The sequence below is a fragment of the Candidatus Phytoplasma pruni genome, assembly GCF_013391955.1.
GTDB lineage: Bacteria > Bacillota_I > Bacilli_A > Acholeplasmatales > Acholeplasmataceae > Phytoplasma.
On sequence record NZ_JABUOH010000066.1, the window covers coordinates 1 to 56,658 of the forward strand.

Consider the following 56,658-nt stretch of genomic DNA (forward strand, 5'->3'; position numbering starts at 1 on the left):
ATAATTTTTAATAATTTATTTTTTTTAAATTATTATTAATAAAAAAATAAGAAAGGTTGAATGATATATGTCGTCTAAAGAATTTATTCGAAAAAATAAGAAAATAATTATCCTAACATTGGCGTTTATTTTATTTAATGCAATTGTGTTTGTTGCTTGGAAAATGACGCTTTCCCAAGGGGATAAAACAAATGAAAACGTTAACCAAAAAGAAATAAATACGGAACCGAATGACGCATCAAATCAAAAAATTATTCAACAAGAACAACCAGATGGAACGATTTTTATATATGATAAAGAAACTGAACGGATAATTGAAAAAAAATTTACAGATGGATCATTTCAAAATTTTAATGAAAAAGGAGATCTTATAAGGGTAAGGTTTGCAACCGACAAAGGAACAACAGAAGAATATGACGCAAAAACAAAAAACATACAAAAAAGAATAGATTATCATCAAAATAGCGATAAAATAGATAGTATTATCGATTATGATTCGTCAATACCAAATAAAATGCTAAAAGTTACGAAATTCAAATCAGATGGAAAAGAAAAATTAATAGTTTTAGAGTATGAACCCTCAACAGGCAATAAAAAAACACAAATCCAATATAAAGATAACCAAGATAAAGTCGAAAATATAATTGAATATGATTCGCAAACGCATGAAAATAGAAAAACAAAAGAAATCGCTTTCAAAGATGATGAAACAACGCCTTTATTGGTGTCATATTATGATAAAAATACAGGCAATATATTTAAAGATGAAAAATATTCAGATGAAGAAAATAAAATCTCAATAATTATCGATTACAATCCAGAAGTGCAAGAGAGAAAAATAAAAGAAACGATATTAAAACCAGATGGAAAAAAACCTTCGATTGTTATAGAATTTGATTTGCAAAATGGCAATATCACTAAGGAAACAGAATATCGCGAAAACGAAGATTCGATAAAATCTGTTGCTAATTATGATCCAAATGATAGAGATAAAAAAATTAATGAAATCGTTTTAAAACCGGACGGAGAAAAACCTTTAAAAATTACAGATTATGATCCTAATACGGGAAAAAAGAAAAGAACAACAAATTTTAAAGAGAAAGAAAACATAATTAAAAATTTTATCGATTATGATTTGCACACTAATGAAAGAAAAAGCAAATCAACAATTTTAAAACCGGACGGAGAAAAACCTTCATTAATTACTGATTTTGATACGCGAACAAGAAATAAAATAAAACAAACTAAATATCAAGATAATAAAGATGAAATTGAAACTATTATAGAATTTGATCCTAACATAGCCAATAAAAAAATAAATGAAACAACTTTCAAAGAAGATGGCAAAACACCTTCATTATTTTTTAAATATGATGAAGGAACAGGGAACGTTCTCGAATGCATCGAATATCAACAAGACAAAAATATAATTGACACAATTACTCTTTACGATCCGCAAGAAGATGAAAAAATTAAAATGATGAAAAAATACAAACCGGACGGAATAAAACCTTCAATCATTTTATATTTTCACGAACATACAGGTAAAAAAACTAAACAAGAAGAATATAAAGATGATGAAGATAAAATCGAAACTATGATCGAATATAATCCTGACACGGAAAAAATAATAAGAAAAACCACATACGAAGATGATGGGGTAACGATTAAAGAAATAACTACGCCTTAAAAATAAGTTTAAACAAAAATAAAGAAAGGCTAAATAAAATGAATTATAAAAAATTTATTCGAAAAAATAAGAAAATAATTATCGTTATATTGGCTTTTGTTTTGTTAAATGTAACTATCCTTCTCGCTTGGAAAATAACACATTCCAAGGATGAAGAAATAAGTCCTTCTACACAAATTAACAATCCAACAGAAACCAATAATAAACCATCGACAGAAACAGAACAATCTAACACCATCCAAAAACAAGAAGCTGATGGAACGATTATTATATATGATCGACAGACTGAAAAAATAATTAAAACTGTTTTTGCCGACGGGACTATGGAAGAATATAATCTCAACGGCACCCTTATTAAAGATATGTCGCCTAAAGCAGATAAAACAACGCCTTTAATGGTTAACGAATATATTCCAGATATTAATAATCCAGAAGAAAGTAAGAAAACCAAAACCATATATTATCAAGATGACAAAGATAAAATAGAAATTGAAATAATTTATAACCCAGAAACAGGATATAAAGAGAAACAAACAGATTATCAAAAGGAAGGCGATCAAGATATAATAGAATCTATTATTGAATATGATTCCCGCACAGAAGATAAAAAAAGAAAATACACTACTTTCAAAGAGGATGGAATCAACCCTTCGGTAGTGATAGAATATGACGAAACAACCGGTTATAAAATCAAACAAACAGATTATCAAGATGACAATAATAATATCTTAAATATTATTGAATATCATAACAACGAAGACAAGAAAAAAATAAGTTACATCACTTACAAAGAGGATGGAATCAACCCTTCAGTGGTAACTGAATACGATCCTGAAACAGGATTCAAAAAGAAACAAACAGATTATCAAAATGACAATAATAATATCCAGAATATTAGTGATTTTGATCCTCAAACCGAAGATAAAAAAGTTAAATTCACTAATTACAAAGAGGGCGGTTTATTGCCTTTAATCGTGGAAGAATACGATCAAGAAACAGGCACCAAAATAATCAAAAGAACAGAATATCAAGATAACGAAGATAAAATTGAAGCCATTATTGAATATGATCCCCAAACAGCAGAAGAAATTAGAACCATCAATTATGAAGAGGATGGAATAACGATTAAAAACATAACTACTCCTTAAAAAAACCAAAGAAATATATTTTTTTAGTTCATTGAAAAAGAGAAAGGAATTATCAATGATTTTTAGAAATTTAAAATTATTCTACCTCCGCCATAAGAAAAAAATATGGTTTTCTTTGTTATTATTTTGGTTATTTTTTATCAATTCTTATTTTGGCATAGGACAATGGAATTTAGATAAAAATAAAGAAATTCCTCAATTGGAAGCAAAATCAAAAATTTATGATAAAAACGTTTTTAAAATTAAATACAATAAAGTCAACAGTATCAATCCCCAAGGCGAGCTTTTTTATAAAACTTATACTTATTATAAATTAGCGACTTATGATAAAAATAACCAACTTTTATTTAACGTTGAATTAGATAATATTGGCGTTTTTATCAATAATTTTCCCAAAGATAAAAAAAATTACGTTTATGATGTGAATTTATTAAGTTTTTCTATAGGAATATTTAATGTTTTATTAGAGCATATCCATACTTTTTCTTCCTTTATTTGGGTTTTTTATATTATTTATGCTTTGCGACAAAATAAAGGTAAACTAAATTACAACCCTAAAGTGTCATCTTCGCAAAAATCTTTATTTACCTTCCAAGATGTCGCTGGCAACGAAGAGGAAAAAGAAGAAGTCCAAGAATTGATTGACTTTTTAAAAAGACCTAAGAAATACAAAGAAATGGGAGCTTCTATCCCTAAAGGAGTCTTATTATCCGGTCCACCAGGAACTGGTAAAACCTTATTAGCGAAAGCCGTAGCCGGCGAAGCGGGAGTGCCTTTTTACGCTGTTTCTGGTTCAGAATTTGTAGAGATGTATGTGGGCGTCGGTGCTTCAAGAATAAGAAAGTTATTTACAGACGCCAAAAGAAACGCTCCTTGTATTATTTTTATTGATGAAATTGATGTTTTAGGCGGAAAAAGGACTTCTGACAATGGCAGCGGCTCTCAGGAAAAAGATCAAACTCTAAACCAATTATTAACCGAAATGGATGGTTTTTCAACCTCTGGTATCATAGTTATGGCGGCGACTAATAGAGCGGATATGCTAGATTCCGCCTTATTAAGACCAGGTAGATTTGATCGTAAAATTATGGTAGATCTACCGGATGTTAAAGCAAGAGAAGCTATTTTAAAAGTTCACGCTCGTAATAAAAAATTATCCACAGATATTAATTTTCACCAATTAGCCAAACAAACCTCTGGTATGAGCGGAGCGGAATTAGCGTCTGTTTTAAATGAAGCTTCTATTCTAACCGTGAGAAACCAAAAAGAATGGACCACAATGGATGAACTACAAGAAGCCATTGATCGAGTTTGGATGGGACCGGCGAAAAAATCTAGAAAATACAGCGAAGAAGAAAAAAGAGAAACCGCTTATCATGAAGCTGGTCACGCGGTTATCGCTTTAAAAGTGAAAGACGCTCCTAAAATACAAAAAATCACCATTGTTCCAAGAGGGCATGCAGGCGGTTATGTTTTATTTATGGAAGAAAACGAATTATTCTTTGAATCAAAAAAACGCCTTCAAGCCGACATTATTTGTTCTTTAGCCGGCAGAGCAGCCGAAGAAATGATGTTTGGTGATGAAAATATTAGTAATGGTTGTTATTCAGACTTTAAATCAGCCACTAATAAAGCTCGTTTAATGGTGACTAAATACGGTATGAGCCCTTTAGGTCAAACCCAAGACACTGAATTTTCTTATAAAAAAGCGGTCGATATAGAAATTAAAAAAATAATCGATACTTCTTATAAAAAAGCTCAAGCAATTCTACAAGAAAATAAAGCTTTATTAGACAAAATAGCGGATATTTTATTAAAACAAGAAACCATTAACAAAGACGAATTAGATCAATTAGTTAAAGAAGAAAAATAAATATTTTTATATTAAAAGAATGATTTTAGTTGGTAAAAAATATTTTAAACACACAAAAAAGAGACTGAAAATAGTCTCTTTTTTTGTTTAATTAGTTTTTGTAAAACTACAAAGATATTTTTTCTTCAAAACAATGGCCTCAGTTCGCGGGGACTTGTTTTTTTTTTTTTTTTGATTATAATATATTTTAATAGTATTTTTATAATAAAAAACTATTGAATAAAAAAATATATGAAAGGTTGTTAAAAAATTTTATGAAGTTAACTAAAAAACAAAGTGTTTTAGGAATATCAATAGTTTCTTTTGTTTTATTTTTAAGTTTAGTTTTATATTTTACTTTAAAAAAGGGGGGAGAAGGAAAAGATAAAAAATCAACATTAAGCAAGCCAAACCCCAACGTTTCCAATGCAAATGTAAATAGCGAATTAAAAGCGGTAGAAGAAGGTTTAGAAAATTTACAAAACGAATTGAATACAGTAAATGATTTAATGAAAACAGAAGAAAAACAAGTAGAAAAAGATAATGTAAACAGACAAAAAGAGTTAAATGATTTGCAAAATCGAGAAGAAAATAAACAAGAACCAGCAGAAGAAATTGAAAACGAAGTGAGAGAAAACAGTTCAACTGACGAAGGGACTTTAAAGCAAAATATAAAAACAATTTATGCAGAAAGTAAAGATTTATTAAACACAAAAAAAATCGAATACAAAGAAAAAGAAAATATTTATCAAAAGGCTAAACAAGAATTAAAAATCGCTGAATTAGATTCTTCATCTATAATTTTATTTTTTCAAATTAAATTCAAAGAATTGGAAAAAATTAATTTAGAAATTCAAAAGTTAGAAAACAACAATTCCTCTTTAAATTCTTCTGAAATGATCAAATTAGTGACAAAACAATTAGTTTTAAAAACATACTTAGAAAATATGCGAGAAGAAACGAAAGCAAAAGTTCAAGAACAACGTGATAAAGAAAAAGAGGTAAAAGAATTAGAAAAAGATTACAATATTCAAAAAGAATATTTGCAAACAGCCCAAACAAATTTTGACGAAGCGACGAACGAAAAAAACAAAATAAAAAAAGACACAAATGAAGAAGAATTAGAAAGAATACGCGATGTTATAAAAGAGAAAAAAGAAAACATCGAAAAAACTACCAATTCTGTTATAATTAACGAACAAACAGGCGCTTCAACGATTTTGTCGTCAGAGTAGTAAATAACGAGAGGAAAAAATGATGGCAAATTTATTGCAAAGAAAAAATAAGAATTTTTTACTACTACTAATTATAATTTTTTTTCTATTGACTTTTTTCATTTATGAATTTTATAAAGAATGGTATAATAAGGGAACTAAAATAGATCCTTATGATATGTTACACAATATTGAAAATAAAACATTTGATGAAATTAATATTTATGAAGTAGGCGAAAGTGTTTTAAGAAAAAATAATCATAAAAAAATAGAAGGAAAAGATTTTCAAAATAATTTTTTTTACACTGAAATGGACGGTGTAATGTATTTGAAATTATTGGAATACATCGAATCGGCAAAAAAACAAACTAGCCATTCTGATGTAAATATAAAAATAAATTATAAACCTAAATTAAATATTTTTAGTGTAATAATAGATATTATGAGCGGTTTATCAACTCTTTTATTTAGCATTTATATTTATTTTTCTTTAAAAACTGCTAGAGGAGAAATGGGTAACAAAAATAAAACTTCTTCAGAAAAATCTTCTTTTACTTTTCAAGATGTCGCCGGCAACGAAGAAGAAAAAGAAGAATTAACTGAATTAATCGATTTTTTAAAAAATCCTAAAAAATATAACGCTATTGGCGCTTCTATTCCGAAAGGCTTTTTATTAGAAGGACCGCCTGGAACTGGTAAAACCTTATTAGCGAAAGCGGTTTCCGGCGAAGCTGGAGTGCCTTTTTACGCTGTTTCTGGTTCTGAATTTGTAGAAATGTATGTGGGTGTCGGTGCTTCAAGAGTGAGAAAATTATTTAAAGATGCTAAAGCAAACGCGCCATGTATTGTTTTTATCGATGAAATAGATGTTTTAGGAGGTAAAAGAAATTCCGGCAATAGTGGCGGTTCTCAAGAAAAAGACCAAACCCTCAACCAATTATTAACCGAAATGGATGGTTTTTCTAAAACTTCAGGAGTAATCGTTATGGCGGCGACCAATAGAGCGGATATTTTAGATCCAGCCTTATTAAGACCCGGCAGGTTTGATCGCCGTTTTACGGTCGGTTTGCCAGATTTAAAAGCTCGTGAAGCTATTTTAAAAGTTCACGCTAAAAATAAAAAAATTGCTCCAGAAGTAGATTTTAAAAAAATAGCGAAATCTACTCCAGGAATGAGCGGAGCCCAATTAGGAGCGGTTTTAAACGAAGCTTCCATCTTAACCGTGAGAAATCAAAAAGAAACGATTCACATGTTGGAACTAGAAGAAGCCATCGATCGTGTTTTAATGGGTCCAGCAAAAAAATCCCGTAAATACGATGAAGAAGAAAGAAAAATGGTGGCTTATCACGAAGCCGGACATGCTGTCATTGGTTTGAAATTAGAACATGCTCAAAAAGTGCAGAAAATAACCATTATTCCTCGCGGAGATGCCGGAGGTTATAATTTGATGATGCCCGAAAAAGAGACCTTCTTTTCCTCTAAAAAACGTATGTTAGCGCAAATCACTTCTTATTTAGGCGGCAGAGTAGCCGAAGAATTAATTTTTGAGGATGTGTCTTCCGGCGCTTACGATGATTTTAAACAAGCTACTAAAATAGCCAGATTAATGGTAACTAAATACGGAATGTCTGCTTTAGGACCAACTCAAGATCAAGAATTTTCTGATAAAAAAGCCATCAACCAAAAAATAACCAAAATCATTGATTCTTGTTATATTCAGGCGCAAAAACTAATTCAAGATAATAAAGATTTATTAGATAAAATAGTTTTTTCTTTATTAGAAAACGAAACTATACATAAAGATGAATTAGAACTTTTAGTTGCTTAATTGGTTAAAAAGACCCGTGATAGGAATAAAATTAATCCACAAATTAAAATTAATGTTATAATTAAATAAAAAAGACCTCTTATTTACAAGAGGTCTTTTTTAATAGGTTATATATTATTATTTTTTTTCATTTATATCGTAAAATTATATTATTTCTTAATATTTACAATAAAGGCAGACTTTTTAACATATAATGGATAGCTACCACATGCAAAAGGTTGCCGGCATTAACGAAAAGATGCCAAATAAAGTGGTAATATTTCTTATAGGAATTATTATAAAAAATAACTCCTGCGCTGTAAGCTACTCCGCCTAAAACCAAAAACAATAAGCTAATAGGCAATTCTAAAAGAGAATGGATTAAAAAAAGACCGCTCCAACCTAAGATTAAAAATAAAAATAAATGTAGTTTTTCACCTTTATCGAAACTCAAGATTTTAAAGGACATTCCTATAAAAACCACTATGGTTTGGATCAAGAAAAAGACCCAACCTTTCGTTACCTTAAGATTACCAATGGAAAACATTTCTTGATTTAATTTTAAAAATAAAAAAGGGAAGAAACTGCCCCAAATCAATAAATAAATACTTATATGATCGAATCTTTGGAATAATTTTTTAGCTTTAGTAAAAGCTAAAGCATGATATAAAGAGCTCATAGAATAAAGGATCATCATAGTCACAATAAAAGCTAATAAAGGAATACGGCTAACATCAGAATTACCTTTTAAAGAACATTTGTGAAAAAAACAAAAAATAAAAATACTTAAAGGAACCATTATACCGTGCGATATCGCGTTAGCGATTTCTTCGCCTATTGTTTGTCGTTCTACTTTTTTAGTTGGCCAATTCATTCTTATAATATCCTCCTTTCTTGAGAAATTTTTTTTAAATAATTAAACAAGATAATTTAATCATATTTTTTATTTTAACAAAAAAAATTTTATTTATGCCAGTTTTTTAAAATACTTTTTTGAATGTCTTGATAATCTTTTTTAGTCAATTGGTTCATATGATTAACAGCGTCAATTTTCAGCTCTTTTTCGTTATAACGTGGTAATAAATGCACGTGATAATGAAAAACTGTTTGACCCGCTATTACGCCATTATTATTCAATAAATTGATTCCTTCAGCATTAAAAGTTTGAACTAAAACACGACTCATTTGTTGGACTACTCCAAATAAATGTTTTAAGACTTCTGTCGGAACTGCGTGTATATTAGCATATTCCTCTTTAGTCACCACTAATGTATGCCCTTTAGTGTTTTGTGAAACATCTAAAAAAGCGACCACTAAATCGTCTTCATATAAAATATAACCAGGAATTTCTTGGCGAATAATTTTAGTAAATATAGTAGACATAAATTAAAAAACCTCTTTTTTTCTTCTATTTCTTAACAAAATAACTATTATTGAAAATAACGTTCTTTTTTCATAAGATCGCTTTATTTTAAATAAGTTCGGATATTTCTAAAATTATTTTTAGAAATATTTTTTAAAACCGTTAAACCTTTGTTTTGATAAATGCGTTTAATTTGTTCATCCACCAGTTTAGAAGCCCCTAATTTTAACTCCATTTGTAGGGATTTATTTAAAGCTTTGATTTCTTGTAAAAAAACATATCTCGCGATAATAGAAGCTAAAGCGACACTTAAATATTTAGATTCGGCTTTAGTTTCCAAAAGAAGATTACGGAAAACTTCTTTTTCGTTGGCTAAATAAGCGAAATAATTTTTAGGAGAAGCGAATTGATCCAAAATAACAGGGTATTTTGGGTTCGGTAATTCCTTTAAAAACTCTAAAAGATTGTTATTATGCAATAAAGCTTTGATTTTGTTCAAATTATTGTTTTTAATTAAAAGATTGTATTCTTGGGGAGAAAGGATTTGTACACGATAAGGTACTTTTTGCATCACTAAAGAGGCTATCTTAAAAATTTGTTGAGAAGATAATTTTTTAGAATCTTGAATACCTATTTCTTGTAAAAAAGACATGTCTTCTTTTTTGACTAAAACAGCGCATACCACAACCGGTCCGAAAACATCGCCTGTTCCTACTTCGTCCAAACCAATGTTATTTGTTCTTGTTAAAAGATTCTCTTGAGCAAGATGGGACGAAGATTGAGAAGATGAAGACTGGGAAGGTGAATTAGTTAAAGGAAGGCTCGTTTGCTTGGTAAGATGCAATTTTTCTTGAATAAAAGTGATTTCTTTTTGAATATTTTTACCTTGAAGCAAACAAGTGCCTGTTTTGAAAAAAGTAATTTTCACATTGTTTTTTTTAACAACCGTCATAACAGTGGGATTATTATGGGAAATCATGTCTTTTTGGTAATGTTGTTGCAGCTTTTTTATTTGCTCTAAATTTAATTTAAAAGTGTGAGTTTCAGACATTAAAAACCTCTTATTTTTCCTTTGAAAAAGATTGATTTGTTTCTTTGCAAAAAAGATTGATTTAATTGATCGTTTTAGCTATCTTTATTTTTCACTTAAAGACCAATCAATAATAGGGATTTTATTTTGCGCTAAATATTGGTTTGTTTTAGAAAAAGGTCGAGAATCAAAAAATCCTCTATAAGCGGAAAGGGGCGAAGGATGGGGACTTTTAATAATATAATTTTTATCAGCATTAATATATGGTTCAAAAGTTTGCGCAAAATTGCCCCATAAAATATAGACCATTTTTTCTTTACGATTTAACGTTTTTAAAATATTTTGAGTAAATGTTTGCCAACCAATATGACTATGACTTAAAGGTTTACCTTTTTCTACCGTTAAAATAACGTTTAATAATAAAACCCCTTGAAAAGCCCAATTAGACAAATTGTTCGTCTTTGCTTCTAAAGATAAATCGTTTTTCAACTCTTTAAAAATATTTCTTAAACTAGCGGGGGTTTTATCGTTTAAAACGCTAAAAGATAAACCATGAGCTTGATTAACCCCAGGATAAGGATCTTGCCCTAAAATAACTACTTTTACTTTCTCCCAAGGGGTGAATTCAAAAGCATTAAAAATATCTGTTTGAGGAGGGAAAATATCTTTACCTTGGTTATATTCTTCTTCTAAAAAAAGCGATATTTTTTGAAAATAATTTTTTTGTTTTTCTTGTTCTATAATTGTTTTCCACACAATATTATTTTATCCCAAATCCTTTTAATTAATGGTCTTTTTACTCTTCTTCCTCTTCTTCATACTCTTCATATTCTTCTTCGTATTCTTCCTCTTCTTCGCTATCTTCCCTTATATAGGATAAATATAAATCAAACATAAATAAGACAAAAACTACAAAAAAGACAAAATAAACATAAAATTCACGAATAATAAGGACATGTTTAGCTCTAATATCCTCATATCTTAAATTAGTTTCATAAGGTGACGATTCCTTATTAGTCTTTTCATTATCGCCTTTAGTTGTTATTAATGTTTTATCTTCGTCTTTGGTACTTCCATTATTGGTCTCATTTTTAACAACTCTATGGATAACATATTGAACACCTTTGTTGCGCAAATCTGAAATATCTGAAGTTCCGCCATTCGCTTGGTTTCCACTAGGTTGAAAAACAATGATATCACCATCTTTTTTACCTGGGCTGGATGGTTTTAAATTGAACTTATCTTCGTCCGATAAATATTTAATTAAAACGTAATCTCCTGGTTTGATAGTTGGGTCCATACTTCCGGTCGGAACCCTAGATAAACTAAAGCGAAAATATTTCAAAGTAGTAGCTAATGAACCAAAAACATTAAATAACATCATTAAAACAGCTAAGATTAAAATAACGTAATGGAAAACAGTAACAATAATTTTAAAAATATTTTTTATTGGAGAATGATCATTTTTTTTCATGATTTTTTTGTACCGTGACTTTTCGAATCTTTTGAGAAATAAATTATTAGAAATAGAATTAACTAACTCAATTATAATATATTTTTGTTGTTTTTGGGATAAATTGAATCAATTTTTTTGCATTCTTTTTTTATTAATGAAAAAAGGGCCAAAAAAATTTGTTAAGTTGAAAAGATTCTCATCATGGATAAATATAGCCCATAAATTAAGATAATGGTTTATTCGTTGAACAACCCTTCCAATAGAGGTTCTTAAAACATGGTTTTTTATCTTTTTTTTGTTATAATGTTGATATAAAACAATTTATGTTTAAATTTAAAGTACATTAGAGGACAAAAAGAAATATGAATACAAAAGTAGTTTCTACTTCAACTAGTTGTTTAGATTATTATTCTGAAGCTGGTGAAATTGATTTAATCAGGATTAAAATCTATATTGATGGTAAAGAATATATAGACGGAGAAAATTTAAGTGCTTACGAATTTTACGAAATATTAAATAAAAACCCTAAATTCGTACCTAAAACATCTCAAATTTCAGTAGGTGAATTGGTCAATTATTTTAAAAAATTAGCTCAACAAGGTTATAAAAGAGTTTTAGTGACTACTATTTCTGCCCAATTAAGCGGTACTTATAATGGAGTTGTTCAAGCACAAAAAATAGTGAAAGACGAAATTGAAGTAATTCCTTATAACACGAATACAGTTGGTTTTTCGGAAGGTTATTTCGCTCTAGAAGGACTACGTTTGTTTAAACAAGGTGTTTCTACTCCAGAAGTTATTCAACATTTAGATAAAATAAAAGCCAATAATACGATCTTTTTTGTGGTTAATTCTTTAACTCAATTGATCCAAAATGGTCGTTTAACTAAAACAAAAGGTTTTTTAGGAAGATTTTTTAGAGTTAAACCTATTTTACAACTAAATGACAAAGGTCAAATAGTGATGGTCCAAAAAACTTTCTCTACTGATAAAGCTTTTGAATATATTATTAACCAAATAAAAGATTATACTAAAGGTAGAAAATATCTGCTGCATTTGTCCTTTACTGGAAACCCTGAATTAAGAAAAGATTTTAGAGTCGCTTTAGAAAAAGAACTGAATTTAACTGATATTTTAGAAATGCCTTCCTCTCCGTCTTTAGGCGCTCATGTCGGCAATAATGTTGTTGGAGTAGGGATTATTTTACAAGATATATAAAATTTCAAAAAATAACCTAAAAGAGACTTTTATGAAAGTTAATCATAAACAAATAGATAAAATAAAAACCGCCCAAAAAGTTTTAAAAATTTTAAAACAGAACCATTTTGAAGCTTTTATTGTTGGTGGAGCGGTGAGAGATTTATTGTTGGATGTGCCTTTTTCTGATGTAGATATCACTACTAACGCTCATCCGTCTGTGGTGCAAAAATTATTTCCTTCTGTCCCTACTGGTCTGAAATACGGTTCTTTAAAAATTTTTTGGGAAGGTCATTCTTTTGAAATTACTACTTATCGTAAAGAAGGGAAATACCTCTCACATCGTTATCCTTCCGAAATATCTTTTATCTCTGATATTAAAATAGATCTTATGAGACGTGATTTCACTATAAATAGCTTACTAATGAATGAAGATGATGAAATTATCGATTATGTTAATGGAAGGCAGGATTTAGCGCAAAAACTGATTAGAACAGTAGGCGATCCGTATCAAAAATTAACCGAAGATGCTTTAAGGATGATGAGGCTTTTTTATCTACAAGCTAAATTAAATTTTGATCTGGAAGTTGAAACACAAAAAGTTTTAAAAGAAAATATCGGTTTATTGGCTAAAATAAAACCACAAACTTTATTGAAAGAATGGCAAAAAATTTTAAAACAGAAAAATCTTGCCAAAGCGATGCGTTCTTTGCGAGATAATAACGCTCTGGAAGTTTTAACTAGTTTTAAACCCATCGTTCTTTTCGCCTTAGAAAAGAAAATAAACCATTTTACCTACGAATTATTTTTTAGTTTAGCTTTTCTGTTGGAACCACAAATTATCAATGATTACCCTTTTAAACCAGAAGAAAAAACCTTATTTCAACAAATCGCTTTTTGGTATCAAAAACAAAATTATAACTTATCAGAATACGACGCTCAACAACATTCTTCTTTAAATCAACAAATAAAAAAACAATTAAATTTAAATCAATAGTGAATACAAAAAGTATGGAAAAATTAACTTATAAAGGTTTTTTTAGAAATGAATTCAAAAGAGGGGAAAAAGATGTATAAAAATCAAAGCAATATTTTAAAAGAAAAAAAAATTGGTCAAAAATATCAATTAATCGGGAAAGTAACTGGCATCAACCAAGGAGAAGATTTCTATAATACGACTATTTCTTTACCTGAAGGAAAATGCGTCAATATTAAATTAGAACCTCAATATGCTCCTCCCCTGAAAGATAAGATTTATCTTTTTACGGTCGTTTGTGCTGAAAAAAAAGAAGATACGGTCTTTATTTGTCAAGAATACACTTTAATAGAGAATGTCCTAGATTATCAACAAACTTATGAACTTTATAGCCATTTTTTCCATTGTTCTCCTGTTTCGTTCGCTTTAGTGGATGAAATAATTCAAACTTATTTAGATAAAATTCAAAATAAAATATTAAAAGAAATTACGACTAATTTATATTTGAAAAATAAAACTTCTTTTTTGATTTGGCCGGCAGCTTTAAAAACACATCATAATTATTACGGTGGATTAGGTTATCACACCACTAATATGTTAAAATCAGCTGAATCTTTCGTCCAAATTCATTCTTTTTTAAACGTTGATTTATTGTATGCGGGGATTATTTTACATGATATGGCTAAAATAGAAGAATTCGATTTTTCCCAAAAAAAATATTTAAAAGAAGGCTCTTTATTAGGACATTTAGTGTTAGGTTCTAACAACATTCATGAAGAAGCGCTGAAATTAGGTTATCAAGATAAAGAAGAAGTAACCTTATTAAAACACTTATTAATTTCTCATCATGGACTTTTAGAATACGGAGCTTCTAAAAGGCCTCAAACTAGTGAAGCCCTTTTATTATGGTATTTAGACGATATAGACGCTAAATTAACCGCTTTGGGAGAACTTTTAGAAAAAACCACCTCAGGGGAATTTTCAGAACCTTTATCAGCGGTTGGTAAAAGAAATTTTTATAAACCTCTATTTAACGACAAAGACAATGATAAAGAATAAACAAGACCTTAAAAGGTCTTTTTTGCGCTTAAAAGGGCGTTTTTTTTCTTTCTAACAAGGCTCTTTATTCTTGATCAAAAGGTTTCTGTTTGTGTTACAATTAATTGATTAAGGAAGTCAACTAGTAACTTTTTACCAAGCTAAAAAAGTACTAGTTCAATTTCTTTTAGAAAGAAAAGGATTTAAAAAATGTTTGAGTTAATCAACATTAATAAGGGTTTTATTACCAAAAAAGGCTTACCTACGATAGGTTTAAATAATGTCTCTTTAAAATTACCCAATAAAGGTTTAATTTTTATTTTAGGCAAATCAGGATCAGGCAAATCAACGCTTTTAAACTTATTGGGAGGACTTGATAAGTATGATAGCGGCGATATCTTAATTAATAAATTTTCTACCCAAGAATGGAAACAAAATGATTTAGACAACTATCGCAATGGCGTGATAGGTTTTATTTTCCAAGAATTTAATTTAATGGAAAGTATGAATGTTTATGAAAATATCGCTTTAGCGAATGAACTTCAGGGTCAAAAACCGGACAATAAACTAATTTATGAATTATTAAAAGAAATGGAACTTTCAGGTTATGAAGAAAGAAAAATTAACGAATTATCAGGAGGACAAAAACAAAGAATAGCGATTGCTCGTGCTTTGGTGAAAAAGCCAGAAATTATTTTAGCGGACGAACCGACGGGGAACTTGGATTCAAAAACTAGTGAACAAATTTTTAATATTTTAAAAAAATTATCCCAAGATAGGTTGGTTCTGATAGTTTCTCATGATGCCGAAAGTGCTTTTAAATATGGAAACCGTGTGATCGAATTAAAAGATGGACAAATCATAGAAGATTTAACTAAAGACCCCAATTTGCTTAAAAATAAGCCACCTAAGTTCACTAAAGGACAAATTTTAAGCGAAGAAATGTTGGAACAAATTCAAGAGCAAATTAAAAACGCCCACAAAGAAGAATTTGTGCCCACTAAAGAGGTTTTTCTGGAAGAACAACCAGTAACGTTTAAAAATGTTTCTAGTCAATTACCTTGGAAAAAAGCTTTTAAAATGGGCGTTTTCACTTTCAAAACTAAAAAAGTTTTATTAGTGTTTTCGGCACTTATCGTTTCTTGGGTGGCAGCTATTTTTTCCCTTGTTTTAGAGACTTTTCTTTATGTTAAGGAAGGTTTATGGAAATTTTTCTTAGAAGATCAATATAAACGTTTAACTCCTGAACAAATCAAAGCATTGGATAAAATGTTAAAAGCGCAATTCGAAAAAGATTATGACCTTTTAATGGAGAAATTTTACTATTTTCGTATAGGATTAATTATTGCTTTGATAGTGATGAGTTTGATTGCCTTTATGATGATATATATGTATTTCAACGCTAGCATCAAATTAAAAAAGAAAGAAGTGGGTTCTTTAAGAGCTTTAGGAGCACGTGGTTCTACCGTTTCTAAAATATTCTTATCTGAAGGGTTTATTTACGCCACCATCATCAATATATTAATTTTGGTTTTTGCTTTGTTAGGCGGTTTAACTGCTGGTTTTTCTAAAATGGCAACCTTTAGTTATTGGTCACTTTTAGGGCTCCAATCTTTATTCGTTTACTTTTTAACCTTTCTTTCGATAGCTCTTCCGATTTACAAATTATCACGTCAAAAACCGATTGACGTGATCAACAATAAATAAGGAACAATATTTTCTTATAAGGCCTTTGAAAGGTCTTTTTTATTTGCCCCGATTTTGTGAACATCAAAAGGAGGCCTTTATTAAGTGAAAAAATCTTTAATTTTTTTTAATTTATGTTAAAATATTATGAATAACTAATTCAATGATAAAATATTTAAAATTCTTCACTTATCAAACAAGACAAATAAAGAGCAAAAGAATTACCCATGAAAGGAATTTTAAAAAATTTTTAGTTGAATTGTTTTTAGAAAGAAAAGGAATCAAACATGTTTGAAATAACCAATATTAATAAAGGATTTGTTACAAAAGCCGGTATTCCTACGATCGCTTTAAATAATGTCTCTTTAAAATTACCTAATAAAGGTTTAATCTTTATTTTAGGTAAATCAGGATCGGGTAAATCGACTCTTTTAAATTTATTAGGCGGACTGGATCAATATGATAGCGGAAATATAGCTATCAATAAACATTCAACCCAAGCATTAAAACAAAATGATTTGGACAACTATCGTAACGGTGTTGTAGGTTTTATTTTCCAAGAATTTAATTTAATGGAAAGTATGAATGTTTATGACAATATCGCTTTAGCGAATGAACTTCAGGGTCAAAAACCTGATAGCCAATTGATTTATGACTTATTAAAAGAAATGGATCTTTTAGGTTATGAAGGTAGAAAAATTAACGAATTATCTGGTGGACAAAAACAAAGAATAGCGATCGCTCGTGCTTTGGTTAAAAATCCGGAAATTATTTTAGCAGACGAACCAACGGGGAACCTGGATTCAAAAACTAGTGAACAAATTTTTAATATTTTACAAAATTTATCTAAAGATAAATTAGTAGTAGTAGTTTCTCATGATGCCGAAAGTGCTTTTAAATATGGGAACCGTGTGATTGAATTTAAAGATGGTCAAATCCTAGAAGATTTAACTAAAGACGAAAACGCAGTTAAAACTAAAAAACCTAAATTTACTAAAGGTCAAGTTTTAAACGAAGAAATGATTAAACAAATTCAAGATCAAGCTAAAAACGCTCATAAAGAAGGATTTGTACCAACACAAGAAGTTCTTCTAGAAGAACAACCAGTAACGTTTAAAAACGTTTCTAGTCAATTACCTTTAAAAAAAGCTTTTAAAATGGGAGCTTCTGCTTTCAAAAGTAAAAAAGTTTTATTAGTATTTTCAGCACTTATTGTTGTTTTTTCATCTATACTTTTTAGAGATATTTTGAGATTAGGTCTTAATATGAAAGAATTTTATTTAGAAGACAGAATAGAACAAGAAATAAAATTCCGCAAAAAATATAATCATCAAAAATATGCTAATTTAGAGGAATTGAAAGAAAAAGTGAAAGAAGAAGTTAATATAAATTGGCCGGAAATCAAGAACAGACTCAAAAAACAAATAAAATACTTAATAATCTTTTTAGCAGTTATGTTGTTAATTTCCTTTATGATGATATATATGTATTTCAACGCTAGCATCAAATTGAAAAAGAAAGAAGTTGGCTCTTTAAGAGCTTTAGGAGCGCGTGGTTCAACGGTTTCTAAAATATTCTTATCTGAAGGATTTATTTACGCAACTATCATCAATATATTAATTTTTGCTTTTGATATAATAATGGGCTTCTCCTTCGGTTTTGTCTATATATATGATCTTACAAAAGGACAATATTGGTTATTTTTAGGAGCGGGATATTTATTTGCTTACGTTTTAACATTCCTTTCCATCATCCTTCCAATTTATACATTATCACGCAAAAAACCAATTGATGTTATCGCGAATAGATAATTACAACAAATCTTTATTTAGACCTTATTTTTAAAAAAGGTCTTTTTTAATGTTTTTTATATCTAGAAAATATGCCCCTTTAAGGAGTAAATATTTTTTTGAAAAAGAGACAATGTATTATAATAGTAATGAATATCATTTTATGATATCGATGAGAAAATAATTTTGAATATAATTTAGAAAGGTTATACACAAATGTCAGACACTACTCCAAAAATAGATTTTCAACATTTAATTAATCAACAAGAATTAGTTTTAGTAGATTTTTACGCTTCTTGGTGTTATCCTTGTCAAAAATTAATGCCTGTTTTAGATGAATATTTTGCCAAAAATAAAAATATTTCTTTAGTCAAAATCGATATTGATCAACATCCGGAAATAACGAAAGAAAATAAAGTCAATACTTTCCCTACTTTAGTACTTTATAAAAACGGGAAAGAAATGAAAAGAAGAATAGGTTATTGTTCTTCAGAAGAATTAAAATCTTTTTTAGAAAATAATGCATAATTGTTTTTGATAAAAAAGAAAGCAGCGTTTAATAATGAAATATGGATGGATTTTTCTTAATCAATAAAGAACCTAATATGACATCACATGATGTCGTTTATAAAATCAAAAAAAAATTTAATTTTGCCAAAACAGGTCATACAGGGATTTTAGATCCTATGGCGAAAGGTCTTTTAATCGTTTTAATCAATCAAGCGACTAAATTAGCTTTTTTGTTTGAAAATTTAAATAAAGGTTATCAGGGGAGTATGGTTTTTAACAAACAATACGACACTTTAGATATAACTGGTACTTTAACGGCTCAAAAAGAAATGCTTTTGACTGATGAAATGGTACAAGAAAGTGTTGCTTTTTTCGATCAAAAACAATATCTACAAAAACCTCCTCTTTATTCCGCTATTAAAGTTAAAGGACAAAAATTATATGATTTAGCGAGGAAAAATATCGAGATAGATATTGCTCCTAGAAAAGTTAAAATATATCATTTAGAGATGGTTTCAGCGTTAAAAAACGATCAAATAGAGTTCATAACTACTGTTTCCAAAGGAACCTATATTAGAAGCTTAGCGAGAGATATGGGCGAAAGAATGAATACTTATGGTTCTTTACAATCTTTAACAAGAACCCAAATAGGTTCTTATGATTGGAAAAACGCTAAAACCATTGATGAGGTTAGTTTGGAAGATTTAAATGATGTTAAAAGCTTATTTACAAATCATCAAAAAATCGTTTTAAATGATTATTTAGTTAGATTGGTCCAAAACGGTGTTTATTTAGACGAAAGACAAATTATAACTGATGAACCTTTCGTGGTTTTAGATCAAAAAGAAAATTGGATCGCTTATTACGAACCAATAGAAAAAAATAAATACCGTCCTAGATATTTTTTCCAATAAGTAAAAGCTTTTTTCACTTTATAACCCAAAGACTTTATAAAATAAAGTCTTTTTTTATGGATCAAAACCAATCTTTTTTTCTTCCTGAGAAGTAATATAAATTAAAAAGGTCTTTTTCCGACTTTAAACAAAGATAAAATAAATTGTACTATCATAATTGATTTAACAAAATTTCATTAATAATAAAAAAATATAAAAAATAATCATAATTTAATGATAAAATTTAATAGTAAACAAGATAAATTTTTTTTGCAACTTTATATAAAAAAGGAGAATCAATTTTGTTAAGTGTTTTTATTTGGAAAAGATAATGATATTTAAGATTGAATAAGAATTATGAAAGGTTTATTAGTTTTATATAATGGTTTTGAAGATTGTGAGGCTTTAGTAACGAGAGCTTTACTGAAAAAAACAAATTTAGACGTTACTACTATAACATTAAACGACTCTTTAAATGTTTTTTCATCACAAAAACTTCAAGTTCAAGCAGATATGTATATTGATCAAGTGAATTATGATAATTATGATTTTTTAATTCTTCCAGGTGGTCCATATGTAAAAAAATTATTAGATGAAAACGGTCGTGACTTACAAATTATTTTAGATATTATTAAACATTTTGCCGATAGAAACAAAGTTATTGGAGCTATTTGTGCAGCGCCATCTTTCTTAGGAAAACTTAATTTATTAGAAAATCGCCCATTTACTTGTTATCCTGGTTATGAGAAATATATTACTGGTGATTATACAAGTGAAGTTCCAACAGTTGTGAGTGGTAATTTTATCACTTCTCAATCTCCAGCAACAGTTTTTGATTTTGCTGCTCATTTGATAGATAAATTAATTGTTTAATAATAGTTATAAATACCATTTATTAAAAATATTTTTTAGTATTAATTAGAAACAACTAAAATAGTTTAAATATTTTAGTTATTAAATATAAAAAAATTCAAGAAAGAAGAATAGAAAATATTAATGCAAACACAAAATTCTGCAAAGAATATTTCGTCTCCAAGTTCTAAAAAACCAATAACTATTTTAGGTTTTCCTCTTTATTTAATTTTAATTGTTTTAGCTATTTCCATAGCTTATTTGGGTTTTTCTTTTAGTAAGTCAAACGACAAAGGTACTATAACCTGGCATAATTTAATTGGCGTTTTATTGTTAACTATGGTTGTTGCCGAATTATTTAAAGTAATAGGCAAAAAAACTCCTATTTTAAAAGATATTGGCGGTGGAGCTATTTTAAGTTTATTAGTGCCTGCTTTTATTTTTAATTATAGTTGCGGCTTTTTAAATGAAAAATTCGATTTCAATCTTTTTCAACAAGCTTTTAGAGATAATATAAAAATTTTCAACGGTACTATCGGTTTTTCTGAAATGTTTGTTGCTTCTTTAGTGGCTGGAAGTCTTTTAGGCATTGACAAAGAAATGTTGAAGAGAAATGGTCTTAAATTTTTATCTTTAGTAGTTATTTCTTTAATCGTTTCAGCTACAGTTGTCGGTATAGCTGGTTGTTTTTTAAACCCTATAGGCGGTATTGATGGCATTACAAATAGTGGTGAAAATAGTAATGGTGCTGTAAATGCTTTATTTTATATTTTCGTTCCTATCGCTAGTGGCGGTCTTACTTGTGGAATTATTCCTCTATCCACTATTTTTTCCCAAGGGAAAGCAAATGAACTTGTAGGAGCAGAAAACACCGTTCAAGCGTTGTTTACAGCGCACATCATAACTGCTTTATTAGTTGGTGGTATAGTAAGTGTTATGTTTAGCGGATTAATTAAAAAAATATTCGGTAAAAGTAAATATAGCAGTCCAATCGGTTCGTTAGAAAAAGAAGTTTTACCTGCTGTTACGCCTAATACAGAAGTAAATACAGCAGAAGTTAAAAAAGAAGAAAACAAAATTACTTTTGAACAAATCAAAACTGGTTTTGTATCTATTTTCGCTTTATATGCTGTAAGTTCTTTAATCCGTTCGCTTCTTGTTTGTTTAATGCCAAAAGCTAAAAATTTAATTCCGCCGACTATTATTTTCTTAGTGGTTTTAGTTTTAGTTTTCAAAGTGTTTGACGTTATTTCCGATCGTTTCGTTAAAAGCATCGAACAAGCATCTAAATTAGTGACTAATAATTTATCTTCCGCTGTTTTAGTGGTTATCGGGGTAACGATAGATATTAACGCAGTGATCAAAAACGTAAGTAATATTAACTTTTTCATTGTTTCCGTTTTAACCGTCTTTACAACTGCATTAACATCCGCTATTGTCGGAAACAAAATGGGTTATTACCCAGTACAAGCTTCTATTGCTGGTGGTCTTTGTGCTAACAGTATTGGTGGCGTAGGTAATTTAGCTATTTTAGAAGCATCCGATTCCTTCGAATTGATGCCTTATGCGCAAATTTCTACTCGTATTGGTGGAGATTTAGTGGTTATTATCGCTAGTATCTTTTATCCTGTCTTTTATACAATATCTGTTTTATAGTCCATTAATTTTTAAAAATTTCACAACTAAACTGTTTTATTTGCCACAACAGTTTAGTTTTTTCTTTTTTACACAATAATCGCTCCAAGATGAAAGACTGTCTCTAATCGTTGGTGTTATCATTGAATCTAAAAAGACGTTTAATGGGAGAAAAAATAAATTTAACAATTATCCATCTCTTTTATGTTTAGTTCCTTCTCTTCGTATCATCCATCTTTTCATTACTCAAAAACAAGTCTATAATAGAATTTTTCAGGAAATAAAAGATTAATTTTCTTTCAAAAATACATTTTTAAGATTTTTATATGTTAAAATAAAAAAGGTTACTTAATTTAATTATAAGTTTAATAAAATTAAAAAAGTTTTTTACGAAAATATTTCCCACTAATATGTTAGAAAAAAATATAAAAAGGAGAAAAATATATTATGAAAATCATGTCTGTTAATGCTGGTAGTTCTTCTTTAAAATTTCAATTATTAAATATGAAAAATGAAGAAGTTCTTTGTGACGGTTTATTTGAAAGAATCGGCAATACCAATACTATTTTTAAAATCAAAACTCCAGGACACAAACAAGAACAAATCGTTCCTATTTCCGACCACAAACAAGCGGTAGAAATGTTGTTAGAATATTTAATTGAAAAAAAATTCATCCAAACGCTAGATGAAATTGATGGAGTAGGGCACAGAATTGTTCAAGGGGGAGAATATTTTAAAAATTCTGTTGTTTTAACCGAGGAAAACATTAAACAGGTGGAAAGTTTAAACGATTTAGCTCCTCTTCATAATCCTGCTAACCTTTTAAGCATTAAAGTCTTTAAAAAAGTTTTGCCACAAACTTTACAAGTAGGGGTGTTTGACACTAATTTCCATCAAACTATGCAAGAACAAAATTTTTTATATGCGACACCTTATGAATGGTATCAAAAATATAAAATTAGAAAATACGGTTTTCACGGCATTTCTTATCAATATATTTCCCAAAAAGCACAAGAAATTTTCCAAAAACCGAACTTAAAATTAATCGTTTGTCACGCTGGTAATGGTGTTTCTTTAACTGCTATTGAAAACGGCAAATCCGTAGATACTTCCATGGGTTTCACTCCTTTAGAAGGGGTACCAATGGGAACACGCAGTGGTAATGTAGATCCTAATGTTGTCACTTTTATCGCTGATAAAGAAAACAAAACAGCTAAAGAAGTGATTAACGAATTAAATAAAAAATCCGGTTTATTAGGTGTTTCAGGCATTTCTAATGATGGACGCGATTTAGAAAACATGATTCAAAAAAACAACAAAAGAGCTTTATTAGCTTTTGAAATTCAAATCAAAAGAGTTGTTGATTATATCGCTAGTTATTATGTTTTACTAAAAGGCGCTGATGCTTTAATTTTTACAGCCGGAATAGGGGAAAATTCTTCTTTCTTCCGCAGAGAAGTGGTTAAACGTTTAGAGGCTTTAAATATTTATTTAGACCAAGATTTAAACGATCAACGCCTACCAGGAGAAAGAGTCATCTCTACGTCTGAATCTGCAGTTAAAGTGATGGTTATTCCTACTAACGAAGAAATAGCTATCGCTCGTGATGTTGTCGCTTTAAAACAACAAAACTAATCTTTTTTTAATCCTTTTTACCACTTTAATTCAACGTTAAAGTGGTAAAAACTATCGGAGGGGTACTCAAGTGGTTTAAGAGGCTCGCTTGGAAAGCGCGTAGATCTGAAAAGATGCGAGGGTTCGAATCCCTTCTCCTCCGCCAAATTAATAAATATTTTTTGAATGTTAAAAAATGTCTCTGGATGGTTTTTTAACTTTTTTTATCACTTTATAACACAACAACTTTTAAATAAAACATTTAATGGGATTAAATCTTTTCTTTAAAAGATGACAAAAAATAATATATTCCCCAAAGTTTAATTTTTTTAATATTAACAAATTACTTCTCAAAATAAAAAAAGGTAATTTTATTCATATGAAACAATATTTAGAATTATGCAATTTGATCGTAGAAAAAGGAGAAGTGCGCGAAAACCGTACTAAATTCGTTACCCAAAGTATTTTTGGTCATCAAATGCGTTTTAATTTAGAAGAAGGGTTTCCTTTGGTTACTACTAAAAAAGTTCATTTAAGAGCTATTATTCATGAATTATTATGGTTTATCAAAGGCGATACTAACATTCGTTACTTAGCGCTGAATAATGTTAATATTTGGAACGAATGGCCTTATCAAAAATTTTGTCAATCGCCCGATTTCCAAGGCGAAAGTCAGCAAGAATTTATTGATAAAATTAAAACAGATGCTCAATTTGCAGAAAAACATGGGGATTTAGGACCTGTTTATGGCAAACAATGGCGTGATTTTGCCGGAGTAGATCAATTGCAAAAAACTATTCAAGAAATCAAAAAAAACCCTAATTCACGTCGTTTAATTGTTTCGGCTTGGAATCCGCCTTTGGTAGACGAAATGGTTTTACCTCCATGTCATGTCTTAATGCAGTTTTATGTCAATAAAGGCAAAATTTCTTTACAATTGTTTCAACGTAGTGGCGATGTTTTTCTAGGTATCCCTTTTAACATTGCTTCGTATTCTTTGCTATTAATGATGGTGGCACAAGTGACTGGTTTAGAAGCTTATGAATTTATTCATACTTTGGGCGATGCGCATATTTACCACAACCATTTAGAACAAATCAATATTCAAAGAAAACGTATACCAAAAAAACTACCTCAAATGCTTTTAAATCCTCAGGTCAAAAACATTGAAGATTTCCGCTTTGAAGATTTTAAATTAGAAAATTATCATTATCATCCATCTTTAAAAGGAGAAGTAGCAGTATGATTAGTTTGATTACCGCCTTGGATTCTAATTTTTTAATTGGCAATAAAAATAGTTTACCTTGGCATTATCCTAAAGATCTGATTTTTTTTAAAAAAAAAACTTTCCAAAAAAACGTTTTAATGGGTTGGAATACCTATCTTTCTTTAAAACAATATTACCGCAATAAACCTTTACCTTTTGCTACTGCTTATATCGCTAGCAATTCTCAACACGAAAATTTATCAGACGGAATTATTGTTAACGATTTAATCGCTTTTTTAAAAAAGTATCAAAATTCGGAAGAAAATATTTTTATTATAGGCGGAAGTCAAATTTATACCCAATCCTTGCCTTATGCTGATGTTTTATATATCACTCATATCTTAAAAAGGTATCAAGGAGATTCTTTTTTTCCTGACGTAGATTTGACTCAATACCAACTCATAGAAAAAGATATTCAAGAAGAATTGCTTTTTGCTACTTATCAAAAAGGAGGCAAAGTTAAATAATGTTTACTTTATTTTTCATCGCATCTTTCGTAAGTTTTTATATTTCCTTTGTTGTATATTGTGATTGCGGCATAGCAGGTTATTTTTTAAGTTTTTTCGCTAGTTTAGCCTTATCTTGGGTTATGGTTTTATTGGTATTTTTTATCATGATGTTTATCAACAGAAGATTAAAAATTAACAACTCTTTTCAACAGAAGGTTGTTGCTAGCGTCTCTAAATTAATTCTTAGATTTTTCCGCATTAAAGTAACGGTTCATAACCGAGAATTAATCCCTTATAAAGGCAATTTAGTGATTTATTCTAATCATAAAACTAATTTTGATCCTTTTATCATCGCTTGTGCGGTTGATAGAACGATGTCTTTCTCGCCTAAAGATGATTTATATAAAGGTCGTTGGGGTTGGTTTTTAAGTTATTATTTCAATTCTATTCATTGCTTAAAAATAGTAAGAGGTAATCCGCGCGCAACAGTGCAAAACTTAAACCAAGCGATTGAAAATGTGAAACAAGAGCTAGCGATGTTGATCTTTCCTGAAGGTGGCGTTGTTAACAAAAAAAACGATAAAATCATCAGCACTTTAGATGGAGCTTATAAAATAGCTGTTAAAGGCGAAGCCAACATTCTGCCTATTACTCTTAAAGGGGCTTACAAAATGAGAAAGAGATTTTGGTTCAAAAGAAAAAAAGTTGAAGTAATTATTCACCCTCATATTAAATATGAAAATTATAAAGATAAAAATACGCAACAAATAGGTCAAGAAGTGGCTGATATTATTAATTCAGCTTTATAAAAAAACAAAATAGAAAGTATGCTTGCAAGCACGATGTTTAACAAATTATTTTTTCAACGCATAATCGCCATATTTCTTTTGGTTATGGTTGGTTGTTTCATGATTACTTATTTCCCTTTTCTATCTAAAAATCATCAAAATGTTTCTAACGATCTGTCCTCTATCAAAAAGGTTCATCATTTTCAAGAAGAAGAAGGAGATTTTTTTCCAGAGGAAAAAAGGCAAACAAATGTCAAAACAGAAATCCTCAACGGTGAAACATATTTGACCTTTTCTCAATATGATGAAAAAGGCGTTTTATTGCAAGAAAGCAAATTCAATCAAAACGGCACTTTTTCTCTTTCTTATAAAACTTTTTACCCTAACGGACAATTAAAAACTGTTAGAGAAAATTATCACAATAGCGATCAGATACATTTTATCCGAAAATACAATAAAAAAGGTGTTTTATGCGAAGGGGAAACTTTTTCCCTGCAAGGTAAAACTATTGGTACGATCATTAATTTTCCAGACGAAGGTTTAATGCAAGAAAATATTTATCACCCAGAAAACGAACAACTTTCTCAAGTGCTAGAATATACTTCAGAAGGACAATTGATGCGTTCTTGGGAATATTTTTTCGATGCTAAAAGTTTAAAGAATAATGTCCAAAAATTGATAGAATATGATACTGACGGCAAAATTCTTAAAATAACTGCTTTTTATCAACATTTTCAACAAAAAGTGATCTTTGACAGACATAAATCCACAAGGAAAAGTAATTTATTCGGTTGTTTAAATTTTTTTAAGCCAAAAAACTAATCATTTTTATGATAGTAAATTTCATCCACATTAAAAAAAGATTATTTTAGTTCAAAAAGGAGATTCTTTCTAGATTATTTCCTTTTTTTCTTCTTTAAAAAGTAAAAAAAATATCACATCATTAGCCTCTTTTTTCCGTAAAAAAAAGAGAGAGGAAAGGTAAATAAATTTTATTTTCTTTATTTATTTTATAATTGATGTATAATTAAATTGAAATATAAATTTGTTTGAATTCTTCAAAAAGAAAATTATCAAAAGCATTATTTTTATCAACTTTACTTGAGTTATAAAAATAATGTATTTTCTTTTATGAAACTTCATTTTTAATTTTAAATAAACTAAAAAGGATATAAAAATGTAATTATTAGAAAAGACTGCTTTTGCAGTTCTAATCATTACATAAATAAAAATTTATAAAATATAGGTAATAAAACATGCAAATTAAAAAAAATAATAACGATTTTGTACAATATCATTTTGACGTAACTGTCAACGAATTCGAATCTTATATCAAAAAAGCTTTCGACAAAGTTCAACCTAAAGTAGAAATTAAAGGTTTTAGAAAAGGACATGTTTCCCAAAAAGTTTTTGACAAACATTACGGTCCTTCGGCTTTATATAAAGATGCTTTCGGCATGATATATGTAGAAAAATTTCAAGAAATATTAGCTAATAAAGAATTTAAAACTGTAGGAGAACCTAAATTAGTTGATTTTGATATTGAAAAATTAGACAGAAAAAAACCTTTCAGTTTCGGTTTAGAAATGGCTTTAAAACCAGAAGTAAAAATATGTGATTACCAAAAAATTACATTAAATGATTTTAGAAAAAATGTTACTGATGAAGATGTTCAAGCACAAATGGATTTATTATTAAAACAAAACGAAACATTAGCGCCAAAAACAACTGATACTCCTTTAGAAATGGGCGATGTAGCTATTTTTGATTTTAAAGGTTTTGTGGACGGAACTCCTTTTGAAGGCGGAGAAGCGACCAATCACAGTTTAGAAATCGGTTCTAACCAATTTATTCCTGGTTTTGAAACAGGTATGTTAGGAATGAAAAAAGGCGAAAAAAGAGATATAAACGTAGTTTTTCCTGAAAATTATGGCAAAAAAGAATTAGCCGGTAAAGAAGCTGTTTTTCAAATCTTTTTAAAAGAAATGAAAACTCCTCAAAAATTCATTGTAACAGATGAATCTATTAAAAATTTAAAATTACCTAATATTGAAACAGTAGATGAGTTAAAAAAAAGCATTAAAGAACATTTAGAAAACCAAAACAATTCAGAATATAATAACGAAGTTTTACAAAAAGTTTTTGAATATTTAATCGCTAATTCTACTTTAACAGTTCCTCAGCATTTCGTGCAAACAGAAGTAGAAAATATCAAACAACAATTCGCTTCTCAACTACAAGAACAAAATATGAATTTAGAACAATATTTAAAAATGACTAATTCTAACGAAGAAGAATACGAAAAAAATACTTCCGAACAAGCTTTAAAAAACGTTCAAATTAATTTCTTATTAGACGAAGTAGTAGCTAAAGAAAACATACAAGTTACTCCAGAAGAAATAGAACACAGATACCAACAAATAAGCGCATATTATAAAATACCTATTGATAAGTTAAAAGAAAATTATGCTGCGGAAAACATCAAAAACGGTTTATCTCAAATTAAAGCTGGTGATTTGTTAATTACAAAAGTTGTTTTTAAAGAAGAAAAAGAAGTTTCCCAACCAGAGACAACCAAAGAAAATAAATAATTTATTTTTTTCACAATAAAAAATCTTTTTAGATTATAATATAATTTATAGTCTTAATGAAAAAAATAATATTAATTTAACTTCACGCATAAAAAAGGATGAGTGGTGAATCAAATGAATAAAAAAGAAAACATTGATAAAACAGAAAAAATCGATAAAAAAAATAAAGCAAAAATGGATGATGATATTATTCCTAACGAATTACCTGTTGTTATTGTGAGAAACGTTGTACCCATTCCTTCTAATGACTTTAGAATTGAAATAGGACGCTCTTTTTCCATCAACGCTATTAAGCAATCAGAATTGCTGGAATCTCCTTACGTGATCATTTTATTGCAAAAAAATTTTTTACACGAAGAACCGAAAGTTTCTGATATAGAAAAACACGGTGTTTTAGCTAAAGTTTTACTAGCTATTAAAATTGATGATTTTCTTTACAAAGTTAAATTCCGTATTTTAAATCGTGTTAAAGCGCAGAAATTAACGAAAAAAGATGACTTATATAGTGCTAAATTTTTGAATGTTCCTACAGTTTTAGGCGATTTGCAAGAAGAACAAACTTTAATCAAATTAATCATTCAACAAATTACTTCCAATATCAGTCAGTTTTTATTAATTTCTGAAAATAGCTTTTTAGAACAAATACAAAATGGTGTAACAACCGAAAAAGCGGCTGATTTAATTATTTTTGCCTTAAGAATAGAAGAAAAAGAAAAATATAAATATTTAAAAGAACCTGATTTAAACAAAAGATTAGTTTATATTTTACAAGACATTAGAGTTAAAATAGACGTAGTTGAGTTAGAAAATAAAATTAACGAAGAAGTTAAACGTAGTATTGATGAAAACCAAAAAGAATTTTATTTAAGAGAAAAAATACGTGTTATTCAAAACGAATTAGGCGATAAAGTTAAAAAAGAAGAAGAAATTGAAGAATTAAGAAAAAAAATTAATTCCGCTAATATGCCTAAACCGATTAAAGAAAAAGCTTTACAAGAGCTTTCTCGTTATCAATCTATTTCCTCAGCAGTAGCTGATTCCTTTGTTATTCGCAATTATTTAGATTTTTTAGTCGCTTTACCTTGGCAAAAAACAAGTAAAGATGTTAATGACTTGGAAAAAATACAAGCTACTTTAGAAAAAAACCATTACGGTTTAGCTAAAGCTAAAGAACGTATTGTAGAATACGCAGCAGTCAAAATCATGACTAAGAAAAACGCTCAAACTATCCTTTGTTTATCAGGGCCTCCTGGCGTTGGTAAAACTACTTTAGCTATTTCTATTGCTGAAGCTTTAGGGCGTAAATTCGTTAAACAATCTTTAGGTGGTATGCAAGAAGAGAGTGAGATCAGAGGTCATAGAAGAACTTACGTAGGGGCGATGCCAGGACGTATTTTAAACGGTTTAAAAGATGCGGGCGTGAGAAATCCAGTCTTTTTATTAGATGAAATTGATAAATTAGTGACTAATTCGCATCATGATCCTTCTTCGGCTTTATTGGAAGTTCTTGATCCAAAACAAAACCAAAATTTTGTTGATCTTTATTTATCTGAACCTTTTGATTTATCACAAGTTTTATTTATCACAACTGCTAACGATTTAAGCGCTATCGCTCCTCCTTTAAGAGATCGTTTAGAAGTGATTGAACTAAGTTCTTATACAGAACAAGATAAATTAATTATCGCTAAAGAGCATTTATTACCTAAACAGTTAAAAGAGCACGGAATTGATGAAACTCAATTCGAAATTGACGATTTCACCTTGCTTTATATCATCAGACATTATACTAAAGAAGCTGGTGTGAGAAATTTAACTAAGAAAATAGCTCATTTAATACGTAAAACTGTGAAAGAAATTTTAATCAATAAAGTTGAAAAAGTGACAATCGATAAGAACAACATCGAAAAATATTTAGGTAAAGTTATTTTCCAACATTTATTAATGGAAGAAAAACCTCAAATTGGTGTGGTTAACGGTTTAGCTTATACCTCTTTTGGTGGAGATATTTTACCAGTGGAAGCGACTTATTACAAAGGTAAGGGTAAATTAGTTCTTACCGGTCATTTAGGTAAAGTTATTGAAGAAAGCGCTTTTACAGCCTTTAGCTTTTTAAAAGCTAATGCGGAAAAATTAGGCATTGATTATAAAATTTTTGATGAAAATGATTTCCACATTAACTTTTTAGAAGGCGCTATTCCTAAAGATGGTCCTTCTGCCGGCGTTACTATCGCAACTTCCATTTATTCAGCTATCAAAAGAACATGTGTTCGTAAAGATATAGGAATGACGGGAGAAATAACTCTAAGAGGTTCTGTTTTACCGATTGGCGGTTTAAAAGAAAAAGCTATCGCTGCTAATAGAAGCGGTCTTAACACTATTTTCATTCCTAAAGATAACTTAAAAGATGTGGATGAAATTCCTATCGAAGTAAGAGAAAAATTAGAAATTATTGCTATTCAAAACGCCGATGATGTGTTTTTAAAAGCTTTAGTTCCTTTAAAAGAAGAGGTTTATAATAATGTCCTTTAGTCAAATGCAAATATTAACAAGTAATTATGTAGTATATCCAGTTGCTGTTTTAATTATTTTAGGCATCTTGTTTTCTTCTGAAAAAAGCGTTGTAGACGCTTTTACAGAACAATATGGTGGTAACAGTTCTCAAGGGAAAAGTTCTCCTTTAGATAAAATCATTTTTGTCTTAGTGTTTATCCTCTTTTTTTCAGCTTTCATTACAGTGCGCCCAAATTCTTAATTCTTAAATAAAAAATAAAAAAAGATATTTTTTTGTTATAAAATATTGACATTCGTTATTTTATATGTTAAAATAATTGTAGTTACAAAATATTTTATAAAAATTATACATATAAATATTTTTTATAGTAAAAAAAGGGGGGATTGTTAAATGCCTAAAACTATAGTTCGCGAAGAAGAAAATATCGATGACGCTTTACGCAGATTTAAAAGAGATGTTTCTAAATCTGGTAACCTTGCGCAAGCTCGTAAAAAAGAGTATTATGTTAAGCCAAGTGTAGAGAGAAAAAATCGTAAAAAAATCTTAAAAAACAAAAAACATTAAATTATTTTTAATAAAATAAGCTACCTATCCAAAAAGGTGCTTTTTTTTATTTAAAATATATTTTTTAGTATAAAAAATATTACATAAAAGGAAATTAAAATTAATATGATTATTAAAATACATAATCAAACTGACATCAATATTAAACCTTTTACTAACTCTTTATTCAAAATATTTAGCTCTTTTGAAGAAAAAAAAAACTACATATTGTCTTTATAGACAACATTAAAATGCAAGAAATGAACTTGTATTATCGTCAAAAAGATTATCCTACTGATGTTTTGACTTTTAAGAACGACGCTAATGATGATTCTTTAGGGGATATTATCATTTCTTTGCCCAAAGCTTTCGAACAAGCGGAGAAATTAAAACACAGTCATCAAAGAGAAATTAGTTTTTTAGCTGTGCACGGATATTTACATTTAAAAGGTTATGAAGACGAAACAGAAGAAGGTTTGTTGGAAATGATCGAAATACAAGATAAAATTTTAAAAGAACATCATTTAGATAAATAGTTGTTTAAATAAATAATATCAATTTTGAAGGAGAAAAAATTAGTGTTTAAATCAGGTTTTATTACTATGATAGGCAATACTAATGTAGGCAAATCTACATTATTAAATTCTTTGATAAAACAAAAAATTTCTATTACCAGTTCTAAATCACAAACGACTCGTAATAAAATTATGGGTATCATTAACGACCCTCATTATCAATTAATTTTTGTAGACACTCCGGGAATACATAAAGAAAAATATTTATTAAATAACAATATGAATTCTGTAGCGATGCAAAGTATTAAAGATGTGGATATTGTTTTATTCGTAGTTGATCGCGAATGTACGCCTAAAGAAGAAAAAATTTTACAAACTATTCAACAACATAATAAAAAAGTGATTTTAGTGATTAATAAAATAGATGACATTAAGAAAAAGATTTTAATCGATAAAATTATTTTTAGTTATTTAGAGAAATTTCCTTTCGAACATATTGTCCCTTTGTCCGCTATGACGCAACAAAACGTAGATATTTTGCAAGAAAAAATTTTATCTTTAACAGAAGAAGGACCGCTTTATTTCGATAACACCATGGTTACTAACGTGACAGATCAAGAAATGATCTCAGAACTAGTCAGAGAAAAAATTCTTTATCACGTGCACGAAGAAGTTCCTCATGCATGCGCTGCCGCAGTAGAAGATATGCGTCCGATGGAAGAAGATCCTTCCATGTTGGAAATTTCGGTTTTAATTTTAGTGGAAAAACCTAGTCAAAAGAAAATTTTAATCGGTGCTAAGGGCGAAAAGATAAAAAGAATCGGTACAGAAGCTAGAAAAGATATCAACCGTACTTTAAACAAAAGAATTCATCTTAACATCTGGATTAAAGTAGAAAAAAATTGGCGCAATAGAATGAACTTATTAAAACAATTAGGATATATACATTAAATACGATAATAATATATATTTATTTATGACAAAAAATAGCAAAGGATAAAAACATGTTATCTTTAAAAGAAATAATTATTTTTGCTAAACAGAATGGTTTTGTTTTTTCAGGTAGTGAAATTTATGGCGGTTTATCAAATAGTTTTGATTACGGTCCTTTAGGAACTTTGTTAAAACAAAACATTAAAAAAGCTTGGAAAAAGAAATTTTTTCAAGAAAGAGATGATAATGTTTTATTGGATAGTTCTATTATAATGAACTCCCAAATTTGGGAAGCATCCGGACATTTAGAAATGTTTATTGATCCTTTAACCGAAAACAAAGACACTAATAAACGTTATAGAGCGGATAAATTAATTCAAAGTCATGATCCTTCTTTTGACGTTAGCGCCTTATCTTTTGAAGAAATGACGCAATATTTAATTGCGAACGAAGTTTTAGGGACCAAAAATTGGGCTCCTGTTAAAAAATTCAATATGTTGTTTCAAACTCATCAAGGGGTTGTGATAGAGGAAAAAAAGCCTTTATATTTAAGACCAGAAACTTGTCAAGGTATTTTTGTTAATTTTAAAAATATTTTAAATTCGACTAGAAAAAAATTACCTTTTGGAGTCGGTCAAGTCGGCAAATCTTTCCGTAATGAAATTACACCAGGTAATTTTATTTTTAGAACTTGTGAATTTGAACAAATGGAATTAGAATTCTTTTGTCAACCCGAAACACATCAAGAATGGTTCTCTTATTGGAAAGAATACTCTTATAATTTCTTATTACAACTAGGCGTTAAAAAAGAAAATTTAGAACTAAAAGATCATAAAGAAACTGAATTAAGTCATTATTCTAACGCTACTTCTGATATTTTATTCCGTTTTCCTTGGGGTTTTGATGAATTATGGGGAATAGCATCAAGAACTGATTTTGATTTGAAAAATCATCAAAAATATTCTAAAAAAGATTTACAATATTTTGATGAAAATACCAAAGAAAAATACTTTCCTTTTGTGATTGAGCCTTCTTTAGGGGTTGAAAGGTTATTTTTAGCTCTTTTGGCTAACAGTTTAGAAACAGAGCAGCTAAATGATGAAACTTCACGAACAGTGTTAAAAATTCATCCTTTTTTAGCTCCTTATAAAATAGCTATTTTACCTTTGATGAAAAAAATTCATCGTCCTAAAGCGAAAGAATTACAAAAAAAATTATCTCATTATTTCGAATTAACTTATGATGAAAACCAAAGTATCGGTAAAAGATATAGAAGACAAGATTCTATAGGAACTCCTTTTTGTTGTACGGTAGATGATCAAACTTTAGAAGATAATACGGTCACAATTAGAGATAGAGATACTATGAAACAACATAGAATACCTATGGAACAAATCCGTGATTATATAGAAAATAAATTATTGTTTTAAGAATTGTAAAGTGGTGAAAAAGCGATTTTATGGATAAAATGAAGGAATCTTTCGTTGCACAAATCAATGAAAAAATACCCATTTATGAATTAGTTCTTAAATCAGGTGTGGTCTTAAAAAAACAAGGCAAAAACTTTATGGGTTTATGTCCTTTTCATCAAGAAAAAACACCTTCTTTTTCTGTTTCTAAAGAAAAAAATATTGCCTTTTGTATGTCTTGTAGCAAAGGCGGTAAACCAGTTACTTATTGGCGTCAATTGAAAAATATTTCTACCGAAAAAGCGGTAGAAGAATTATGTGAACAATTTCATATTGATTTGCCGAAAAAAAAGAAAAACAATAAAGATGTTTTATACGATGTATTGAATGCTGCACAAAAATATTTTCATGATTCACTTTTATACATTATTGACAATATTAAAGATCACCCTTTAGAACACTATTTATTTCAAGAAAGAAAACTGACTTTAGAATTGATTAAAGAATTTGGTTTAGGTTATGCTTACGATGATTTTAACTCTCTAAAAGATTATTTATTAGAGAAAGGTTTCTCTGCTAAAACTTTATTGAAATTAGGTTTAATTAAACAAAGAGCTAATAACGAAGAAGAGTATTATAATTTTTTCGTAGACCGTTTGATGTTCCCTTTGACGGATGAAAAAGGCAATATTGTGGGTTTTTCAGGACGTTTGATTAAAGAAAAGGAAAAATATCCTAAATATTTATTCAATCCCGAAACTGCTTTATTTAAAAAAAGTAATCTTTTATATCGTTTATACGAACATCAAGAAGAAATTCAAGCTAAGAACGAAATTATTCTCACTGAAGGTGTTTTTGATGTTATAGCTTTTTACAAAAAAGGCATTCAAAACGTAGTAGCCACTTTAGGAACTAGTTTTACGGAACAACACGCTAAATTACTTCAAACTAAAAGTCAAAATTGTTTAATCATTTATGATAGCGATAATGCGGGTAAAGAAGCGGCTCTGAAAATATCGGCTTTACTGATTAAACGTAATTTCAAAATTAAAATAGTGACTTTGCCTGATAATCTAGACCCAGACCAATACATTTTACAGAAAAACACTATCAATCTTTCTTCTTTAAAAGAAAAAGCGAAAGATTTTGTCTTTTATAATGTAGAAGAATGGAAAGAACAGAACCAAAGTGATGAGGAAATAGAGTCTAAAATCGTTGCTTTATTGAAATATTACGATCTAGAAACTAAAAGATATTACGCGAAAGAATTGTATAAAACATATCAAATTTCCTTAAATTTAGCGAAACAAACTTATGATAAAGAAAACAACTTATTAAATGATAAAAAAGGTTATCAACTTTTAAGTCAAATTATCAGTGATTCAGATAAATTCATTCATATTCAAAAAATGAACAAAAAACAATATAATGAAACTGATAAACATATCATTATTGAGATTCTGTTAAGCGATAAGTTTTTGCCATTAATTTACGAAAGAAGCCTTATTATTTTTTTAAAAAATCCGGTGTTGATTGATATTGTTGCTAAAATCAAAGAATATTACGAAAAACATTTGCCTGAAGAAAACATTCATGTTAATCGGCATGTTGATTTAGAAAGATTCGCCCTTCTTTATGAAGATTTTTTTCAAGAAAGAAAAGCGAAATTCGATTTTGATCTTTTCAAAGAAGATATTGAAAATAGTTTTTTATTTAAACAGAAAAAAACCCTACCACATTTAGAAGATGTGAAAGCTCTTTTAGCAAAAAAAACACAATTAGATGAATTTGCCGACATAGAAACAGAAATTTCTTCTTTAGAAAAAGAATTAACTCAAATGATAAACAACGAAGCAGACATCCGACAGATAGAAGAAAAAGGGCAAAAATTAATCCAAAAAAAGTTAGAACTTCACAAAGTAAGAGAAAAGTTAGCTAAATTATAAAAACCAATTAAAAGAGGCTAAAATCTAGGTTATCTTATCATTATCGTACTAAAATTGTATAAAATAAAATTAATGGGTGAAAAATATGAATTTAAGACAAACGATAAAACAGATGTTTAAAAAACATAATTCCAAACTAGCCAAAGATGCGACTATGAGTTCTATTAACGTTGCCTTGAAAAAAAAGTTAAGATGGATTAACAGTTTTAATAAAAATATGGTTCCGTTTAACGAAGAAATTATCAAATTTTTAATCGCTCAAGATAAAAAAATTAAAAAAGAAAATGTTAAAAAACTAAAAGAACAAAAATTGAAAAAAAATAATTTATCTTTCGAAGATGATGAAAGTAAAGAAGATTACCAAGAAGAATTGAATTTAGAAAAAATTTCTAATTCAATTAAAGTTGATGACCCTGTCAGAATGTATTTGAAAGAAATCGGTCAAATACCTTTATTAACGCACGAAGAAGAAAGAGAAAATTCCAAAATGGTTTACGAAGGCATTAGAGCGCGTAAACAAATGATTAAATACAAAAGGAAAGAAATAACTCTAACTTCAGAACAAATTCAAAAAAACCATGAATTAATCAAAAAAGGTTTGTTAGGTAAAAGCAAATTAGTAGAAGCTAATTACCGTTTAGTGGTTTCTATCGCTAAACGTTATATCGGGAGAAAAATATTATTCTTAGATTTAATTCAAGAAGGCAATATGGGACTCATGAGAGCGGTAGATAAGTTTGATTATAGAAAAGGTTTTAAATTTTCTACTTACGCTACTTGGTGGATTAGACAAGCAATCACCAGAGCAGTAGCCGACCAAGCCAGAACAATTAGAATTCCGGTTCATATTATCGAAACAATGAATAAAATTTCTCGTTGCAGAGGTAAGTTGACGCAAGATTTATCCAGAAAAGTCGGTAATCACGAAATAGCGAAAGAAATGAATATTAAAACTAAACAAATCACTGATATTCAGATGATTGAAAAAGAAACCATTTCTTTAGAAACTTCAGTCCGCGAAGAAGATGATTCTTCTTTAGGAGATTTCATTAGTGACGCTAACGCTGTTTCGCCCCATGAATACATGTTGCAAGAAACTTTAAAAAATACTTTAGATGAAACTTTAGAAGAAGCTTTAACCGAAAGAGAACAACAAGTTTTAAAAATGAGATACGGCTTGTTAGATGACCGTATTTACACTTTAGAAGAAGTCGGAGCTATGTTTGGCGTTACCCGCGAAAGAATACGTCAAATCGAAGCGAAAGCTTTAAGACGTCTAAGATCGCCTTCAAGACAAAATAAATTGAAAATGCTATACAAAAATATTAACAAAAAATGATGAAAAGAATTGATTTTATTGCCTCTTTGCTTCAAGGTTATCATACGGTGGTAGATATCGGAACAGACCATGGTTTAGTGCTAAAAAAAGCTTTTGAACTAGGTTATATTCAAAAAGCGATTGCTTCTGATATCAATCCTCAACCGTTAGAAAAAGCACGGGAAAATTTAGAAAATTATCCTGTAGAATTTTATTTAAGCGATGGATTTGAAAATATCCCTTCCTCTTTTGATTTGGCTTTGATTGCCGGTATGGGTCCTTATACAATTATCCATATTTTAGAAAACACTTCTCATATCGGCAAACCTTTTATCTTAGGTTGTCAAGGGAAAATCCATCTTTTAGTAGAATGGTTAAAAAACAACCATTATACCATTCAAAACCATTATATTGTTCACGATAAATTTAATTATATGTTTTTAAAAGTCATCCGAAATAAATGAAATTTAATAAAAATGAAGATTTTTTTTATTTTGGATGGTAAAAAAACATTATTTCAAGTATAATAATAGTTGTTTAAAAGGTTTGAGTAGCTCAGCAGGATAGAGCAACGGCCTTCTAAGCCGTGGGTCAGGGGTTCGAATCCCTTCTCAAACGCCATTGTAGAAAAAAAGACAAATTAACAAAAAAATTAAATAAATATTTTATTATCAAATAAAGCATTTTGGTAAGAAAGTGTTTTATTTGATAATAAAAAAAAGGAGATGAAAAAATGGCTGTTCCCTTTAGAAGAACTGGTAAGACTGCAAAAAGAAAAAGACGTACACATTATAAATTAAACAAACCGACTTTAGTAGTATGTCCGGAAACTAATAATTTTACTTTACCCCATCGTGTTACTCTTAATAGTGGTTATTACAAAGGAAAATTAATTTTGTCAAAGAAAAAAAAAGATAATTAACAATATCCTATTTTCCCAAAAAGATATTAATTATCTTTTTTATTTATAAAATTATTTTATGGGAAAATATTGAACAAATTAAAGGAAAATAAACAAATGAAAAAAATGACTTCTTCTGAAATTAGAAAAATGTGGTTAAATTTTTTTGTAGAAAAGGGTCATTACCAAGAAAAATCGGCTTCTTTAATACCGCAATCTGATCCTACTTTATTGTGGGTGAATGCCGGGGTAACTCCTTTGAAAAAATATTTTGACGGTTCAGAGAAAGTTCGTTTTCAAAACATTGTTAATGTCCAAACATGCTTAAGAACTAATGATATCGAAAATATCGGCAAAACTTCTCGTCATAACACTTTTTTTGAAATGTTAGGCAATTTCTCTATCGGTGGTTATTTCAAAGAAGAAGCGATTGATTTAGCTTATGAATTGTTATTATCCGAACGTTTTTTCGCTTTACCAAAAGAAAAATTATATATTACTTATTTTCATCAAGACTTAGATACGTATCATTTTTGGTTAAAAAAAGGGATAGAGGAAAGTCACTTAATCCCTTTAGAAACTAATTATTGGGAAATTGGCGAAGGTCCTTGTGGTCCTTGTACGGAAATCTTTTTTGATCGTGGACCTGAATACGATCCAAGAGGTCCTGAATTGATTAAAAACGATATTGAAAACGATCGTTTTATTGAAATTTGGAATATTGTTTTTTCCCAATATAATTCTGTTCCCGAAACCAAACGTGAGAATTATAAAGAATTACCACAAAAAAATATAGATACTGGTGCTGGTTTAGAACGTTTAGCTTGTCTTTTTCAAGATAAAAAAACTAATTTTGAAACTGATTTATTCTATCCTATTATTGCCAAAATAGAAGAAATAAGTGGATTTAAATATCAAGAGGATGAAACGTTTAGAATTATCTCAGACCACGTTAAAACATTAGTTTTCGGCCTTGGAGATGGTGTTGTTTTAGCTAACGATGGAAGAGGTTATGTTCTCAAAAGACTTTTAAGAAGAGCTTTTCAAAAAGGTAAAAAAATAGGGTTAAATGAACCTTTCTTATATCGATTAGTACCGACTGTGGCTGATATGATGCAAGAATTTTATCCTGATTTAAAAGATAAAGAAACATTTATTGCTCAAATGATCCAAAAAGAAGAAGAAAAATTTTTACACACTTTAAAAGAGGGTGAAGTCAAAATTTTAGAATTGACTGAAGATAATAAAATATCTGATGAAAATTTTTTCAAACTTTATGATACTTATGGTTTGCCCAAAGAGGTTGTTTTAGAATTCGCCGAACAAAGAAATATTGAAGTAGATTCAGACCAATTTGATGTTTTCTTAGAAAAACAGAAGAAATTATCACAAAAAAACCAAAATAAAGATTTTAAAAACGGAATGAAAGAGCAAAATACGGATTATTTAAACTTTACCACTCCAAGTGAATTTGTGGGTTATGAAGTTTTAGAAGCCAAAACAAAAGTTCTTAAAGTGTTTAAAGAAGGTATTGTTTTAGAAAAAACTCCTTTTTATCCTCGTATGGGGGGGCAATCTTGTGATGAAGGAACTATTAACAATGTGCCCGTTACTAAAGTGACGAAATTACCGAACGGTCAAATAATACATCAAATCGCTAATGTCTTTCGCGAAGGACAAGAGGTAGTAGCTATCGTAGATCCAGAGAATAGACGCAAAAACTCTTTAAATCATACGGCAACTCACCTTTTAAATGATTCTTTAAGAAAGATTTTTGGAGAGCATATTAAACAACAAGGTTCCTCTTTGAATGATAAGGTTTTAAGGTATGATTTTAACCATTACAATCTCTTATCTTCTGATGATTTGATGCAATTAGAAAACCAAGTTAATGATTGGATTTCGCAAAAATACCCCGTTATAACAGAAGTGATGTCTTTTGTAGAGGCGCAGAAAAAAGATGCTAAATTTTTAGCAGATAAAGATTATTCTGATACAGTAAGAGTAGTTAAAATCCACGATTTTTCTCTTCAATTATGTGGTGGAACGCACGCGAAAAACACTATGGAACTAAAAAGATTCGCTATTTTATCATACAGTTCTATTGGTTCGGGGATTTATAGAATTGAAGCCACTTCCGAGGATAACGTTAGAAACGCTATAGAACAAAAAATTAGTCCTTTTGTCAAAGAAGAACAACAAATTTTGCAGAAAATAGAGCAAGATCGAAAAGTAGTTCATGCGGAAGTTATTCCTAAAATTATCATTAATTATAATAGTTATGCAGATATTCAAAACTATAAAGCTTACGTTCAAACTTTAAAACAACAACAGATCGCTCTCCAAAAAGAAGTGGTCAAAAAACAAACTGAGCTAATTTTGCAAAAAGCGGATCAATTTATTCCTGATAAAATTGAAAAACAAATGTTAATTATGATTCACGATGAAACCATTATAGAACCCAATATTTTAAAAACTTTATTAGAACATTTATTTGACAAATTACAAAATGATTTTTTAATTTTATGTCAAAAGCAAAACGATGGTTTTGTTTTATTGGCGAAAAGTAAAACCGTTCATGCGGGACAATTCGTAAAAAACATTAATAAAATCATTAACGGTAAAGGCGGCGGAAATAAAACTTTTGCTCGTTCTTTCAGTTCAGATATAACGAAAATAAACGAATTAGAAAAGGGATGGAAGACTTGTTTGTGAACAATAACAATTCTTTTTTAGGTTTAGATTTAGGTGAAAAAACATTAGGAATTGCTCTTTCAGAATCAGGCATTATCGCGAACAATTTAAAAACTATTAATTTTACTCAACATAAATATGAAGAATTATTAATGCCTTTAAAAGAAGTGATAGAACAATTCAACATTAAAACGATTATTTTAGGAAATCCTAAACATATGAATAATGATGTCGGCATTAAAGCGAAAATAAGTATGGAATTTCAAGAGAAACTACAAAATAATTTCCCTTCGGTGGAAGTGATTTTGTGGGATGAACGTTTATCTACCATACAAGCTTTTCAAGCTATGAATAGCAGTAGCGGTCCTAAAGTTTCTAAAAACAAACAAAAGAAAAATAAAAAATTAAAAGACGAAATAGCAGCGATGATTATTTTACAAAATTTTTTAAATTTTCGTTCTAACCAATTATTGGAACAACAGCAATTAGCAAAAAAACTAGAAAAAAAGCCCAAAAAGACAAAGAAAAATAAAAAAAGATAAAGCGTTTTATTATCAAATAAAAAAGGTTAATTTATTTAAATATGCCAATTATGAAAAACGAACTAAAAGAAAAATCTTTACAAGAAATTAAAACATATGCTCTTTCACATCAAATCCCTATTATTCATGATGAAACCAAATTATTTTTAGAAAAAATGATCGCTGACAATGATTTTAGGGATATTTTAGAAATAGGGACAGCGATTGGTTATAGCGCTTTATCAATGAGTAATGAAAAAAATAATATTCAAACCATTGAAAGGGAGTATCCTAACGTCCAATTAGCGAAGGATTTTTTAAAAAATACTTCTCATGAAATTGAAGTTATTTGGTCAGAAGCTTTTTTTTACCAACCGCAAAAAAAATATGATTTCATTTTTATCGATGCTTCTAAGGTTCAATACGAAAAGCTATTTAAAAAATACCAATTTTTTTTAAAGGATAATGGCGTTATTGTATGTGATAATTTGAATTTTCATAATTTAGATATCAACACTATTTCTAGAAGTACGAAAAGAATTATCACTAAATTAAACAGTTTTAAAACTTTTTTAACAGAAAATAGGGAATTTAAAACTATTTTTAAAGATATTGGTGATGGATTGAGTATTTCTTGGAAAAAAGATTTTTCACCTAAAATAATTTAATTTTGAAATTAAAATTATTATCAAATAAAGGAAATAAAATGAATAAAAAAAGTTATACTTTAACTCAATCAGGAGTTGATAAATTAAACGAAGAATTAAATCACCTTAAAAACGTTAAAAGAAACGAAAACTTATTAGCTTTAAAAGAAGCAAGAGAACAAGGGGATTTAAGTGAAAATGCTGATTATAGTGCAGCTAGAAACGAACAAGCTGTCATAGAAACCAGAATTTTAGAAATTCAAAATATTTTAAAAAATGTTAATATTATTAGCGCTTCTGTTAAAAACAAAGACATCAATATTGGGAATAAAGTTCATTTAAGATTTTTAGACACTATGGAAGAAAAAAACCTACATTTAGTAGGGATTTTAGAAGCGGACCCTTTTGTTGATAAAATTTCTATTGAGTCTCCTATTGGTCAAAGTATTCAAGGTTGCAAAATAGGCGATCAAGTGGTGGTTAAAACTGAAACTGGTAAAAACTTTACAGTAGAAATTCTAAAAATAGAATAGATAAAATGGAAAAAGCGAATAAATATTTGCCTGAATTTTATTATGATTCTTTTTTAGATATCCCTTATGATGATTTAGCGAAAAAGGGTGTTAAAGCTTTGTTTTTTGATTTAGATAACACTTTATTAGAAAACAACCAAAACGCTTTAAGCGAAGAAAATAAACAGTTTTTACAACAAATGCAACCCTTATTTAAAATAGTGATTCTTTCGAATGCTTCTCAAAAAAGATTGGCAACTGTTTTAAAAAGTGATTTTGATTATATTCCGCTTACTTTTTTTCATAAAAAACCTTCTTCATGGGGCTTTTTAAAAGCTTTGGAACAATTTAACGTTTCAGCAGAAGAAACAGTGATGATCGGTGATCAATTAAGAACGGATATTTTAGGAGCTAATAAAATGAAGATTACTTCTATTTTAGTAAAACCGATTAATAGAAACAACGAATCATTAGTTTCTCGTTTAAGCCGTTATTTCATCGAAAGACCTTACATCAAAAAAATCAAAAAAAATAATCCGAAAATTTATCAACAAAAATTTAAAAATTTTGTTGAATTAGAAAAATGATTGTGATTTATGTTAATAGAAAATATTTTAAAAAAATTAAACGAAAAATTTAAAAATGATACTCCGAGATTGAATCATATTTTAGGAGTTTATAGGAAAGCTATGGAATTAGCTCGGTTGCATAAAGTAGACATCTTACAAGCACAAATAGCGGCTTTATTTCATGATTATACTAAAAACGATTCTTTAGAATTCCATGTCTCTGTTTTAGATAAAAAAATCATTAATAAATATAAACAAGCTACTTTCATGTATCACGCTTTTAGCGCTCCTGTAGTGTTGGAAAAAGAGTTTAAAATTAGTGATAAAAAAATTTTAAACGCTATTAGAAAACATGTTTGGGGTCATAAGACGATGAATAAGCTGGATAAAATTATTTTATTAAGTGATAAATTAGAAAATAATCGTGATTTTCCGCAAGTTAATTATTTTAGAAAATTGGCTGTTGAAGATTTAGATCAAGCGGTTTATCAACTTTTAAAATTTAATTTTGCATATTATCAATCTAAAGGTTTTAAACATTCTGAAGAACAATTAGCCATTTTGGTTTCTTTAGAAAAGAAATTGAAAAAATAATGGTGTTGAATAATGTTACAAATTATTTCAGGAAAATACAAAGGTTTTAGATTAGATTTAGTTCCTTCAGAAAAAACCAAAAGTACTTCTCATTTAGTTCGCAAAGCTTTATTTGATACAATTGGGGCAGAAATAGAAGGTCAGACAGTACTAGATTTATTCTCTGGTTCAGGAGCTTATGGTTTTGAAGCCTTAAGTAGAAAAGCTCAAATGATCTATATGGTGGATAATTTATTTGCCGCTTATAAAACGATTAAAAAAAACAGCCAAAAATTGCAATTAAAGAATGATGAAGTACGCATTTTTTATGGCGATGCTTTTAGAATGTTGAAAAAATTTATCAAAGAAGAATTAATCTTTGGTTTAATCATTTTAGATCCTCCGTATTTTTCTGATTATTTGGAACCTTTATTCAATGTTTTAGGTCCCTTAACTAATCAAAATAGTTTAGTGATTTATGAAACCAATCACAAGATGAATTTACCGTCAAAAATAAACGATTTTCATTTAATTAAAAGTAAAAAATACGGTAGTAAGAAATTAAACTATTACCGCAAAGTTTTCTTGACTTTATCATGAAAATTTATTTATGTTTTAAATTATAATAAAATTGAATGATTTTATTTTATAAAAAGGAGAATTATATCGTATGAATTGGATGGGAACCGGTTTATTTTTATTAGGATTAATTTTAGGAATTGTTGTAGGAGCTTTTTTCATGTTCCGTTGGTTCAAAAAATATTTAGAAAAAAATCCTCCTATTACGGAAAGACAAATAAAAGAAATGTTTAAACAAATGGGAAGAACCCCAGGAGAGAAACAAATTAAACAAATCATGTCTTCTTTCAAAAAAAAATAAAAGGAGGTTTTATTTAATGAAGCATTATTTAGTTTGTTTTGCAATCATTTTCGTCGTGGTGGGAGCTCTTTTTGTCATGAACTTTCTTTACGAAAGAAAAGTGAAAATGAAAATGAAAAAATATTTACTGAATTGTTCGGATATAGAAAAAGAAGTCTTAAAAAGTTTTTTACAAAATAAAAATAAAGAATTTCCGCTAACTAAAAATTCTTCTATTACTTTGAATTTAGTGAAATTAAATATTTTAAGAAAAATAAAAGACGATAATACGAACCCTCTACACTCTTTTTACACTATCAATATAGAAATCTTTAATTTAGTGAATAAAGATAAAACTTTAAGAGAGGTATATTTATTCACTAATCATCACCTTTAAAAGGAAAAATATAATTCTTTTATCGTGGGAAAATTAACTTTTAAAAATTAAAAAGGAATAGAACAAAATGAGCCAATTAAAATTAATCGCTTATCATGAAGAAAGATTAAACGATATAGGAATCGTTAAAAACGGTTTAAAAACTAAATTAGATTCCGCTTTAACTAATGCTAATGATAATTATAGCGATCCAAGAGAATTAATGAGTTTATCTTTATTAGTATGTTTTTATAAAACTACTAAAAAATATCTTGCCTTGGAAAAACCGCATTTATCAGACATTAAAATCAAAGTGTTAACTAGTACTGCTAAAGATGAACAAGGTTTTTATTTCAAATTAGAACTAATTATGGGTATTAAAGATGCCTCCGTACAAGAAACGGCTGAAATCATGGATACAGTTCATACTAAATGCCCTGTTTCTAGAATGTTAAATGATTATCCTCATTTAATCTTAAGTGCTGTTTTATACGAAGACATCGCTTAAAAAAATATTTAGCCAAGTTAAAAAGAAATAAACCTAAATTGCATAAGATTTTTTAGGTTTTTAAAACACGTGTTAATATAAGATAAAAAATTTATATCATTTGAAAAATTGATTATTGTTTGTAAAAGAAAGATGGATTTTAATATGAAGAATTTAAACAATAAAAAAGAAAGAAAAGTAGTTAAAGTTGGTAGCCCCATTCAAGCGGTTATTAATACCTTAAATAAAGCTAAAGAATTATATTACGATAAAGGTATTGATTTAGAAGTAGTTAAAACTAATTGGACTGAAGAAAATATCGATATTTTAAAAAGTAAAAAAATTGATGGTTTAATTTACACCAATATTCATGTTTTTAAAGCGACTAATGATTTTTTAATTAAAAACAAACAAGAACCTTTTGTTTTTATTCAACCTTTTTATCATTCTAAATATGGTTTATACGCTAATAAAAAAAGCAAAAAACAATTATTAAGTTTAGAAGAAGTTAAAAAACATAAAAATTTAAAAGTCTTATTAGCTGTGGCTTTTTCTTTCATTGAACCTTGCGATACTTCCCGTTCTCTTTTAGTATTGAGAAATAACGGATTAATCGATATTCCTGAAGAGGTTTTAAAAGAGAAAAGATTAAATATTAATTTTTCTGATATCGCCAATCCTTATGAATTAGAGTTTACTAAAACTTCTCAAATTCCTTTTAAATTTGCTGAAAATCCTGATGAATTTGACTTAATGGCAAATTGGCCTGCTTTTATGAATAGCAACCCTGATTTTATCAGAATCGGCTCTAATATCACAGGCGAAAATGAACCAACTAACGAAATAGTAGAATCATACGCTATTGGTTTGATTTCAAGACAAGATAACCAAAATAGCGAAGAGATCAATATACTAAAACAAATTCTACAAGATCCTGAAGTTAAAGCGTTTCACGTGAATCAAACTCATAACGGCATGAAAAATTATGTTATGATTGAAAAACCTGAAGAATTAAAAGATAGACTAATTAAAAATTGGTTATAAACTAGATAACCGTCAAGAAAAATAATAAATAAAAAGATTAAAAGGATACGATTATGAATAACTTAGCTGGCAATCACAACGATAATAAGCCTAAAAAAACTATTAAAATAGCTACTAATTTTCCTTCTTCTTTAAATACTTTACAAAGTACTAAACATTTGATTGAAGATGGCTACATTTTAGAAGTTATTTCTGAAGCAGAATTAAAAGAAAAATATCAAATCACTTGTAATGACGCTCTTAAAGAAGGTCTTGTAGATGTGAGCATTTCTAATAATTACCACACTATGAATTCTTATAACGATTTTTCGGCAACTGATGAAGAAACTAAATTAACGATGGCGCAACCGTTTTTTCACCCTCGTTACGGTCTATACGTTCATCAAAAAAACCCTTTAAAACTTCAATCCGTAGAAGATGTTAAAAAACATAAAAACTTAAGATTGTTATTTGCTCCTTTTAATGATTTATTCGCAGCACCATGTGATTTTTCACGTTCTCTTTTGTTGTTAAATAATTTAAATTTAGTTAAAATCGATGAAGAAGTGATCAAAGCTAAAGGTTATAGTTTGAATTTAGATGATATAGAAAATATTTATGATTTGGATTTTGTTAAAACTAACAACTTATTTAAAGTAGTGGAATTATTCACTGATCCGACTAAATACGATTTATCTATCAACTGCCCTGGTTTTATGAGAAAAAACCCTGATTTCAAAAGAATCGGTACTGTAAGTCCTGAAGAACAAGAAAATAATATTGTTTTCTCTTCTTACGCTATTATTTTAGCTTCTCGCAAAAACAACCAAGATGATGAAAAAGTCCAAGCGGTGAAAAGATTTTTAAAACACGAACAAGTGCAAAAAACTATGTTTGAAGCTGGTGGACCAGGTAAAGATTACGTTATGGTCCAAAACCCTGATAAATTAAAAGCAGACATACTAGCTAATTTCGAAAAATAATTATCCATAACTATTTGATAAAAAACAAAAAAATATGACATCCTCACGGGTGATATTTTTTTTGAAAAAAGGAGTTTAATAACCGCTTATGAAAGATAATTCTTTTCGTTCCCATTTTCCTATTTTTAAAAACAATCCTAAATTGGTTTATTTCGATTCCGCTTCTACTTCTTTAAAACCACAAACAGTGATAGATGCTATGTCAGATTTTTATAATGATAATGGTATGAATTTTAGATCTTTCGGCGCTTTATCCGTACAAAACAATCGTTTAATGGGTGAGACCAGAGAAAAAACGGCTCAATTCATCAACGCTGAACCTGAAGAAGTTATTTTTACCAAAGGAACGACTGAATCTTTAAATATGTTAGCACAAATTCTTTCACAAAACATCCAACCAGGAGACGAAATTATCACTTCAGAATTAGAACATAATTCATCCGTTTTACCTTGGATTAAAGTAGCAGAAGATAAACAAGCTAAATTAGTGTTTGTTCCTTTAAGTGAACAAAACAAAATCACTGTGGAAAACTTTAAAACTGTTTTAACCGATAAAACTAAAATAGTAGTTTTAACCCATATGTCTAACGTTTTAGGTTATGAAACTCCTATTAAAGAAATCTCTCAAATTGCTCATCAAAAAGACGTGTTAGTGATTTTAGATGCGGCTCAATCTGTAGCTCATCAACGTTTAGATATGAAAGATTTAGATGTTGATTTTATGGCTTTTTCGGCTCATAAAATTTATGGACCTTTTGGAGTAGGCGTTCTTTACGGTAAAAAAGAACATTTAGAAAAAATGAAACCTTCTTTTTTAGGTGGCGGTACGATCCAAGAAGTCTTTAAAGATCATTATGTTTTAAGGGATACCCCTTATAAATTTGAATCAGGAACTCCTAATATAGGCTCAATCATTGCTTTTAAAAAAAGTTTAGAATTTATTGAATCTATTGGAATAGACAAGTTTCATCAACATAATAAAAAAATGGTTGCTAAAATTAAAGAAGAATTTAAAAATATCCCACAAATTAAGGTGTTGAACGAAGGGGCTGATAATTTAGTACTTTTCGTTTTTGACAAAATTCACGCTCATGATGTGGAAAGCTCTTTAGCTAAACATAATATCTATCTTAGAACAGGTCTACATTGTGCTAATTTAGTTTCCAAAAAATTAAACCAAATAAGCACTATTAGAGTGTCTGTTGGGATCCACAATACTGAAGAAGATATCGCTTTTTTAATTACTCATTTAAAAAAAATAAAAGATTTTTTAGTTTAATTTAAAAATCAAAGGAATTAACCAATGTGTGTAATGAACGAATTACAAAAAAAATTAATGATTCAACATTCTAGTCATCCTCAAAACCATGGCTTAGTGCAAGACGATAGTTATTTACATATTCGTTACCAAAATAACTCTTGTGGTGACGCTATAGATTTGCAAATCAAAATAGTAGATGATGTTATCGTGGATATTAAACACGATACTCAAGCTTGCGCGGTATGTTGCGCATCAGCTAGTTTAATGTCAGTACATTTAAAAAAGAAAACTATCCCTGAAACGCTGAATAAAGTGAATCACTTTTTAGGAATGGTGAAAGATAAAAACTACGACGAAACACAAATAGATCCTGAATTGAAAGTGTTTAACTTATTGAAACAACCTTCCAGTAGAGTTTTATGCATCAGTCTCCCTTGGGAAGCTATACAAAAAAATATCGAAAAAAACCATTCTTCCTTAAAATAATATACCAAAAAAGCCTTTTTCAAAGATAAAAAGGCTTTTTTTATTATATAGGGATTAATTTATTATAGTAACGCTTTATTCGTTTAATTGGTAATCAATAATTTGACCATCAGAGGAAACGGTTTTTAACAAAACATCCGTTAGAGGGTCATATTCATAATCAATGGTTATTCCGTTAGGTAAAACCTCTTTGATTAAATAGTCTTTTATAGGGTCAAATTCTTTAATATGGCCGTTAGGAAAGAAAATTTTAACCAATTTATTCGTTGCTGGATCATAGCCGAAAATAGTTTCTTTAACGGTTTCATCTGAAGCAATTTCTCTTATAATAAGGTCTTTTTCTGTATCCATTTCGATGATCGTTTTATCTGGTAAAAAAATTTTAATTAATTTATGACTATCAGGATCAAAATCTGGTATCGATTGTAAAACATTTCCGTCTGGGAAAGTGTGTTTCAATAAAAAACCCTTTTCTGGATCATATTCTTTAATAGATTTATCAGGTAAAAACTCTTTAATAAGAATGTTATTGTCGATATTATATTCTTTTATCGTTCCGTCTGATAAAATTTCTTTTTGTAAATTATTCTTATACAAGCTAAATTCTTTAACATCGCCGTTCGGGTAAATAATTTTTTTTATTCTTTTAGTGTTGATGTCGTATTCTGTAATATTTTTATCTTCTGAAGAAATTTCTTTCACACTATTAGCTTCATATATTCTGATGTTTCCGTTCGGCAACATTTCTTGATGTAAAATATTACGGTATTCTTTAACAATTCCTTTGGGCGTGATTTCTTTTAATAAATGTCCCGCAATAACGTCATATTCTCTTGTATATCCTGTAGGAAAGATAATCTCCATCAGATTCCCTTTTAATTTTTTAATAGTTTTATCGGGGTGAATTTCTTGCATAAACTGATTATTTTCAACATTGAATTCAGTGATAGTTCCGTCAGAAAGCAAAATTTTTTCTATTGTACCCGTCTTAAGGTCATATTGAAAAGTTTTAAAATCATTCACCAAAACTCTTAATAAAGACTGCGTTTCTGGTTCATATTCATAATAAAATTTAACTTTATTGGGTAAAATTTCTTTAATAACTTGTTGTTGGTCGTTATATTTTTTAATATGACCGTTAGGGAATTTTTCTTGAATTAAATGACCTGTGATAGGGTCATATTCTTTAACATGTCCTTCGGTAGAAATGGTTTTCATTAAATTATTTGTAATGGGGTCATATTCAGTTATTTCACTATCAATATCCATATTTTGATGAGAATCTTTAGCGTTATAATAAGATTCCTTTGTATTATCCGCCGATAAAAAAGTGTCTAGATATGGTTGATGACGTTTATAAAGAACAAATAGGTACGCCATAACAAACAATAATAATAAAATAGGGATTAAAAAAAATTTAGTCAAAGCGTAAATATTATTGTTATTATCTTGTGGCGGTTGCAAATATTTCCTCTTCTGTGTAAAATTTTAATCATTTGAAATTATGGGTTTTATCTTTGTTAAAATAAGGATTGAGAAAGTCAAAAAATATCATTAAATACACTTTTATTATACAATAAAAAAACTATTCTCATTCTGATATCCATCAATCATTTAAGCATCAAAAAAAGCAAGAAAATTGTTTTTCTTGCTTTTTTTGATTAAAACATAAAATGGTTCAAAAGAGTGTTTTTCGTCCGAGACATTTGTTTGATCTTTTTGGAAAATAATTTGTGATTTGAAAAAAAATCAATTAGAGAAGATTTCGTTTAGAAAAAAAGATAATTTATAACCTCAGAAAAGATAAAAAACATAATTAAACGGTAAAAAGGATAATTAAAAGCCTTTCGATAAACTTATCAATAAGAAAACAGAGAAAGTAAAAAACTTTTTTATTTTATCAAAAGTGGTTTTTTTCTTAATAAATTGACGATTCCATTGACTTTAAAAAAAATAATGTTATAATAATAACAAGCTATATTTATGATTATTGTTTAATAATCATTTATGATGAACTCACTGCGTCATTAAAAAATTCATGTAGCGAAGGAGGTTTAGCGAAAAAAATTGTTAATAAACGTTTTTTTAAATAATAACGCTTAAAAAATAAAATTATATTATTTTATATATATTCGTAAATTTCATTTTTTTAACATTTTTCTTTAATGATATAAAATATTAAATTTAGTCATTATTATAGTTGGTAAAACCTTCTATATTTAATAATTAAACAGTCAATAAGCATGAATATACTTTTATTTTATATTTTTTTAGAAGATGAAACTAAACTTATAAAATTCTCCAAATAAGGAGGTCGGGATATCATGAACCCAAAAGAACTAATTCTCAAAGTGAGAGTTTAAATAAAGATGTTACCACTAAAAAGAAAATAATAAGAAAAACTCTCAAAAAGAAAAAACCCCAGAAAAAATTCGATTTATTCCTTTTCGTTCGTAATATTTTAATTTTTTTTCACATTATTTTGTTTATCTTTTTTAATTTATTTTTAACTTATAAACTTAATCTTTTTAATAAAACTAAAGTACATCCTTTTCTGGAAAACTGTTTTGAAGCTATCAAAAAGATGGATAGAAACATTGATAAAGCGCAAGAAAATACATTCAAAATGGATAACAAAAAATTAGAAGAAGATAATGAAAAAATTAAAAAAGCAATACAAGAGAGAGAGTTAAAAATAAAAAAACTAGAAGACAGAATAAATAAAAAACAATTACATTTTGATGAACAAAAGAAAAAAGAAATAGAAAAATTAAACAAAGAAATAAAAGAATTAAAAGTATCTCAACAAAAAGATAAAGACGAAATTGCAAATTTACAACAAGAAAAAAAATCCACAACAAATCAAACGTCAAATGTTAGTGATAATCAGCCAAACCCTGCATCCAACACAACACCTCCTATTTCGCAACAACCTTCTTTCCCTTATCCAAACGGAGGACAATATAATAATCCCGGAGGCCATTATCCAAATTATCATTACGATAAATTAGAAAATAAAATAGAAAATTTACAAAAAGATTTAGATCATAAATTATTGATAATGTTGGCTTTTTTTGTGATTATGATTTTAAGCATTTTATTAATTCTTTCTTTTGGTAAAAATAAACAAATGTCTCAGAAATTAGATGCTTTGCAAGAACATAAAAAATTGATTGAACTACAAGCAGCGATCGATAAATTAAAAAATAACGAAGATAAATAAAAAAAATACTTTTTTTGTAAAGAAATAAAAAGTTAAGATTTATTTTTGGAAATAATAAAAATTATATCAAAAGGGTATGTTAATAATGGGGGAAATACATGAATAAAAATAGCAATAATATAATTTATTATTTTTTATTCACTCTTTTAGGTCTTATTATTAGTCTTTTTTTAGGTGTTTTTCTTTATTTTGAAGCTCTTTCAAACGAAATTAATTATCAAGCGAAAAAAAGTCAAGTTGCAAGTGCTATAAATTATACTTCTAGAAAAATAGGCGGGGAGAATTTAGTTCGCAAACCTAGTTTTTATGATGAATTTTTGCATTCATATTTCGTCTTAATGAATGAAACTTTGCTTGATAAAATGTTAAAAAACAAAATCAACAAGTTTATAAAATAAAAATAATTCTTTCCCTTTAAGAATTAAACCTCTTAAATATAAAGGAGGTGGAGATAATTAAGAAAAATAATAATCAATCCTCAAAATTAGCTATCGGTTTGTTAACTTTTTTTGTCTCTATTATCGCTTTAGTTGAAGTTTTTCACGCTCTTTCCAAATGGAACAATAATAAAAGTGAAAAAGAAATGAAAATCAATAATATTAATGAAATGATCGATGTGGACGAGTTAGCTGAAGCTTTAAAAAATCCTGAACAAGTAGAAAGTATGAAAAAATCTTTACAGGAGATTAAAGACGCTATTGCATCAAAAGAAGGTAATAATTCTTTAAGTCAAAGCATTGATAAAATTAAACAACTTTTAGACGAAAAAGTAACTACTGTAGATAAACTCGATGAAACAGCTAAAAGAATAGATGGAGAATTAACAACTTTAAAAGCAAGACTTGAAACGGACTCTGAAGGAGAAAACGGGCTACAAAAAGAAATTAAAGCCGTCTTACAAAAAAATTTTCCAGTAAAACAGATACAAATCAACAATCTAACTGGTACAGAAAACAACAAAAACATTCTTGATCCGGCCGCTTTCAAAAAAATCTTTATTGATAATGACAATAATAATAAAGGTATATTAACACAGATAAACGAACTACTTAAAAACAACAACACTACTTTAAGTGAAGCTGTAAAAGGGAATAATATAAACGCAAAATTAGACTCTTTATTACTAAAACTTCAAAAAAATAACGATACTTTAAGTGATGATTTGAGCAGAATTGTAGCTGCTATGGGCGGAGAAGACAAAACTAATATAGAAAAATACGCAAAGGAAATTAAAGTACATAAAGTCGGAGATAAAGAATTTGAGGGTTATAAAAGAATGGACGAATTGACCGGTTTAGATGAAGAAAAGAAAGCTTTCAATAAACTACAAGCATTTATGCATTACAACATTGATGTTCAAAAGTTAAAAATACCCGTTGCCACTGGAGCTATTTTGCACGGTGTCCCAGGAACAGGTAAAACTACTCTTGCTAGAGCTTTAGCGAAAACAACTGGTTTTGATTATATAGAAATTGATGGCACTGAGTTTCAAAAATACAACACAAGAGAAGGAATTAATAGAGTGCACGCTTTATTTAAAAGAGCTGAAGAAAGTCAAAATATCATTATTTGTGTTGATGAGTGTGAAAATACTTGGCGCGATTTGACTATAGCTGACAATCCGGGAACAAGAGCGATTACTACAACCTTTAAAGCGGAATTGACTAAATTCTCAAAAGATTATACGAAAAACATTTTTTGGATCGGAACCACTAACCATATAGAATGCATTGATGAAGCTATTTTGTCTCGTTTTAATCATAAAATCGAAGTAAAACCTTTAGATTTGCAAGCGAGAAAAATATTTTTAATAATGGATTTTTTAACAAAACAAGGATGGAAAAAAAAGCAAACAAACCTTACGACAGGAAAAGACGAACTTTTAACAGCAGAAAGTGATCAAATTACAGATGAAGCGATAAATTATTTAGAAAATGGATTTGTTGTAGAACTAGAAAAGTATCCAGAATTACAATCATTTAGAGCTATGATAAATATTTTACATGAGTCAGCTTTAACAGCTATTATTAGAACTAGAAAATCACAAACTCCTTCAAAACAAAAAATAATGATTACTGAAACAGATATAGAAACTTGTTTAAAAAAAGAAATACAAGAACTAGAAAACCGAAAAATAATAGAAGAACAAGCGCTGAGAAAACAGATTAAAGAAAAAATAAAAAAAGAAAACTTGGAAGCAGAAATTAGAAGGCAAAACCCATAAGGTTGAAAAAAATCTAAAAAATAGTAAAATTACAAATATAAAGGAGTAATAATGAAAAAACTACAAAAACAAAAAAGTTTAACTGTTAAATTATTTACAATTATTTTGTTAACTTTACCTTTAATAACTTTAGTTGCTTTAACAGCGACCGTTTTAGAAAGGAATAATATTTCTATTACACAAATATTCAAAATTGGGCAACCTAACAAGACGGAAATGAATGAAAATGACGCTAAAAAACTTTTTAAAGTTCTAGATTTAAACCCAACAGAAAATGAAATAGAATGGGCAAATTCTAAGAACGCAATAGACTTCGCACCAAAAACTTATTATTTAGTGGACACTTTTTCATCTTTAAAAAAGAAGGAAATTATAAAAAGATATCAAGTGTCTTTTGAAGATGAAGTTTATACTGACACCGATCTTTTTGCTAAAATAGGTCAAATAACGAATTTTTTTATTGAAAGGTCGGAAAATGGCCAGACACAAAAAAATACTGTAGCAGGCGCTATGCAAGCTAATAAAATAGAATGGATTTTAGAAAAACCAAATCAAACAAATACAAACACAACAGACAGACAAAATGTAACACAAGAAGAAGAAAATGTTAAAAAAGCTATTTTATTATACGGTACAAAAACGAATAATAGCGACAGAACAAGAACTGTGAACTCCTTAACAACAGACCAATTAAAAACACATGAAAAAACTAAACATTTAACAATATCGGAAATTAAAGACAATTTCGACAAACTGAAAGGTATTAACAATACTTACAAAGAACAATACAAAAACGACAAAAAAATGATCTTAGAAATAACATTTACACTTAACCAAGATAACATTAAAAAACTTTTTGATGAGAGTAACACTCAAACAGCGCCTTTTATAAAAACAGAAACAGTTAATGGACAAACAAAAAAATATATAGATTTGACAACAGTATTCGAAGTTTATACAGGTTAATCATATTATTCATCATTTTTCAAAAACTAAATTGTGTTAATTCACAATTTAGTTTTTTTTATACCTTGTAAAAGGATATAATTTTTTTTAAAGGTAAATAAACCTTGCAGAATTAATTTTTTTTAAAAACTACTATTACAACTTTTTTTCTTAGTTGCTTATTTCTCTAAAAATCAACCTTTTCCAGAGAAATATCCGCTTAATCAATCAATTTTATTAAACTATAAAACCATTAAACAAGCTTTTAAGGCTGAACTGAGGACAAAAATTGAACTCTCGAAAAAATAAATCAACATTATTAGGGGCTATACGTTTTGTATAGCTCTTTTTTT

The 56,658-nt window shown here is 28.5% G+C and carries 54 protein-coding genes and 2 tRNA genes; 50 read left to right on the forward strand and 6 right to left on the reverse strand.

Annotated elements, in window-relative coordinates:
- The first annotated feature begins 67 nt into the window (after positions 1-67).
- The 5 genes from HR065_RS03295 (at position 68) to ftsH (HR065_RS03315) (ending at position 7,732) form a co-directional block, all read left to right on the forward strand.
- Positions 68-1,690 (forward strand): DUF2963 domain-containing protein, encoded by a 1,623-nt coding sequence (locus tag HR065_RS03295; protein WP_178734489.1) that lies wholly within the window; start codon positions 68-70, stop codon positions 1,688-1,690.
- A gap of 38 nt (positions 1,691-1,728) precedes the next feature.
- Positions 1,729-2,838: a DUF2963 domain-containing protein gene (locus tag HR065_RS03300; RefSeq protein WP_178734490.1), complete on the forward strand. Its 1,110-nt coding sequence runs from the start codon at positions 1,729-1,731 to the stop codon at positions 2,836-2,838.
- A 55-nt stretch (positions 2,839-2,893) separates the two neighbouring features.
- Positions 2,894-4,711 (forward strand): ATP-dependent zinc metalloprotease FtsH, encoded by a 1,818-nt coding sequence (gene ftsH, locus HR065_RS03305; RefSeq protein WP_178734492.1) that lies wholly within the window; start codon positions 2,894-2,896, stop codon positions 4,709-4,711.
- Between the two features lie 254 nt (positions 4,712-4,965).
- Positions 4,966-5,925, forward strand: a complete 960-nt coding sequence (locus HR065_RS03310; RefSeq protein WP_178734494.1) for a hypothetical protein — start codon at positions 4,966-4,968, stop codon at positions 5,923-5,925.
- A gap of 19 nt (positions 5,926-5,944) precedes the next feature.
- Positions 5,945-7,732 carry an ATP-dependent zinc metalloprotease FtsH gene (gene ftsH / locus HR065_RS03315; RefSeq protein WP_244948360.1) on the forward strand — a complete coding sequence of 596 codons (1,788 nt, stop codon included), beginning with the start codon at positions 5,945-5,947 and terminating at the stop codon, positions 7,730-7,732.
- Between the two features lie 163 nt (positions 7,733-7,895).
- Here ftsH (HR065_RS03315) and trhA read toward each other — a convergent pair whose 3' ends face one another.
- From trhA to HR065_RS03340, 5 genes are all read right to left on the reverse strand, one after another.
- On the reverse strand, positions 7,896-8,585 hold the full coding sequence (gene trhA / locus HR065_RS03320) for a PAQR family membrane homeostasis protein TrhA (RefSeq protein ID WP_178734496.1): 690 nt from the start codon (positions 8,583-8,585) through the stop codon (positions 7,896-7,898).
- Positions 8,586-8,674: 89 nt separating this feature from the next.
- A complete protein-coding gene (locus HR065_RS03325) occupies positions 8,675-9,094 on the reverse strand; it encodes an HIT family protein (RefSeq protein ID WP_178734498.1) in 420 nt (139 codons plus the stop codon).
- A gap of 83 nt (positions 9,095-9,177) precedes the next feature.
- Complete coding sequence (gene rnhC, locus HR065_RS03330; protein WP_178734500.1) at positions 9,178-10,125, reverse strand: ribonuclease HIII; 948 nt, start codon at positions 10,123-10,125, stop codon at positions 9,178-9,180.
- A gap of 84 nt (positions 10,126-10,209) precedes the next feature.
- Positions 10,210-10,860 carry a uracil-DNA glycosylase gene (locus tag HR065_RS03335; protein ID WP_178734502.1) on the reverse strand — a complete coding sequence of 217 codons (651 nt, stop codon included), beginning with the start codon at positions 10,858-10,860 and terminating at the stop codon, positions 10,210-10,212.
- A 40-nt stretch (positions 10,861-10,900) separates the two neighbouring features.
- The gene (locus tag HR065_RS03340; protein WP_178734504.1) at positions 10,901-11,578 is read right to left on the reverse strand and encodes a S26 family signal peptidase; all 678 of its coding nucleotides are present in this window, start codon (positions 11,576-11,578) and stop codon (positions 10,901-10,903) included.
- Positions 11,579-11,922: 344 nt separating this feature from the next.
- Here HR065_RS03340 and HR065_RS03345 point away from each other — a divergent pair, with 344 nt between their 5' ends.
- The 41 genes from HR065_RS03345 (at position 11,923) to sufU (ending at position 49,913) form a co-directional block, all read left to right on the forward strand.
- Entirely contained in the window at positions 11,923-12,777 is an 855-nt protein-coding gene (locus HR065_RS03345) for a DegV family protein (RefSeq protein WP_178734506.1), read from the forward strand.
- Positions 12,778-12,808: 31 nt separating this feature from the next.
- The gene (locus HR065_RS03350; RefSeq protein WP_178734508.1) at positions 12,809-13,753 is read left to right on the forward strand and encodes a CCA tRNA nucleotidyltransferase; all 945 of its coding nucleotides are present in this window, start codon (positions 12,809-12,811) and stop codon (positions 13,751-13,753) included.
- Between the two features lie 72 nt (positions 13,754-13,825).
- Positions 13,826-14,791 carry an HD domain-containing protein gene (locus HR065_RS03355; protein ID WP_244948361.1) on the forward strand — a complete coding sequence of 322 codons (966 nt, stop codon included), beginning with the start codon at positions 13,826-13,828 and terminating at the stop codon, positions 14,789-14,791.
- Positions 14,792-14,980: 189 nt separating this feature from the next.
- Positions 14,981-16,477: an ABC transporter ATP-binding protein/permease gene (locus HR065_RS03360; protein WP_178734512.1), complete on the forward strand. Its 1,497-nt coding sequence runs from the start codon at positions 14,981-14,983 to the stop codon at positions 16,475-16,477.
- Between the two features lie 266 nt (positions 16,478-16,743).
- Complete coding sequence (locus tag HR065_RS03365; RefSeq protein WP_178734514.1) at positions 16,744-18,267, forward strand: ABC transporter ATP-binding protein/permease; 1,524 nt, start codon at positions 16,744-16,746, stop codon at positions 18,265-18,267.
- 195 nt (positions 18,268-18,462) lie between these two features.
- Positions 18,463-18,774 carry a thioredoxin family protein gene (locus HR065_RS03370; RefSeq protein WP_178734516.1) on the forward strand — a complete coding sequence of 104 codons (312 nt, stop codon included), beginning with the start codon at positions 18,463-18,465 and terminating at the stop codon, positions 18,772-18,774.
- Positions 18,775-18,815: 41 nt separating this feature from the next.
- Positions 18,816-19,670 carry a tRNA pseudouridine(55) synthase TruB gene (truB, locus tag HR065_RS03375; protein ID WP_178734518.1) on the forward strand — a complete coding sequence of 285 codons (855 nt, stop codon included), beginning with the start codon at positions 18,816-18,818 and terminating at the stop codon, positions 19,668-19,670.
- Positions 19,671-20,006: 336 nt separating this feature from the next.
- Positions 20,007-20,522, forward strand: coding sequence for a DJ-1/PfpI family protein (locus tag HR065_RS03380; RefSeq protein ID WP_178734520.1), 516 nt, complete (start codon positions 20,007-20,009; stop codon positions 20,520-20,522).
- A gap of 123 nt (positions 20,523-20,645) precedes the next feature.
- Positions 20,646-22,157: a 2-hydroxycarboxylate transporter family protein gene (locus HR065_RS03385; RefSeq protein ID WP_178734522.1), complete on the forward strand. Its 1,512-nt coding sequence runs from the start codon at positions 20,646-20,648 to the stop codon at positions 22,155-22,157.
- Positions 22,158-22,583: 426 nt separating this feature from the next.
- The gene (locus tag HR065_RS03390) at positions 22,584-23,771 is read left to right on the forward strand and encodes an acetate kinase (protein ID WP_218644395.1); all 1,188 of its coding nucleotides are present in this window, start codon (positions 22,584-22,586) and stop codon (positions 23,769-23,771) included.
- 56 nt (positions 23,772-23,827) lie between these two features.
- Positions 23,828-23,916, forward strand: a tRNA-Ser gene (locus HR065_RS03395).
- A 213-nt stretch (positions 23,917-24,129) separates the two neighbouring features.
- Positions 24,130-24,996, forward strand: coding sequence for a thymidylate synthase (locus HR065_RS03400; RefSeq protein WP_178734525.1), 867 nt, complete (start codon positions 24,130-24,132; stop codon positions 24,994-24,996).
- The gene (locus HR065_RS03405) at positions 24,993-25,484 is read left to right on the forward strand and encodes a dihydrofolate reductase (protein ID WP_178734527.1); all 492 of its coding nucleotides are present in this window, start codon (positions 24,993-24,995) and stop codon (positions 25,482-25,484) included. Before HR065_RS03400 ends, HR065_RS03405 begins: the two co-directional genes overlap by 4 nt.
- A complete protein-coding gene (locus HR065_RS03410) occupies positions 25,484-26,275 on the forward strand; it encodes a lysophospholipid acyltransferase family protein (protein ID WP_178734529.1) in 792 nt (263 codons plus the stop codon). The genes HR065_RS03405 and HR065_RS03410 overlap by 1 nt, the downstream gene beginning before the upstream one ends.
- 99 nt (positions 26,276-26,374) lie before the next feature.
- Positions 26,375-27,076 (forward strand): hypothetical protein, encoded by a 702-nt coding sequence (locus HR065_RS03415; protein ID WP_244948362.1) that lies wholly within the window; start codon positions 26,375-26,377, stop codon positions 27,074-27,076.
- Between the two features lie 434 nt (positions 27,077-27,510).
- A complete protein-coding gene (gene tig, locus HR065_RS03420) occupies positions 27,511-28,845 on the forward strand; it encodes a trigger factor (protein WP_178734533.1) in 1,335 nt (444 codons plus the stop codon).
- Positions 28,846-28,959: 114 nt separating this feature from the next.
- On the forward strand, positions 28,960-31,374 hold the full coding sequence (gene lon, locus HR065_RS03425; RefSeq protein WP_178734535.1) for an endopeptidase La: 2,415 nt from the start codon (positions 28,960-28,962) through the stop codon (positions 31,372-31,374).
- Complete coding sequence (locus HR065_RS03430; RefSeq protein WP_178734537.1) at positions 31,364-31,597, forward strand: hypothetical protein; 234 nt, start codon at positions 31,364-31,366, stop codon at positions 31,595-31,597. The genes lon and HR065_RS03430 overlap by 11 nt, the downstream gene beginning before the upstream one ends.
- A 150-nt stretch (positions 31,598-31,747) precedes the next feature.
- Positions 31,748-31,921, forward strand: a complete 174-nt coding sequence (rpsU, locus tag HR065_RS03435) for a 30S ribosomal protein S21 (RefSeq protein ID WP_017192463.1) — start codon at positions 31,748-31,750, stop codon at positions 31,919-31,921.
- Positions 31,922-32,151: 230 nt separating this feature from the next.
- On the forward strand, positions 32,152-32,436 hold the full coding sequence (gene ybeY, locus HR065_RS03440; RefSeq protein ID WP_178734539.1) for an rRNA maturation RNase YbeY: 285 nt from the start codon (positions 32,152-32,154) through the stop codon (positions 32,434-32,436).
- Positions 32,437-32,478: 42 nt separating this feature from the next.
- The gene (gene era, locus HR065_RS03445; RefSeq protein WP_178734541.1) at positions 32,479-33,366 is read left to right on the forward strand and encodes a GTPase Era; all 888 of its coding nucleotides are present in this window, start codon (positions 32,479-32,481) and stop codon (positions 33,364-33,366) included.
- Between the two features lie 53 nt (positions 33,367-33,419).
- The gene (locus HR065_RS03450) at positions 33,420-34,778 is read left to right on the forward strand and encodes a glycine--tRNA ligase (RefSeq protein ID WP_178734543.1); all 1,359 of its coding nucleotides are present in this window, start codon (positions 33,420-33,422) and stop codon (positions 34,776-34,778) included.
- 29 nt (positions 34,779-34,807) lie between these two features.
- Positions 34,808-36,703 (forward strand): DNA primase, encoded by a 1,896-nt coding sequence (gene dnaG, locus HR065_RS03455; RefSeq protein WP_178734545.1) that lies wholly within the window; start codon positions 34,808-34,810, stop codon positions 36,701-36,703.
- Between the two features lie 85 nt (positions 36,704-36,788).
- Entirely contained in the window at positions 36,789-38,042 is a 1,254-nt protein-coding gene (gene rpoD, locus HR065_RS03460) for an RNA polymerase sigma factor RpoD (protein WP_178734547.1), read from the forward strand.
- Positions 38,039-38,485, forward strand: a complete 447-nt coding sequence (locus HR065_RS03465) for a class I SAM-dependent methyltransferase (RefSeq protein WP_178734549.1) — start codon at positions 38,039-38,041, stop codon at positions 38,483-38,485. Before rpoD ends, HR065_RS03465 begins: the two co-directional genes overlap by 4 nt.
- A gap of 80 nt (positions 38,486-38,565) precedes the next feature.
- Positions 38,566-38,642, forward strand: a tRNA-Arg gene (locus tag HR065_RS03470).
- A gap of 112 nt (positions 38,643-38,754) precedes the next feature.
- Complete coding sequence (rpmF, locus tag HR065_RS03475; RefSeq protein WP_017191476.1) at positions 38,755-38,943, forward strand: 50S ribosomal protein L32; 189 nt, start codon at positions 38,755-38,757, stop codon at positions 38,941-38,943.
- Between the two features lie 96 nt (positions 38,944-39,039).
- The gene (gene alaS / locus HR065_RS03480; RefSeq protein WP_178734551.1) at positions 39,040-41,637 is read left to right on the forward strand and encodes an alanine--tRNA ligase; all 2,598 of its coding nucleotides are present in this window, start codon (positions 39,040-39,042) and stop codon (positions 41,635-41,637) included.
- Complete coding sequence (gene ruvX / locus HR065_RS03485) at positions 41,628-42,158, forward strand: Holliday junction resolvase RuvX (protein WP_244948363.1); 531 nt, start codon at positions 41,628-41,630, stop codon at positions 42,156-42,158. The genes alaS and ruvX overlap by 10 nt, the downstream gene beginning before the upstream one ends.
- 41 nt (positions 42,159-42,199) lie before the next feature.
- Complete coding sequence (locus tag HR065_RS03490) at positions 42,200-42,805, forward strand: O-methyltransferase (RefSeq protein ID WP_178734555.1); 606 nt, start codon at positions 42,200-42,202, stop codon at positions 42,803-42,805.
- Between the two features lie 38 nt (positions 42,806-42,843).
- Positions 42,844-43,317, forward strand: a complete 474-nt coding sequence (gene greA / locus HR065_RS03495) for a transcription elongation factor GreA (RefSeq protein WP_178734557.1) — start codon at positions 42,844-42,846, stop codon at positions 43,315-43,317.
- A gap of 5 nt (positions 43,318-43,322) precedes the next feature.
- Entirely contained in the window at positions 43,323-43,883 is a 561-nt protein-coding gene (locus HR065_RS03500; RefSeq protein ID WP_178734559.1) for a YqeG family HAD IIIA-type phosphatase, read from the forward strand.
- A gap of 9 nt (positions 43,884-43,892) precedes the next feature.
- Complete coding sequence (gene yqeK, locus HR065_RS03505) at positions 43,893-44,459, forward strand: bis(5'-nucleosyl)-tetraphosphatase (symmetrical) YqeK (RefSeq protein ID WP_178734561.1); 567 nt, start codon at positions 43,893-43,895, stop codon at positions 44,457-44,459.
- Between the two features lie 12 nt (positions 44,460-44,471).
- Positions 44,472-45,038 carry a 16S rRNA (guanine(966)-N(2))-methyltransferase RsmD gene (gene rsmD / locus HR065_RS03510; protein WP_178734563.1) on the forward strand — a complete coding sequence of 189 codons (567 nt, stop codon included), beginning with the start codon at positions 44,472-44,474 and terminating at the stop codon, positions 45,036-45,038.
- A gap of 70 nt (positions 45,039-45,108) precedes the next feature.
- On the forward strand, positions 45,109-45,318 hold the full coding sequence (locus HR065_RS03515) for a YneF family protein (protein WP_178734565.1): 210 nt from the start codon (positions 45,109-45,111) through the stop codon (positions 45,316-45,318).
- A 16-nt stretch (positions 45,319-45,334) separates the two neighbouring features.
- On the forward strand, positions 45,335-45,694 hold the full coding sequence (locus HR065_RS03520) for a hypothetical protein (protein WP_178734567.1): 360 nt from the start codon (positions 45,335-45,337) through the stop codon (positions 45,692-45,694).
- 67 nt (positions 45,695-45,761) lie between these two features.
- Positions 45,762-46,181: an OsmC family protein gene (locus tag HR065_RS03525; RefSeq protein ID WP_178734568.1), complete on the forward strand. Its 420-nt coding sequence runs from the start codon at positions 45,762-45,764 to the stop codon at positions 46,179-46,181.
- Positions 46,182-46,325: 144 nt separating this feature from the next.
- Positions 46,326-47,204, forward strand: coding sequence for a MetQ/NlpA family ABC transporter substrate-binding protein (locus tag HR065_RS03530; RefSeq protein ID WP_178734570.1), 879 nt, complete (start codon positions 46,326-46,328; stop codon positions 47,202-47,204).
- Positions 47,205-47,257: 53 nt separating this feature from the next.
- Complete coding sequence (locus HR065_RS03535) at positions 47,258-48,166, forward strand: MetQ/NlpA family ABC transporter substrate-binding protein (RefSeq protein WP_178734572.1); 909 nt, start codon at positions 47,258-47,260, stop codon at positions 48,164-48,166.
- 88 nt (positions 48,167-48,254) lie between these two features.
- The gene (locus tag HR065_RS03540; protein ID WP_178734574.1) at positions 48,255-49,445 is read left to right on the forward strand and encodes an aminotransferase class V-fold PLP-dependent enzyme; all 1,191 of its coding nucleotides are present in this window, start codon (positions 48,255-48,257) and stop codon (positions 49,443-49,445) included.
- A gap of 24 nt (positions 49,446-49,469) precedes the next feature.
- On the forward strand, positions 49,470-49,913 hold the full coding sequence (gene sufU, locus HR065_RS03545) for a Fe-S cluster assembly sulfur transfer protein SufU (protein WP_244948364.1): 444 nt from the start codon (positions 49,470-49,472) through the stop codon (positions 49,911-49,913).
- A 75-nt stretch (positions 49,914-49,988) separates the two neighbouring features.
- Here the strand turns inward: sufU and HR065_RS03550 are convergent, their stop codons facing one another.
- A complete protein-coding gene (locus HR065_RS03550) occupies positions 49,989-51,377 on the reverse strand; it encodes a hypothetical protein (RefSeq protein WP_178734576.1) in 1,389 nt (462 codons plus the stop codon).
- A gap of 1,120 nt (positions 51,378-52,497) precedes the next feature.
- Here HR065_RS03550 and HR065_RS03555 point away from each other — a divergent pair.
- The 4 genes from HR065_RS03555 to HR065_RS03570 all read left to right on the forward strand — a co-directional run bounded on the left by HR065_RS03555 (position 52,498) and on the right by HR065_RS03570 (position 56,326).
- Positions 52,498-53,136: a hypothetical protein gene (locus HR065_RS03555; RefSeq protein ID WP_178734578.1), complete on the forward strand. Its 639-nt coding sequence runs from the start codon at positions 52,498-52,500 to the stop codon at positions 53,134-53,136.
- A 98-nt stretch (positions 53,137-53,234) separates the two neighbouring features.
- Positions 53,235-53,534, forward strand: a complete 300-nt coding sequence (locus HR065_RS03560) for a hypothetical protein (RefSeq protein ID WP_178734580.1) — start codon at positions 53,235-53,237, stop codon at positions 53,532-53,534.
- A 47-nt stretch (positions 53,535-53,581) separates the two neighbouring features.
- Positions 53,582-55,360 (forward strand): ATP-binding protein, encoded by a 1,779-nt coding sequence (locus HR065_RS03780; protein ID WP_178734582.1) that lies wholly within the window; start codon positions 53,582-53,584, stop codon positions 55,358-55,360.
- A gap of 51 nt (positions 55,361-55,411) precedes the next feature.
- Complete coding sequence (locus HR065_RS03570) at positions 55,412-56,326, forward strand: hypothetical protein (protein WP_178734584.1); 915 nt, start codon at positions 55,412-55,414, stop codon at positions 56,324-56,326.
- Positions 56,327-56,658: the final 332 nt, after the last annotated feature.

Coding starts and splice junctions, on each gene's coding strand:
- ftsH (WP_178734492.1), top strand. CDS start 2,894: ATGATTTTTAGAAATTTAAAATTATTCTACCTCCGCCATAAGAAAAAA.
- ftsH (WP_244948360.1), top strand. CDS start 5,945: ATGATGGCAAATTTATTGCAAAGAAAAAATAAGAATTTTTTACTACTA.
- trhA (WP_178734496.1), bottom strand. CDS start 8,585: ATGAATTGGCCAACTAAAAAAGTAGAACGACAAACAATAGGCGAAGAA.
- HR065_RS03310 (WP_178734494.1), top strand. CDS start 4,966: ATGAAGTTAACTAAAAAACAAAGTGTTTTAGGAATATCAATAGTTTCT.
- HR065_RS03350 (WP_178734508.1), top strand. CDS start 12,809: ATGAAAGTTAATCATAAACAAATAGATAAAATAAAAACCGCCCAAAAA.
- yqeK (WP_178734561.1), top strand. CDS start 43,893: ATGTTAATAGAAAATATTTTAAAAAAATTAAACGAAAAATTTAAAAAT.
- HR065_RS03520 (WP_178734567.1), top strand. CDS start 45,335: ATGAAGCATTATTTAGTTTGTTTTGCAATCATTTTCGTCGTGGTGGGA.
- HR065_RS03525 (WP_178734568.1), top strand. CDS start 45,762: ATGAGCCAATTAAAATTAATCGCTTATCATGAAGAAAGATTAAACGAT.
- rpsU (WP_017192463.1), top strand. CDS start 31,748: ATGCCTAAAACTATAGTTCGCGAAGAAGAAAATATCGATGACGCTTTA.
- rnhC (WP_178734500.1), bottom strand. CDS start 10,125: ATGTCTGAAACTCACACTTTTAAATTAAATTTAGAGCAAATAAAAAAG.
- HR065_RS03345 (WP_178734506.1), top strand. CDS start 11,923: ATGAATACAAAAGTAGTTTCTACTTCAACTAGTTGTTTAGATTATTAT.
- greA (WP_178734557.1), top strand. CDS start 42,844: ATGAATAAAAAAAGTTATACTTTAACTCAATCAGGAGTTGATAAATTA.
- tig (WP_178734533.1), top strand. CDS start 27,511: ATGCAAATTAAAAAAAATAATAACGATTTTGTACAATATCATTTTGAC.
- lon (WP_178734535.1), top strand. CDS start 28,960: ATGAATAAAAAAGAAAACATTGATAAAACAGAAAAAATCGATAAAAAA.
- HR065_RS03540 (WP_178734574.1), top strand. CDS start 48,255: ATGAAAGATAATTCTTTTCGTTCCCATTTTCCTATTTTTAAAAACAAT.
- HR065_RS03570 (WP_178734584.1), top strand. CDS start 55,412: ATGAAAAAACTACAAAAACAAAAAAGTTTAACTGTTAAATTATTTACA.
- HR065_RS03490 (WP_178734555.1), top strand. CDS start 42,200: ATGCCAATTATGAAAAACGAACTAAAAGAAAAATCTTTACAAGAAATT.
- alaS (WP_178734551.1), top strand. CDS start 39,040: ATGAAAAAAATGACTTCTTCTGAAATTAGAAAAATGTGGTTAAATTTT.
- rpmF (WP_017191476.1), top strand. CDS start 38,755: ATGGCTGTTCCCTTTAGAAGAACTGGTAAGACTGCAAAAAGAAAAAGA.
- HR065_RS03515 (WP_178734565.1), top strand. CDS start 45,109: ATGAATTGGATGGGAACCGGTTTATTTTTATTAGGATTAATTTTAGGA.
- HR065_RS03400 (WP_178734525.1), top strand. CDS start 24,130: ATGAAACAATATTTAGAATTATGCAATTTGATCGTAGAAAAAGGAGAA.
- HR065_RS03405 (WP_178734527.1), top strand. CDS start 24,993: ATGATTAGTTTGATTACCGCCTTGGATTCTAATTTTTTAATTGGCAAT.
- HR065_RS03415 (WP_244948362.1), top strand. CDS start 26,375: ATGATTACTTATTTCCCTTTTCTATCTAAAAATCATCAAAATGTTTCT.
- HR065_RS03360 (WP_178734512.1), top strand. CDS start 14,981: ATGTTTGAGTTAATCAACATTAATAAGGGTTTTATTACCAAAAAAGGC.
- HR065_RS03450 (WP_178734543.1), top strand. CDS start 33,420: ATGTTATCTTTAAAAGAAATAATTATTTTTGCTAAACAGAATGGTTTT.
- HR065_RS03295 (WP_178734489.1), top strand. CDS start 68: ATGTCGTCTAAAGAATTTATTCGAAAAAATAAGAAAATAATTATCCTA.
- HR065_RS03530 (WP_178734570.1), top strand. CDS start 46,326: ATGAAGAATTTAAACAATAAAAAAGAAAGAAAAGTAGTTAAAGTTGGT.
- HR065_RS03380 (WP_178734520.1), top strand. CDS start 20,007: ATGAAAGGTTTATTAGTTTTATATAATGGTTTTGAAGATTGTGAGGCT.
- ybeY (WP_178734539.1), top strand. CDS start 32,152: ATGCAAGAAATGAACTTGTATTATCGTCAAAAAGATTATCCTACTGAT.
- HR065_RS03500 (WP_178734559.1), top strand. CDS start 43,323: ATGGAAAAAGCGAATAAATATTTGCCTGAATTTTATTATGATTCTTTT.
- HR065_RS03340 (WP_178734504.1), bottom strand. CDS start 11,578: ATGAAAAAAAATGATCATTCTCCAATAAAAAATATTTTTAAAATTATT.
- sufU (WP_244948364.1), top strand. CDS start 49,470: ATGTGTGTAATGAACGAATTACAAAAAAAATTAATGATTCAACATTCT.
- HR065_RS03535 (WP_178734572.1), top strand. CDS start 47,258: ATGAATAACTTAGCTGGCAATCACAACGATAATAAGCCTAAAAAAACT.
- HR065_RS03430 (WP_178734537.1), top strand. CDS start 31,364: ATGTCCTTTAGTCAAATGCAAATATTAACAAGTAATTATGTAGTATAT.
- HR065_RS03365 (WP_178734514.1), top strand. CDS start 16,744: ATGTTTGAAATAACCAATATTAATAAAGGATTTGTTACAAAAGCCGGT.
- HR065_RS03410 (WP_178734529.1), top strand. CDS start 25,484: ATGTTTACTTTATTTTTCATCGCATCTTTCGTAAGTTTTTATATTTCC.
- dnaG (WP_178734545.1), top strand. CDS start 34,808: ATGGATAAAATGAAGGAATCTTTCGTTGCACAAATCAATGAAAAAATA.
- HR065_RS03355 (WP_244948361.1), top strand. CDS start 13,826: ATGTATAAAAATCAAAGCAATATTTTAAAAGAAAAAAAAATTGGTCAA.
- HR065_RS03390 (WP_218644395.1), top strand. CDS start 22,584: ATGAAAATCATGTCTGTTAATGCTGGTAGTTCTTCTTTAAAATTTCAA.
- HR065_RS03370 (WP_178734516.1), top strand. CDS start 18,463: ATGTCAGACACTACTCCAAAAATAGATTTTCAACATTTAATTAATCAA.
- truB (WP_178734518.1), top strand. CDS start 18,816: ATGGATGGATTTTTCTTAATCAATAAAGAACCTAATATGACATCACAT.
- HR065_RS03300 (WP_178734490.1), top strand. CDS start 1,729: ATGAATTATAAAAAATTTATTCGAAAAAATAAGAAAATAATTATCGTT.
- HR065_RS03385 (WP_178734522.1), top strand. CDS start 20,646: ATGCAAACACAAAATTCTGCAAAGAATATTTCGTCTCCAAGTTCTAAA.
- rpoD (WP_178734547.1), top strand. CDS start 36,789: ATGAATTTAAGACAAACGATAAAACAGATGTTTAAAAAACATAATTCC.
- HR065_RS03555 (WP_178734578.1), top strand. CDS start 52,498: ATGGATAGAAACATTGATAAAGCGCAAGAAAATACATTCAAAATGGAT.
- HR065_RS03560 (WP_178734580.1), top strand. CDS start 53,235: ATGAATAAAAATAGCAATAATATAATTTATTATTTTTTATTCACTCTT.
- HR065_RS03325 (WP_178734498.1), bottom strand. CDS start 9,094: ATGTCTACTATATTTACTAAAATTATTCGCCAAGAAATTCCTGGTTAT.
- rsmD (WP_178734563.1), top strand. CDS start 44,472: ATGTTACAAATTATTTCAGGAAAATACAAAGGTTTTAGATTAGATTTA.
- HR065_RS03465 (WP_178734549.1), top strand. CDS start 38,039: ATGATGAAAAGAATTGATTTTATTGCCTCTTTGCTTCAAGGTTATCAT.